Here is a 57,671-nt window from a genome sequence, read left to right as displayed (position 1 = left end):
TGATACCATTGATAAAAAATTATGGTTACTAAAACATAGAAGATATCAAAAGCCAGGGATATATCTTTACAACGAAACAAGTGGATTATTTGAAGCAGAACTAGATTTACCTGATGATTTAAGATCTCCTCATGCCATAGCATATGATGGTGAGTCTTTGTGGGTTGGTGGTATTCATGAAAATGAATCTATACACCAAATTGATCCAGAAACAGGTGCAACACTTTCTGTAATTCCAAACATAAGAACAGAAGGTATAGCTGTTGATGAAAATTTCTTGTATTATTCAGTTTATGAAACGAATACTATTCATAAGATTCGAAAAAACGGAACTTTTGTTGAAGCAATAGTAGCTCAAAATGCCTCACTTAGTATTCCTGATATAGCTATTGATGGTAACAATTTATACTACTTACGTTACACTGTAACAGATCCTATAGTAAAACTAAATTTATCTAATAAAAACGAAAGTTTCATTCCTATTGATGGAAGCATTGATACTTATTGCCTAACCATTTTTAATAGTGAAATTGTTGGGGTTACTCTACTAAACGGTATAAGCCGATTTAAGGAAAGTTCTGGGGATTTTATTTCTTCTAATGCTACTGGTATTGAAGGGTGGATTACCGCAATTGCTCCTCATTATGAAATAGTAACATCAGAAGAATAGTCTTAAAGATCTTTTCCTTTTAAAATAAATTCTTTATCGGATATTTTGATAATCACGAATACATATGAATATCAATGTATCCGATAATTTAAAAATGCTTTATCTTGGTGCCAAATTGAAAAGCTACTACTTCTCTACTCTTGCTTTAATTAATCACATGAGAAAAAGCTAGATGCAATTCCTAAAATTAAAAAACACATAGCTTTTAATAAAATATAAAACTATACACCATTTAACTTTTATATTTGTAGTATTAACCTAAATAAAACACTTTCATTAAAAATAGTTGTGTACAAAATGTAGCTTGCACATGTATAAACTATTTAGTAACAAGCTAAAAAATGATTGAATTTAAACCTCATAGAATAGATATCGCAAAAGAATTTTCAGAAATAAAAAATATTCCTGAAATTCTTGATAACGGATACGATAAAACTCCTAATCCATTTACAGAAAAAGACGCTATTGAATTTATTAATAATGAAATTGGTAAAAAACCTGAAGAACGATTTTTAATTTATTGGAATAACATTAAAAAAAGACGTATTCAGATTGAATGCTGAAATCGGATATTTTATTTCTAAAAAATTCTGGGGAAAAGGATTGGCTACTAAAGCCGTTAAAAAAATGACTGAATATGCATTTGAAAATTTTGATATTGTAAGAATAGTAGCTGGAGTTTTTGATTTTAATAAGTCTTCAATGAAAGTATTAGAGAAAAATGGATATTACCTAGAGTTCATAAGAAAAAATGCTGTTATCAAAAATGGGAAAATTATTGATGATTATATTTGAGTGAAACTGAAAGATTAAAATCCTACTGTAAAAAATGACAATAGCTAATATTGATTTTTGATCTTTTTACCTAACTTTATTCTATCTGCATACATTCTACTTATTAAAAAATTAGAAAAAACATGAAAGAAATAGAATATCCATTGATGAGAATTAATTCCGATACTTGGATTGACTATGAGGAACTTTATCCTTTATTTAATCAATACATGTATGCATCTAAGAAGGAAATTTTCGAGACCTATTTTTTCAATAAAGAATTTATAGACTCTAAAGGTAGATTGTTCAAAGTTATTGCTTGTGAACCTACTGAAAATATTTTAAGAAAATGGTTTAAATTTTTACCTGGTGTCTATCGACAAAAATTAATTTTTGAGAAAACTTCTAAAAAGATAGAGTTACATGATTTTAAAGAAGACGTGATTAGAGGTATTAAAAAGTTCACTTCAGAAGCTACTAAAGAGATTAGTATGGAATGGATTGCTGATATTAAAAACGCTAAAGATTTTCGATCAGTAATAAATGGTGAAAGTAAATAATACTAATCACTATTAATCGTTTCATAAGTTCTAAATTAAAAATGATTTCGGAAAATTTATTAATATGAAGTTTCCAGATTATGAACTGAAATAAACAACCAACAATTTATATATGCCAATTTCAGTTAACAAAAATGACTTACAAAAAACATTTGAAAAAAATTCTTAGCACATCATTAATTGTTCTCGGAATTCTGAGTCTTTCAGAAATTATGATGTGGAAAAAAACTAATGATTATCAATTTCCTAAAAAGCAAATTTTAAAAACTGAAAAAAGAACTCTTTTTGTTTTCCATACTGAAATAGCTAAAACCATGGAGTATAAATTAACTGTTTCAGATAATGATTCAATCACCAAATATTCATATCAAAATTTGAATAATAAAGAGAAGAATATGGAATTCTATTATCACAAAGCATCTGAACAATTAACTCTTGTTTTTGATAAATTCATTCTCTCTGATAAAATGGAATACCAAAACAAAAAAATACACAAATTGAATTTTGGATATTATAAATTGAAAAAATCCTATGACGATGGGAGTGGTCCATTATTATTCAATACTGAATATGGTATTTTGGGTATAGGAAACAGTTATGGACCTGAATTTGTTTACCTAACAAATTCTGACCTTAAATTAGCAAAAGAAATCATTGACGAACTTTATAAATAAAAATGGCTCAAAGTATTTTATATCGGCTTGAAGAAGCTTTAAAAAAAAGAGGGTGGACTTTTTTAGACCCTCAAGAAAAAAAAGAAGTATATCTTGAACATCCTAGTTATATAGTTCATAGAGAATATTCTCCCGTTGACTGGACTGTTTTATGGTGGAGAATCTCTAAATATAATCTTACAATTGATATTATATTTCCATCATCAACTGAAACAGGAAATTATTGTAATGAATTGAGAATTGAATATGCTGAATTATATATTAAAAACAAAAAAGTTAAGGGATATCAATTTTTCATACCCAATATCAAACAAGATCCAATTGAAGAAGTGAATAAATTTTTGAATAAACTAGATCAATTTTAATGGATTAGATATGAGCTAAAATCCTCTTTCATAAACAAAATAATTATTTTCAACACATATATTTTATTACGTTTATTTACGTAACTTGCTAAAAATAAATTTGAAATTGAAAAACAAACTCATTACAGCTGGAAGTATTTCTAGGCAAAAAGCAAGTGAATCCTTTCCTTTTTTACAAGAAAAATATAGAGGCAGAAGAAAAGACATTAAAGATTTCACACATTCTTTTCCTGAATTCGTCTTTTGGATTTATCCTGATGGAACATTATTCAACGCAAAAGATGCTCATAAAAAAAATGTTCCAAAAGGTTATGATTTTATTTTAAATGATGAACCCAATTATGGAGGTTTCTTAAGAGGACGCTTGGCAAGACAATTTGAAGAACAACTTATAGTTGTTTATTGCGAACCTGAAGCACTATCACAAAACATTCATAAAATGCATCAGTTTTTAAAAGGTATACATCAAATTCCTTTACCAATAGCTAAAGATACGTTGGTTATTTCTGATAATGGTGACATGTATGGTAGTATTGAAGATATAGAGGTAAGAATACAAACTACTAAAGGATAAGCCTATTATAAAGACTTTTTGAGTACATTTACTCCAATGTAAATTGAAAAAGAAATACATGAATCCAAAAGAAGAATTTCAAAAAATAAAAGAGCTGCGAAACAAACTTTCTATTCCTATAAATTTAGCAAAAGAATTAATTTTAGAGCATAACGGAGATCTATCTGTTTGTGTACAAGAATATCATTTCAATAATATTAATACCATTTGTAGGCTAGTTGAATGTGATGAAAAAACAGCTGAAAAATACTACCGAATTTGCAAATTTAATATTGAAAAATCTGTCAAAAAAATTCACGAACAATTACAATATCTTACAGCAACTCCAAATGAGAAAATAGATAAAATTGGATATTGTTTGTGGGCAAAAAATGAAAGTATTGAAAAATATGTCACTTCAAGAGATCGAAGTTTATTTATTCAAACTAAAGATTTTGACTATGTAATTGACATTTTTAAAGATTTAGCAAAGGATGACGAACAAAATGGATCTTTCGATATTTGTGGTTATAATTATTTTGACAATAAAACTAGTAAGATTATAGTTCAACGAATGGCTAAAATCAAAACAAAAGATCCTGATGTTGAAGTGTTTCTTAGAAATTTAATTAAATGGTTCAATATTAGATTAAGGTATGCTGATGAAATAATTGTTTTCGGAAATTTATAAAAGATACACCAATAAGTTAATTATGGGATTAGATATTTCACTAACAGCGGTACCAATAGAAATGGATATTATTTTTGAAAAAGCTAAGCAAAAAAGTAATACTGAGTATCCTGATATTTTATGTTCATTACCCAATGCTTTTAGAACTGATTTTTGTGATTTTGGCCATCCTGATTGGATTGAATTTAAAAAAGATGCTAATGAATTATTACAATATTATCCGAACAAAAAATTTGAGTCTAAGTACTATTTCAACCCCAACAGAGCCTATGATGTAATCGATTATTTAATTGCTGCATTTTTAAACAATACCGATGATCGTTTTATAAATGATGGCATAGAATTTAATGTAGCTACAAGTTATCAGGGATTTGCTCTTAAATATTGGAATCAAGAAATGCTCCATCAAAAAGCGAACTTACTTGAAAAAATAACTTACAATGATCTAATGCAACACTATGATTTTAAAAAGATGAAACAATATGGGGTATACAAAATAACTCAAATTCATCATCAAAAAGAAGCTATTGAAACAACTTTTGCAGACTTAAAATACTTTTTAAATGAAGCTAAAAAGATAAATGGTTATGTAATTATAACTAAAATTTAAAATGAAAAACCAAAAAAGTAAAAAAAAGATAAGAGATCAGATTTTAACACATTTAAAACTTTATAATAACAAACGTGGTATTCTTTTCTTTGATAATCCTAAAAATACTTTAGATGAAAACATTTCATTAGAAAACAATGAAATTGAAGTTCTTTTGATAAAGTTATCTAAGCGTAAAAAAGTTTTAATTACAACCAAACATGTTTTTATAATTAATCAATCAACAATAATTAAAATTCAAGGAAAAGAAATTTATCGATTTGATTATATGCTATTTGAAAATTTAGAAGAAACCATAAAAAACTCATCTAAACTACAATTAAAGCTAATACAACTAAAGCTATATTTTAGAATTGGTGATTATAGAATCATAAATAAAGACGGTTCTTTTAACCAAATAAAAATTACAAAAACAAAATTTGCAGATTGCTTAAGTGAAGCTATCAAAAAACTGGTATTCGTAACCAATAAGTATGATAGTTTTTAATATTAGAAATTAAAAAAACACAACAAAAACATGTACTATAAAATCAATTAAAGTGTTTTTAAAAGAATAAAAACATCGGTTGGTTATATTTGAAAAACTTAATAAAAACAAACAAAAAATGTTCTGGAACAAAAAAAACAAATTGCCTATCACACAAGAGGATCGAGTTTGGGTTGAAATGAATCTTAGTTGGTTTAAATCTCAAATTAATAAAAAACGTCACATGCAAATTAAAACAGTAACACCTACTAAAGATTTTTACGATAGAGACTTTGATGGTACCGAAAAAGATGCTGATTTTATTTTGGAACGTAACATGAAACTAATAGGTCTTAAAACAAGTAAAATTACTCTTCAATATTTCTCTGATACTAATGTTCGAATGTCTGATGGCACTATATTATCAACTCCTGCAGATATAAATGGTAAATGGTCTAGTGCTTCTGGTACTTACCAAAAAACAAAGCATGGCGCTATAATTTCTATAGAAAGAGAACAATTAAAGGACACAGATTCTTTAATTGCAACATTAGCCCATGAGCTATCGCATCAGTTTTTACTAGGTGAAAGACGATACGGAACAGATGATGAATATACAACAGATTTAGTCGCTGTTTTTTATGGTTTTGGTATTTTTCTTGGAAATACTCATTTCCAATTTAAATCGGAAGGTTTTGGGTGGAAATCGACTAAGAAAGGGTATTTACCTGAACAAATTATAGCTTATACAATGGCTAAATTATCGTATGAAAGAAAAGAAGCTACAGATTACAGTGTATATCTAAAAAAATCGGTTAAAAAATATTTTGACCAAAGTATGGAATGGATTATCGAAAATGAGAAGAAATAGGATTGCTTCATAAAAACTACACTCCTTAAATTGAATACATTAGAAATAAACCAACAAAGTTGGATTGAAAAAGTTAGTAATGAAACTGTTTATCTATTAAACGGATTTAAAATTGATACAACTATTTCAAAAATTCATGAATCGTTAGGTGCTCCTACAAAAATAGTAACCGATACTTTTAAAACTTATGAGGTACATTATTATAAGTCGGATTCTTTTTCAGTTGTAGGATATCAAGTTAAAAACTCTGTTGTAACAGGCTTTACATTAGTCAACAAAAGTCCAATAGAAAAAGAATTTATTTTCCGTTTTTTACCACCTTTCAATGATAAAACAGTTATAATTGGAGAGGTTCATGCAACTATGGACTATACAATTGAAGGGTTTATTTATTCATTTGATAAAAACCGAATAAAAATAAAAACTGATGTGGATGAAAATAACATTTTTACCTTTTATATTGGAGATGAGTGGAAAAAAATAGATTTAGAATCTTTTCCTTCTGAAATAGATTAAAATACAAGGTGTATTCTTCTAAAGAAGCTATTACAAATATATAAATGAAAACAGGTAACTCTCTTCAATAAAGAAGAGAGTACACCCCCTCATGCCATTGTATTATAATTTTTGGGGATTTTTACAATGGTCCTTATATATACTGTATTAAGCTGTTAATAAATCATTTTTGTCTTTTAATGGTAAACTTGAACTTCCCATTAAATAAGCATCTACATGATATGCAGCTTGTCTTCCTTCTGAAATTGCCCAAACAATTAAAGATTGACCTCTTCTCATGTCTCCAGCTGTAAAAACTCCGGAAACATTAGTTTCATAAGTCTGGGTATTTGCTTTTACATTCGTTCTGTAATCAAACTCCACACCTAATTGTTCTGGTAATTGTTTTTCTGGTCCTGTAAACCCTAAAGCTAAAAAAACTAAATCACAATCCCAAGTTTTTTCTGTTCCTTCCTTTTCAATTAATTGTGGACGCTGTCCTGGAATAATTTTCCATTCAACCTCTACTGTTTTTAAAGCAATCAGCTCGCCTTTCTCATTTTTTAAAAACTCTTTGGTATTTATTAGCCAATTTCTATCGCAACCTTCCTCATGTGAAGAGCTTGTTTTAAGCTGAAGAGGCCAAAATGGCCAAGGTGTTTTTTCACTTCTATGCATCGGTGGTTTTGGCATAATTTCAAAATTCGTTACCGATTTAGCTCCATGTCTATTCGACGTTCCAATACAATCAGATCCAGTATCTCCTCCACCAATTACAATTACATTTTTACCTTTAGCATTAATGATGTCTTTTTGTACTTTTTTATCAAATAATGCTTTAGTTTGCTTTGTTAAAAAGTCCATTGCTTGGTGTACTCCTTTAGCATCACTACCTGGAATAGGTAAACTTCTTGCTTTGGTTGCTCCTCCACATAACACAATAGCATCATGCTTTTTTAAATCTTCTACAGAAATATCAACACCAACATTTACATTGGTTTCAAAAATAATTCCTTCAGCTTCCAAAATAGCAACTCGTCTATCAATAATACTTTTTTCTAATTTAAAATTCGGAATTCCATAACGTAACAACCCTCCTACTTCATCAGCTCTTTCATAAACTGTTACTAAGTGTCCTGCTCTATTTAATTGCTGAGCAGCAGCTAATCCTGCTGGACCAGAACCAACAACAGCAACAGTTTTACCTGTTCTATACTTTGGTAAGTTTGGTTTAATCCAACCTTTTTCAAAACCTTTTTCTATAATATATTTCTCTATATTTTCAATAGAAACTGGTTCGTCAATAATTCCTAAAACACACGCTTTTTCACAAGGTGCAGGACATAAACGACCTGTAAATTCAGGGAAATTATTCGTTGCATGTAATATTTCTAATGCTTTTTTCCACTCTCCTTTGTGAACCATATCATTAAAATCAGGAATCAAATTTCCTAACGGACAACCACTATGACAAAATGGTATTCCACAGTTCATACAACGTGAACCTTGTTTTTTCTGTTCTGTTTCTTCTAAAGGTTGTGTAAACTCTTTAAAAGTTTTTATACGCTCTTTTACAGCAATATTCGTTTCTAACTTTCTTTCGTATTTTTTAAATCCGCCTAATTCTCCCATACTATATTGCTTTTTTATGAGTTAATTCTTCTTGTGCTAATCTTTCTAATGCAACCTTATAATCCGTTGGGAAAATTTTAATAAAATCCATTTTATTTACTTCCCAATCTGCTAAGATCTCTTTACCTAAACCACTTTCTGTATACTTTACATGATTTTCAACCAATGCTTTTAATTCTTGTTGATCTTGTGTTTCTAAATGTACCAACTCCACCATCTCTAAATTGCATTTTTCATTTCTAAACTGGTGAGAAGGATCGTACACATAAGCAATACCACCGCTCATACCTGCCGCAAAATTTCTACCTGTTTTTCCTAAAACAACCACTTTACCACCTGTCATATATTCACATCCATGATCACCAATTCCTTCTACAACTGCTGTAATCCCAGAATTACGAACACAAAAACGCTCTCCTGCAATTCCATTGATATATGCCTCACCTTTTACCGCTCCGTAAAAACATACATTACCTACAATTATATTTTTGGAAGCTTCAAAATCAGCCTCCTTTGGCTTTTTAACAACAATTTTAGCTCCTGATAATCCTTTACCTAAGTAATCGTTGGTTTCTCCTTCTACATACATTGAAATTCCTTTAGTTGCAAAAGCTCCAAAACTTTGCCCGGCAGAACCTTTAAATTTTAAAGTTAATGTATCTTCTGGCAATCCGTCTTCTCCATGTATTTTGGAAATTTCATTACTTAATAAAGCTCCTACAGATCTATTGGTATTTTGAATTTCATAAGAAAGCTCTGATTTTAATTTGTTTTTAATTGCTCTTTTAGCATCTTCTGTAATCTTAAAATCTAATACCTTCTCTAGGTTATGGTCTTGTTTTTCAGTATTAAATAAAATAGGACTTTTATCTATGGTTGGCTTATGTAAAATAGCAGAAACATCAATCCCTTTTGCTTTATAATGATCAATGGCTTCATTCATATTTAATTTTTCAACCTGTCCTACCATTTCATTAATCGATCTAAAACCTAAGGAAGCCATAATATGTCTTAATTCTTCTGCGACGAAATACATAAAATTAATTACATGCTCAGGTGTTCCTTTAAAGTTTTTACGTAATTCAGGGTCTTGAGTTGCAATTCCTACAGGACATGTATTTAAATGACACTGACGCATCATAATACAACCAGATGCCACTAACGGAGCTGTTGCAAAGCCAAACTCTTCAGCTCCTAATAAACAAGCAACAGCAACATCTCTACCTGTTTTTAACTGACCATCACATTCTAACACAATTCTATTACGTAAATTGTTTAAAACTAATGTTTGTTGTGCTTCAGCAATTCCTAATTCCCATGGTAAACCAGCGTGTCGTAACGAGGTTAATGGTGAAGCTCCTGTACCTCCGTCAAAACCAGAAACTAAAATTACATCTGCTTTTGCTTTTGCTACACCAGCTGCAATTGTTCCTACTCCTACTTTTGATACTAACTTTACATTAATTCGCGCTTCTCTGTTGGCATTTTTTAAATCGAAAATTAACTGAGCTAAATCTTCAATAGAATAAATATCGTGATGCGGGGGAGGTGAAATTAATCCAACATAAGGCGTAGAATTTCTCACCTCAGCAATCCACGGCAACACTTTTTTCCCCGGTAGCTGTCCACCCTCTCCTGGTTTTGCTCCCTGTGCCATTTTTATTTGAATTTCTTTCGCATTGGTTAAGTAGTTGCTTGTAACTCCAAACCTACCAGATGCTACTTGTTTAATAGCGCTATTCTTTGAATCTCCGTTTAATAATTTTTTAAATCGAGTTTTATTTTCTCCTCCTTCTCCAGAATTAGACTTTCCTCCAATTCTATTCATTGCAATGGCTAAATTCTCATGTGCCTCTTGACTAATTGATCCATAAGACATTGCTCCTGTTTTAAAACGTTTCACAATCTCTGTCCATGGCTCTACTTCTTCCACAGGAATCGGATCAAGATTCACAAATTCAAACAAACCTCTAAGTGTCATTAACTCTTTTGATTGTTTGTTTATTTTGTCGGCATAAACTATATAACTCTCTTTGCTTTTTAATCGAACTGCTTGTTGTAATTTAGATACTGTAGTTGGGTTAAACATATGACGTTCACCATTTCTTCTCCATCTGTAATCTCCTCCTACTTCTAAATCTAAAACAGAATCAATTTCCTTTTCTCTAAACGATTCTGTACATCGTTTATATATTTCTTTTTGCAGAACATATAAACCAATACCACCAATTCTTGAAGGTGTATTTGGAAAATATTTGTCTGTAAATGTTTTTTTAAGTCCTAATATTTCAAATATTTGAGAAGCTCTATAAGAATGTAATGTAGATATACCTATTTTATTCATAATCTTTAACAAGCCTTTACCGATAGCTTTATTAAAATTTTGAACAGCCTCTTCAACTTCTACATCTTGTATTTCTCCTTTTTCAACTTGCTTAGCTATGATTTCATTAACCATATACGGATTTATAGCACTTGCTCCATATCCAAACAAAGTTGCAAAATGATGTGGTTCTCTAGGCTCTGCACTTTCTATAATTATACCTATTTTAGAACGTGTCTTCTTTCGGTACATTGAATTGTGTAAATATGAACATGCCAACAATGCAGGAATTGGTGCCCATTCTTTATTTACGCCTCTATCAGACAAAATAATAATATTAGCGCCTTCATCTTCAACAGCAACAGTTGCTTTGTATAGAACTCCTTCTAAAGCATTTTCAATTCCGTTCACCCCTTTTTCCAAAGGAAATAACATTGGAATAGTTACTGCTTTAAAATCATCATGCTCCAGATTTTTTATTTTATCTAAATCTTCGTTAGATATTACTGGATTCTGAATTCGTAATTTTTTTGCTTGCTCAGGAATTATATCGAATATATTTCTATCTGATCCAATGGCTAAACTAATATCAGTAATAATCTCTTCTCTAATTCCGTCTAAAGGAGGATTGGTTACTTGTGCAAATAATTGTTTAAAATAATTATATAACAATTGAGTTTTATCTGATAATACAGCTAAAGGTGTATCTGTTCCCATTGAACCAATACCTTCTTTACCTTGTAACGCCATTGGTGCTATCAAATAATCTATTTCTTCTGTGGTATATCCAAACAAACGCAAACGTGTTTTGTAATCTGTTTTCTCTGAAGGAATAGTATTGTTTGTATACGGAATATCTGCTAATTGTAAAATGTTATCGTCTAACCATTCTTTGTATGGATGTTTTGCTATTACTGATGATTTTATTTCTTCATCTTCAATAATTCTTCCTGCATTCATATCCACTAAAAACATTTTCCCAGGCTCCAAACGACCATGCTTTACAACATTTTCAGGTTGAATATTTAAAACCCCAATTTCTGAAGACATCACCACATTTCCATCTTTGGTTACGGTATATCTTGAAGGTCTTAATCCATTTCTATCTAATAACGCTCCAATATAATTCCCGTCTGTAAATGGAACTGACGCAGGTCCGTCCCAAGGTTCCATAATACATGAATTATATTCATAAAAAGCTCTTTTTTCCTCACTCATAGTAGCATCTTTCTCCCATGCTTCTGGCACTAACATCATCATTACCTCAGGTAAAGATCTACCTGTCATTAATAATAACTCTACTGCCATGTCCATAGATGCAGAATCTGACTTCCCTTCTGTTATAATTGGAAAAATGCGTTCCATATCATCACCAAACAAATCACTTTTCATTAATTCTTGTCTGGCAATCATACGTTTTACGTTTCCTTTTAATGTGTTAATTTCTCCATTATGACACATAAATCGGAAAGGCTGAGCTAAATCCCAAGACGGAAATGTATTCGTAGAAAAACGTTGATGCACTAATGCCAATCTAGTAACCAAATCTGGTTGTCTTAAATCAACATAAAAACGTCCGATATCTTCAGGCATTAATAAACCTTTGTAAATAAGAGTTGTTGAAGAAAAACTAGATAAATAAAAGTAACTACTTTCTGAAATTTTTGACTTTGAAATAATATGCTCACTAATTTTTCTAGCGGCAAAAAGTTTAGCATTAAACTGTAATTCTGTTAAGCTATCTTCTCCTTTTGTTACAAAAATTTGTTTAATTTTTGGTTGTGTTTTTGCAGCAATAGCTCCTAAGTTTGAAGTATCTACTGGTACATCTCTCCAACCTAAAATTGATAATCCTTGCTTTTTAAGTTCCGATTCAAAAACAGCTTCACAATAACTGCTTTGATTTAATTTCTTAGGTAGAAAGACTTGTCCTACTGCGTACTCTTTATACTCTGGTAAGTCAAAATCACATACTCTTTGAAAAAATTCATGCGGAATATCAATTAAAATTCCTGCTCCATCTCCTGTTCTTCCATCAGAACTTACAGCTCCTCTGTGTTCTAATTTAATAAGAATCTCCAATGCATCGTGAATGATTTGATTGGATTTGATTCCTTTTAAGTTACATATAAAACCAGCTCCACAATTGGCAGTTTCAAACTCATTTAAATAAAGTCCTTGATTTTGCATAATCATTGTGTTTTTTGTGTTGATAAGTAGTATTGCTTTGATTCTAAAAAAAGATCAATAAAAACTACTAACATTATTGTTTTGTCTTGGCGAGGTTTAAAGAAATCTGCTTGTTTTAAGTATGAATGCATCTATTTCTAAAAAAGAAATATGAAAAATTGAAAAACAGATTACTTAGGTATTCTCAAATTTGTAACACTAACTATGTTGCTTGTTGTTAAAAATTATGAATACACTTTTACTCGTAAATTGTATATAAACAGCGAAATAAGAATTCCACTCACCTCCAAATCTAAGTTTGGTTTTGTGTTCATTGATTGAGCTTTTAAGCTCAATACGTATTAAGTAATTCTGACAAAGACACAGCTATTTAATAGCCTTTTGTTGTCAAAAAAATTATTTAGAATAACAACTTCAAATAGTTTAGTATTTGAAGTTGCTATGAATCTTCAAAAAAGTATTGTTGTTAAACGATGATATTACTATTAACGTTCGTTTAATCTAAAATCTGAATAGGCAGTCATACCGTGTTCGTGAGTATCCAATCCTTCCACTTCTTCTTTCTCTGATACTCGTATTCCTATTGTTTTCTTTAATGTAAAAATGATAATAAAAGAGGTTGCAATACAGAAAACTGCATAAGTTCCAATACCTATTAACTGACTTACAAGCTGAGCGCCGCCTGCTAATTTTCCAAATAAGCCAACAGCCAATGTTCCCCAAACTCCACATATTAAGTGAACTGCAATTGCTCCTACAGGATCATCTAACTTAATTTTATCTACTAAACTTACAGCTAACACAATAAGAACACCACCAATACTACCAACAATAATAGCATCCATTGGTCCCATTTGATCAGCACCAGCAGTTATAGCCACAAGTCCTCCTAAAATTCCATTTAAAAACATTGTTAAATCTAAATTCTTGTACATAATTGTAGAAACAATTGCACAGAAAACTCCTCCTGCTGCAGCTGCCAAACAAGTAGTTACTAATGTTAATGAAGTTGCTGCTGGATTTGCAGATAAAACTGAACCTCCATTAAATCCAAACCAACCTAACCAAAGAATTAAAACTCCTGCTGTTGCTAATGGAATATTATGACCTGGAATTGCCTGAGCTTTTCCATTTTTAAACTTTCCTATTCTTGCACCTAATAACCAAACTGCAACTAAAGCAGCCCAACCACCAACTGAATGTACTAATGTAGAACCTGCAAAATCATAAAAAGGAGTATCTAATTGATGTAAAAAGCCTTCTCCCCATTTCCATGAACCTGCTATTGGGTATACAAAACCTACATAAAGTATTGTAAAAATCATGAATGGTAAAATTTTCATTCGTTCAGCTACTGCTCCAGATACAATAGTAGCCGCAGTTGCTGCAAACATTCCTTGAAAAAGAAAATCTGTCCAATAGGTATAATTATCGTTGTAAGATAAATCTAAAGCATCGTCTTTCATTGGTGCTTTTAAACCAAAACCTGAAAAATCAAAAATACCTAATGCTTCTTCTGCAAAACCAGGATACATTAAATTAAATCCGAAAGCCGCATATAATAAAAGTCCTGAAGTAATTATAAAGATATTCTTAAATAAAATGTTTAATGTGTTTTTTTGTCTTGTTAAGCCTATTTCTAAAAAAGCAAAACCTAAGTGCATAAAAAATACTAATGCAGTACAGATCATCATCCATACATTGCCTGTTGTTAATGTTTCCATGATAATCTTTGTATTAGTTTAATGTTTCTCCTCCTTTTTCTCCTGTACGAATTCTGTAAGCATCTTTAATATCACTTACAAAAATTTTACCGTCACCAACTTCTCCTGTAGAAGCTGCTTTTAAAATTGTGTTGATTGTAACTTCTTCAAAATCGTCATTCACCACTATAGATAAGTACCGTCTTTGAATGTCGCTAGTGCTGTAAGAAACTCCTCTATATATATGACTCTTTTTTTCGTTTCCTAAACCTGTTACATCCCAATAAGAGAAAAAATTAACACCTACCTCATGTAGTGCCTCTTTAACTTCTCGAAATTTAGACTTCCTTATTATGGCTTCGATTTTTTTCATGTTGTTACGTAGAAATTTTAAAAAATTATTTTACAGTTTTGTTAGTTTTTTTGATAGTATTTCTTATTAAAAGTCCATACCCTCATATCCCAAATCTATAGGGTATAATTGAAAAATCAAAATATAAAACACTGTGAAACAAACGAAAACGATTTCATAAAACAAACACGCGTTAAAAAAACATATCTAAAAATAATAATATGATAATTCGGTTTAAAAAAGAGATATTGCAATTACCATATACGTAATATTACGTAGTCATTTTATGAATCTCTGAAAAATATAGTTTTGTTAAAAAAAAAGCGTTTTTTAACATTTATCAGCATTAAAAAAATCAAAAAACAAGATAAAAACTGCTAAAAAACAGTTTTAGGTGTTAAAAACTCAAAAAGCACTTCAAAATTGAAGTGCCTTATAATTAATGCAAATAAACAAACCATAAGGTTTGAAAATTTAGTTTTTACAAAGCAATTCAATTATTTTTAAAGTGTATTTTCAGCTATTTTTTACATGGATTTTCATACAAGCAAGCCTTGATTATAGTTGATTGAAGGAGCAAACCCTACTAATTTAAAAATATAATAATCAAAAACTTACCTACATACCCATCATTAAATGATGGTACTCTGACCCATGTGTATGTTTTTAAAGTTGATATTACTATCTTCTTGATTGTGAATATAATCCACAATAAAATCACCAACTTTAGAAGTACTAAAATTACTCTGAGATTGGATATCTTCTGTTGTAATACCTAATTCTAATGATTTTTCTACCGCTTTCTCTATAGCTTCAGCTTCTTTTGATAGTTTTAAATGCCTTAATAACATAGCTGCTGATAGTATAGAGGCTAATGGATTGGCAATATCTTTACCTTTTGCCTGCGGATAAGATCCGTGTATAGGTTCAAATAATGCATTTTCATTTCCTACAGATGCGGAAGCTAATAAACCAATAGATCCTCCAATTACACTAGCTTCATCTGATAGAATATCTCCAAAAAGGTTTCCTGTTAATACCACATCAAATTGTTTTGGATTTAAAATTAATTGCATTGCTGCATTATCTACAAACATGGTGTCAACTGCTACATCTGGATATTGAGAAGATAACTCACTAACTGTTTTTCTCCATAAACGAGAAGTTTCTAATACATTAGCTTTATCTACTAAGGTCAATCTTTTACTTCTACCTTGGGCAGCTTTAAATGCTAAATGTGCTATTCTTTCAATTTCCTCTACAGAATAAGAGCAACCATCAAAAGCAATTTGTTTATCATCACTTAATTGTTTGATTCCAAAATAGATTCCTCCTGTTAATTCTCTGTAAATTTCTATATCAGTCCCTTTAATAATTTCTTCTTTTAAAGGAGAGTTTTTAATTAATTGATCGTAAGCTTTCACAGGACGCACATTACAAAATAATGCTAACTCTTTTCTTAGTTTTAACAACCCTTGTTCTGGTCTTACTTTTGCTGATGGATCATTATCGTATTTAGGATCTCCAATAGCTCCAAAAAGAATGGCATCACTTTTTTTACAAGATGCTAATGTTTTTTCTGGTAAAGGAGTTCCTTCTTTATCTATAGCGCAAGCTCCCATTAATACTTCTTCATATAAAAAAGTATGATCGTACACTTCACCAATAGCATTTAATACTTTTTGAGCTTGATTTACTACCTCTGGTCCTATTCCATCTCCTGGAATTACTGTAATGTTAAATTTCATAATTGAGGACTATTATATTTTATAATGAAACTTCAAAAGCTTCTATTTTATCTTTTTTACTTACTAAAAAATCAATATCGTCATAACCATTTATGAGACATAACTTTTTGTATGAATTAATTTCAAACTTTGCGTTACCAAATGTCGTTTGTAATTCTTGATTTTCTAAATCTACTGTTAACTTTGTTGCTGGATTCTCTGTAACTTCTTTTAATAATTGTGCTAAAAATTCTGGAGTTACTTGTATAGGTAGCATTCCATTATTTAAAGCATTTCCTTTAAAAATATCTGCAAAAAAACTACTAATAACTACCTTAAATCCATAACCAACCAAAGCCCAAGCTGCGTGTTCTCTACTAGATCCACATCCAAAATTATCGCCTGCTATTAAAATACTACCGTTGTATTTTTTGTTGTTTAATACAAAAGATTCATTCACACTTCCATCTTTATGAAATCTCCAATCTTTAAATACATTATCGCCAAACCCTTTTTTATCAGTGGCTTTTAAAAATCGAGCAGGTATTATTTGATCTGTATCAATATTTTCAATTGCTAACGGTACAGCGGTATCTTCTAACTTTGTAAACTTTTCCATCTTAATTTAAATATTTAGTTACATCTACAATTTTTCCTTCAATAGCAGTTGCGGCTGCCACTAAAGGACTCGCTAAAATAGTACGTGCTCCTTGCCCTTGTCTTCCTTCAAAATTTCTATTTGATGTAGAAACACAATACTCTCCTTCGGGAATTTTATCATCATTCATTGCTAAACAAGCCGAACAACCTGGTTGACGCAATTCAAAACCAGCTGCTTCAAATACAGTGTGTAAACCTTCTTCTTTAATCTGTTTTACTACTTGTTGAGAACCTGGCACTAACCAAGCATTTACATTAGATGCTTTTTGTTTTCCTTTAACAAAGTCAGCTGCCACTCTAAAATCTTCTATCCTAGAGTTTGTACAGCTTCCTATAAACACGTAATTAATTGGGGTGTCTACTAATGTTTTTCCTTTTTGGAAGTTCATATATTTTAATGCTTGATCAAAAGAAGCATTATTTTCTGATGGCACAACTCCATTTATTTTTATTCCCATACCTGGATTAGTTCCGTAGGTAATCATTGGATCAATATCAGCTGCGTCAAAAGAATACTCTTTATCAAACACTGCATCTTCATCGGTTTTCAACGTTTTCCAATACGCTACTTTTTCATCAAAAGCGGCTCCTTCAGGCGCAAATATTCTACCTTTCACATACTCAAAAGTAGTTTCATCAGGAGCAATCATTCCTCCTCTTGCTCCCATTTCAATACTCATATTACAAACAGTCATTCTACCTTCCATAGACATTTCTTCAAACACATTTCCTGCATATTCACAGAAATATCCAGTTCCTGAATTTGTACCTATTTTAGATATGATGTATAAAATTACATCTTTAGGCAATACTCCTTTTTTTAGTTTACCATTTACTGTTACTCGTAAACTTTTAGGTTTTTGAATTAATAAACACTGACTTGCAAATACTTGTGCTACTTGACTAGTTCCTATTCCAAACGCAATAGTGCCAAAAGCTCCGTGTGTTGACGTATGGCTATCACCACAAACCATAGTCATACCAGGCTGTGTAATTCCTAATTCAGGCGCCATTACGTGTACAATACCATTGTATTCGTGTCCTAATTTGTATAAAGTAATATCATGTTCCTTACAATTTTTTTCGAGTTGGTCTAATTGGTTTCTAGACAACTCGTCTTTAATAGGTAAATGTTGATTTTGTGTAGGAGTGTTATGATCTGCTGTTGCCACAATTTTATCGGGTCTAGCAATCGGTATATTTCTTTCTTTTAATTCATTAAAAGCCTGTGGACTTGTTACTTCATGAATTAAATGTTTATCAATATATAAAATTTGAGGGCCATCTTCAATAGTGTCAACTACGTGTGCATCCCATACTTTTTCAAATAATGTTTTTCCCATTATGCAATGGCTATTTTAGAAATTCTACTTACTTGTTTCATAATGACGTGAATATCATCATCAATTACTTCTTTTTGCTTATCTGCAAATTGTAAAAATGTTTGATAAGCTTTGTCTAACTGAATTTTAGTTAACTCATACCCTATTTTTTTAGCTCTATAGGCTAATGCTGCTCTACCACTTCTTGCAGTTAATACAATAGCACTTTCTGTAACTCCAACATCTTCCGGATTCATAATTTCATAGGTTTCTCTATTTTTAATTACACCATCTTGATGAATTCCAGAACTATGCGCAAAAGCATTTGCTCCAACAATCGCTTTATTTGGTTGTACAGGCATTCCCATTTTCTCTCTCACCATTAAACTAGTATCGTACAATAGTTTCGTATTTATATCTGTTTGTAAGTTTAAATATGGGTGTTGTTTTAAAATCATAACTACCTCTTCTAAAGCAGTATTACCAGCTCTTTCACCAATACCATTAATAGTACATTCAATTTGGCGAGCACCAGCTATTGCTCCTGCTATTGAATTTGCAGTTGCTAATCCTAAATCGTTATGACAATGACATGATAATATCACTGAATCGATCCCTTTCACATTTTCTTTCAAAAATTTAATCTTTGCTGAATATTCTTCAGGTAGGCAATATCCTGTTGTATCAGGAATGTTTAAAACTGTTGCTCCTGATTTAATAGCTTCTTCACATACTTTTGCTAAGAACTCATTTTCTGTTCTACCAGCATCTTCAGCATAAAACTCAACATCATCTACAAAATTTTTAGCATAAGAAACTGCTTTTTTAGCTCTTCTTATTACTTCTTCTCTTGTGGTTTTAAATTTATACTTAATATGTGATTCACTTGTTCCTATTCCTGTATGAATTCTTCCTCTTACTGCAGGTTTCAATGCTTTGGCAGCAACTTCAATATCTTTTTCTACCGCCCTGGTTAATCCGCATACAGTAGCATTTTTAACTAATTTTGCTATTTCATTTACCGAAGTAAAATCTCCCGGACTTGAAACAGGAAAACCAGCTTCTATGATGTCTACCCCCAACAAATCCAGTCGCTCTGCAATTACTAATTTTTGTTTAGCATCTATCTTACAACCAGGCACCTGCTCTCCGTCACGTAATGTAGTATCGAAAATTTGAACTTTGTTTGCATCCATCATTCTTAAAGTAATTGTTATTTATATAATTCAAATGTATATATTAGATTTATAGAAACACAGTGTTTTTCAATCAATCCTACGACACCTAGCCCCAAAAATAAAATCTTTAAAAAACTAACAATCAGTAACTTAAAATGAATAATTTTACAAAAGCTAATCAACATAATGACACTTTATTTGTGTTAATTCAGTCATTAACCAAGTCTGAAAAACGACAATTCAACTTGTATGTTGGACGATTGGTTGGTAATACTGATGCGAAGTTTTTTGCTCTATTTAAGTTTTTAGAAAAACAAAAAAAATATGATGAAAAAGCCATTATAAAAAGTGGCATTGTTAGCAAACAACAGCTTTCTAATTTAAAGGCACATTTGTACAAACAGTTACTAATTAGTTTGCGTATGAATCCTGCTCATAAAAATATTAGAGTTCAAATACGTGAACAGTTAGATTTTGCTACTGTTTTATATCAGAAAGGTTTATATAAACAGAGTTTAAAAATGCTTGAGAAAGCTAAAACCATGGCTATTGATAATGAAGAAAAAAATATTGCCTATGAAATTGTTGAATTAGAAAAAGTTATTGAAACTCAATATATAACAAGAAGTATTAGTACCAGAGCTGATGAATTAACCATTCAGGCTAAAGATTTAAGTACTCAAAATGTAATTACTAGTAAGCTTTCTAACCTATCATTACAATTGTATGGAATTTTACTTAAAATTGGATATGCAAGAAATGATCGTGAATTGAAAGAGATTGATGATTATTTCAATAAAAAATTACCAACATTTAATTACGAATTACTCGGATTTAGAGAGCGATTATGGTTATATAAAGCCAACTTATGGAGATGTTTTTTAACACAAGATTTTTTACACGGATATAAATATTCTTCTAAATGGGTACACTTATTTAGAGAGTTTCCTAAAATGAAAGAAATTCATCCTGTTTTTTATTTAAAAGGATACAACTACTTTTTAGAATCTTTATTTTTCATTCAACATAAAAAAGAGTTTAATAAAGAACTTTTAATTTTTGAAAGTGAAGTAGCAAATGATGCGATTCCTAAAAATAATAATACCGAAGTTCTTATTTTTCAATATTTATATTCTAATAAACTTCATAAGCATTTTATGGAAGGTACCTTCGAAGAAGGTTCTTATTTAGTAGATATTGTTAATGATAAAATTAAAACCTACAATCATCTTTTAGACGAACATCATATTACTCGATTTTATTACAAGATTGCCTGTTTGTATTTTGGAATGGGAGATAATAAAAAATGTATTGATTATCTGTCTAAAATAATTCAAACTAAAAAAATATATGTTGGTGAAGATTTGCAGTGTTTTGCAAGAATTTTAAACCTTTTAGCACATTATGAATGTGGCTTAGACTATCACCTAGAAAAACAGTTTAAAGAAACTTATAAGTATTTATTGAAAATGGAAAATTTACAAGAAGTACAAAAAGTTTTTATTGAATCTATTAGATCTTTAGGAGATTTATATCCGCATGAATTTAAAAAAGAGTTTAAAAAAATTCACGAACGTTTACTTATTTATAAAAATCATCCGTACGAAAAACGTGCTTTTTTATACCTTGACATTCTGTCATGGTTAGAAAGTAAAATTCAAAACAAAACAGTTGCAGAAATCATAAAAAGTAAAACCTCTATTTAAATAGAGGTTTTACTTTTTTTAGTTACTAAAGAATAACTTTCTCAATAATTGTAGTATAATTATCACAATTATAATAGAAAGATATTTTTTCCATTTTTGCTCTTTCTTTTCTTCTTTTACAACGGTATTAAATGTAGGATTTTGATATGAAAATCCTTTTAATTCGGTTTCTAAAAGTTCATCATTAACATCTAAACTTTCATTAAAATATCTTTTAGTAATCTCAAAAACAAAGTTCTCTCCTACTTGATCATCTGTATAAACTTCATCAGGATCGTCTTCAAAACTAAACAATCTTTCTCCATCATTTTCAGTTGATTTTGATAGTAAGTCTAACTCTTGTTCTACCGGATTACCATATTCTATAAAAGTTCCGCTTTCTGCACTTCCTCCTCTTACTCTTATCTTTTCATTGTTCTTAGAAATTGAATATCCCCAAAAATTTACAACACTGTGTAATAAGATGGAACAAATCTCTATATTAGGAAAATAACTTGTCAAAGCCTTCTCCCCTTTTAATACAACTTGATTTAAAAATGTGGTAGGGAAATCTTGAGCACAAATAATTAAATTTCCTTTATGAGTACCGATGTAAACCTCATCATCATCAGGATTCATGATCTCATCAAAAGATTTACTTTCTATTTCTTTTAATTGATTAAACCCTAACTTACTCAAAAGTTCTTTCTCATCAACTCGCTTATCAGAGTTTACTATTAATGCTGATACTTTCCATCCCATATTACAATTTTTATATTCTCTTTTGAATTATCCTATCACTTTTAGCTTTGCAAATTGTAGTAATAATTTCTTTTTACCAACAATAGCAAACTGAATTTCTGCTTTTTTGTTAGGTCCTTTTCCTTCAAGTCCTATTACCTCTCCTTGACCAAATCTGTTATGCTCAATAATGCTACCTACTACAACTTCACTATCAAATAAATTTGAATTCGCATTACCACTTACTTCAGAAACTTTTTTCATTTTACCTTTATTTGGTAATAAAGCATCTTTCTTCTTTTCAAATTCTTTACGTTTTCTTTGAATAGGTTTTTGAAAACGTATTTTCTTAGGTGAATCATCAAACAGACTAGCGTCAATAAATCTATTCACACTTGGTTCTGGTAATTTTGGAGCAATATATTCTAAATACTGATCATCAATTTCTTCTAAGAATCTACTTGGTTCACCATCAGTTAACTTACCCCATCTATAACGTGTTTGTGCATATGTTAGGTAAGCTTGCTTTTCTGCACGAGTTAATGCCACATAAAACAATCTACGTTCTTCCTCTAACTCACTTCTGGTATTCATACTCATGGCAGAAGGAAATAAAGTTTCTTCTAAACCAACAATATAAACATAAGGAAACTCTAGTCCTTTAGATTGGTGAATACTCATTAATGCAACTCTAGGAACGTCACCATTTTTATCTGAATCGAAATCGGTTGCCAAGGCTACATCTTCTAAAAATGATGTTAAAGAAGCATCCTCTCCCATTTCTATTTTATCGGTAATAAAGTCCTTAATACCGTTTAATAATTCCTGTACATTTTCTACTTTATTAATACCTTCTGGGGTACCATCTTTTTGTAAATCTTTTACTAATGAAGCCTGTTTTACAACCAAATCAGAAATTTCATAAGCATTCTTAGTCTTGGTTTCTATTTGAAAACGCTGAATCATATTAGCAAAGTTTTGCATTTTTACCTTGATCCCTGAAGTTACTTTTAAATCGTATTTGCCTACATTTGCAATCAGCTCAAAAATACTGATGTTATAATGATTGGCAGCAATCGTTATTTTGTCAATAGTTGTAGCTCCAATTCCTCTAGCAGGATAATTGATCACCCTTTTTAATGCTTCTTCATCACTAGGATTGACAATTAAGCGTAAGTATGAAAGTAAATCTTTAATTTCTTTACGTTGGTAAAAAGAGATTCCTCCGTAAATTTTATAATCAATATTTTTCTTTCGTAATGAATCTTCAATTGCTCTTGATTGCGAATTTGTTCTATATAAAACAGCAAAAGCATCTGCTTTTAACTGATGATTCATCATGTTTTCCCAAATAGACTGCGCTACAAATCGTCCTTCTTCTCCATCAGAAATGGTACGCATTACTTTAATGCTTCCTCCAGGATCATTAGCTGTCCAAACTTCTTTATCTAACTTGGTTTTATTTTTTTCAATTACCGAGTTTGCTGCATTTACAATATTACTAGTAGAACGATAGTTTTGTTCTAACTTAAATGTTTTTACATCTGGGTAATCTTTCTGGAAATTTAAGATATTATTAATGTTAGCTCCACGGAAACTATAAATACTTTGCGAATCATCACCTACTACACAAATATTCTGAAAACGATCTGCTAAAGCTCTTACAATAATATACTGAGAGTGGTTGGTATCCTGGTACTCATCTACCATTACATATCTAAATCTGTCTTGATATTTTGCCAACACATCTGGAAAACGAGCCAATAACTCATTTGTTCTCAATAACAAATCATCAAAATCCATTGCTCCCGATTTGAAACATCTATCTACATATTCTTTATAAATATCCCCTACTTTCGGTCTGCTAGCCATTAAATCAGCTTCTTGTAAATCTGGATTATTAAAATATGCTCTTACTGTAATTAAGCTATTTTTAAAAGACGATATTCTACTCAAAATCTGCTTTGGTTTGTATCTATCTTTATCCAATTTCATTTCCCTAATAATAGAAGTAATCAAACGAACTGCATCTTGTGTATCGTAAATGGTAAAGTTAGATGGATACCCTAATTTATCTGCTTCTGATCTTAATATTCTAGCAAAAACAGAGTGGAATGTTCCCATCCATAAATTTTTAGCTTCACTATGTCCAACTACACCCGCAATCCTTTCCTTCATTTCCCTTGCAGCTTTGTTGGTAAAGGTCAACGATAAAATATTAAAAGCATCAACTCCATTTTGCATTAAATGTGCAATTCTGTACGTTAATACTCTTGTTTTACCAGATCCTGCTCCTGCAATGATAATCATAGGACCGTCTTTTTGTATAACTGCTGCTCTTTGTGGTTCGTTAAGTTGTTCTAAATAAGTACTCAATGAATAAAATTTAATGAAAGTATTTAAGGTTGAAAATTACTGATTATTTCTGCGTTAATAAATAGAATTTTTGAAAATTTATTCACATTTTTATCGTTAGCTATTTAACCCAAATTAAACCATAGAATATATTGACAAATCATATTAAGATTTAGAGATTCAGACGATTCTTTTAACACTGAAAAATTATGTATTTTCGTAGGAACCATTAAAATTTAAAAACACTTCTCTAATTATGAAAAAATGTATTTTCTGTATCGTTTTATTGTTTAGTAGCATTTCATTCTTTGCTCAGGATTTTTCTAATGATTTTAAAAATGTTGAACAAAAAGTAATTGAATGGCGAAGGCATTTTCATAAAAATCCAGAACTTTCTAATAGAGAATTTAATACCGCTAAAAAAATAGCTGCACACCTTAAATCTTTAGGCATAGAAACTCAAGAAAATGTAGCTAAAACTGGAGTTGTTGGTATTTTAAAAGGATCTAAAAAAGGAAAAGTAGTTGCGTTACGTGCAGATATTGATGCATTACCTGTTACTGAAAGAAACGATTTACCGTTTAAATCAAATGTTACTTCTAAATACTTAGGTAAAGATGTTGGTGTTATGCACGCCTGTGGACATGATACTCATATTGCCATTTTAATGGGAGTAGCTGAAGTATTGGCTAAAAACAAAAAATATATAAAAGGAACTGTGAAATTTATTTTTCAACCTGCTGAAGAAGGAGCTCCTGAAGGTGAAGAAGGTGGCGCTGAATTGATGGTAAAAGAAGGAGTATTGAAAAATCCTGATGTGGATGCTATTTTTGGATTGCATATAGCCTCTGGATTTGATGTTGGTACTATTAGCTATAAACCAGGAGGAATTATGGCAGCATCTCAATCTTTTAAAATAAAAGTAAAAGGGAAACAATCTCATGGTTCTAGGCCTTGGACAAGTATTGATCCTATTATGATTTCAGCTAAAATTATTGATGGTTTGCAAACCATTGTGAGTAGAGAAATTGACCTAACTAATGAAGGTGCTGTTATTACTGTTGGAAAAATAGATTCTGGTGTTCGTAGTAATATTATTCCTGAATCTGCTGAAATGATTGGAACTATTAGAACGTTAGATTACGGTATGCAAAAACAAATTAACGATCGTATGAAAGAAATGGTACCTGCTATTGCAAAATCGTACAGAGCTGAAGCAACTATTGAAATTGAAAAAGGATATCCTATTACATTTAATGACGTTGATTTAACCCAAAAAGTATTACCAACACTACAAAGGGTAGCTGGTACAAATAATGTAAAAGAAATAAAAGCCATTACTGGTGCTGAAGATTTTTCGTTTTTTCAAAAAGAAGTACCTGGTTTTTACTTTTTCTTAGGAGGAAAAACTGTTGGGAATGATAATCCATATCCACATCATACACCTGATTTTATTATTGATGAAAAAGGAATGCAGTTAGGTGTGGAAACAATGACTAATTTAGCGTTAGACTTTTTAAACAATTAAACTATAATATAAATGCAAGAAAAATTAATAGAAGGACTCGCTTTTGCTTTGCCTGCTTTGATAACTGGTGGTGTTGCCTTTTTTATGTTCAGTTCTTTTTTACAAAGAGATGAAAACGAAAAAAAAATGGAAGCTTTAATCAACAAAAAAAGAGAAAGCTTACCTACCAAATTACAAGCTTATGAACGACTTTTATTATTTTGTGAACGTATAAATCCTGCAAAATTATTATTAAGAGTGCATCCTATTGGAGAAGATACTGATAGTTATGTACACTTATTAATTGCAAATATTGAGCAAGAATACGAACATAATTTAGTACAACAGATTTATGTACACGACAATGCTTGGAAAGCAGTTGTAGGCTCTAAGTTAGCTATCATTAATAAAATTCGTTCTAGTGCAGAAGCTAGTGATAATGCTAAAACACTTAGAGAAAACTTATTAATAGAATATGCTAAAGTTGAAAGCCCAACAGAAACAGCTATTGCTATTATCAAACAAGAGGTTAAAAGGTTGATTTAGGAGTACTCCTAACAACCTTTTAATTTTACATACCTTTGCTATAGGTATAAGTTTATGCTAAAAAAACTTTCCTTCACACTGAATGCTAGTAATTGAAAAAGAATGGGGCTAAAACGCTATTATTAATACATCTCCTTTTGTTACAATTCAGTTAATTTTTATAATCTATAAATTGCTATAATTTGAATACTGAAGAAAAAATATTGCTAGTACTTGATTTGGATGAAACACTAATTCATGCTACCGAAACCAAGCTTGAACTTGAACCTGATTTTAAATACTCAGAATACTTTGTATATAAACGACCAAACGTAACTCAATTTTTAATTGATATGAGTAGACACTATAAACTTGCTGTTTGGTCTTCGGCTGATGATCAATATGTACATGATATTGTAAAAACAATTCAACCTTCTGAAATAGAGTTTGAATTTGTTTGGGCTAAAAGTAGATGTACTTTAACTAGGGATTATCAATTGGATAGATACGTTCAAGAAAAAAGACTTAGAAAAGTTAAAAAACAAGGTTTTAGTTTAAAAAAACACTGATTGTTGATGACTCTCCTGAAAAAACCAAAAACAACTTTGGCAATGCTATTTACATCAATCCTTTTGAAGGAAACAAAAGTGATAACGAACTAAAAATTCTATCTGAATATTTAATTTCTATAAAAGATATTGAGAATGTAAGAGCTATTGAAAAAAGAGGATGGAGGAATAAAAGTATCAATTCAAATACATAAAAATTTAGAAATGAAAATCAAGTTGTAGAAAGGTAAAGATATTTTAATTAACGAAGCACTAAACTTTCCTGAATAAATAATTGCACAGCTACAAAAAAAAGAACTTAATCACATCATTAAGTTGTACTTAAACAGAATTAATGTAGTTTTGCATTGCTAAAAACTAACAAATAAAAAAATTGAATATGAATTTAACTGAACAGTTAGAGTACTGTAAAATATGTCAAAATAGAAAAGTTGACTTTAAAACGGGACTTGTTTGTAATTTAACGAATCAAAAACCAAATTTTTCTAATAATTGTAGTCACTTTATAAAAGATGAAAAAGAAGCTGAAAGAGTTTTAAACATGAAACTTGCTGCCGCAGGAAATTCAAGAGCTCAAAATGGTTCTTTAAATCCACAAAAAAATATTAACTACGGTGCTTTTCTTATAGTTGCTGGTCTTATTATTTTATTATTAATATCGTTAGTAGTCGGAATTATAATAACTTTCGGAGGAATATCTTTTATTGTTAAAGGTAAACAACAGCAAAAAATTCTTAAAAAGAATCAAGAGTTAAATGAAAAGATACATCAAATACATTCAGAAGAAACCAAATAAAATCTATGTTTAAATTCTTTAAAAAAGATAAAATAAATATTGATTCCATTTCAATACCAAATATGAACTGGAATATTGATAAAAACACCTCGGACATTAAGCAATGGATTAATCCAGCACAAACAATTGCTTTATCTGTTAATTTTTTTGATTTAAAACCTGATTTACCAACCATCAAAGACATTGGACAACTCAGAGATTTTTATAGAAATCAAATTTCCAATTACAATGGAGGCCTAGTTGAAGTCGAAATGATAGATATAAAAGGTTTCAATGTAATTAGAACTATTTTTAAAATTCAACAACAGCCAACAGGAATGACATATTTAGCTTCATTAACTATTCCTTTTGAAAACCATAGTTATGTTATAAAAATTCAAGCTCCTGAAATTGGAACTACTGGAATAAGAGACAGTATGATTGCTTCTAAATTACTAAATGAAAATAAAATAACCATAGGAGATAACGGTTATGAAGGTTGGTTTAGTGATCCTTACAACTCTGCGATATCTGAAGGCTTATTAATGAACAAATCAGAAGAAAGAAAATATGATTTAGATTTCCCTGAACACCCATTGAGCAATGCTAGAAAACTACTAGATAAAATTGAAGTTGAGATTGAATTTGATACTACATTACAAAAAGCTAAAAAATTCAGAAGATAAATTGTATGAGTCCAGACCAAAAATCCCCAAGTAAAGTTAACGACGACTATTGGATTTACGCTTTTAATGAAAAAGATAACTATACACTAAAAAGAGGAAATAGTGGAAAATGGATGATTTTTGAACACATCAGTGGGATTGATGCAGTCTGGTTTACTATAAGAGAATCTGTTATTAATGGTCAGTTAGGTAATAGTGCAAAGGTTTCTACTGCAAAAACAAATAAAAACGCTTTAGACCCTGATTATAAAGTTATCTGTATCTACACTGCTAACTTTGATAATAAAGAAGATGTAGAGAGAATAGAGAAAAATATACGTGCGCTTGGTATAAATCACAAACTGATTTACAAATTAGATAAAGATATTGGTAAATACGAAAGTAAAGGATATAAAAACTTAGCTGCAACTTTTAGTTATTCTGAAGCTTATTTTAATGTCTTAAAAAAACTTAAAGAAAATAGTTTCAATAAACATGTATCACTCATCGAAAAAGATCATCATGGTAAACCTCTTTTCAAGTTCATCAAATTAAATCTTAACGATACTGAACTTAATATTGAAAAACGAAAATTAATCAGATTAGGTTTTCAAATAAAACATCAAGAAAAACTAAATAATAACTGTTTTTACTTTAGCGAGTAGATATAAAAATCTATGATAGCGGCATTACATTTTTTGAAAATCATACTAAAAACAGAAACAAGCCTCGATAAATCGATTACTCTGTAATATACTCTTTTATACTATCATTTTTAACCGTTATTGCACAAATTAAATGCTATAATTAATTTTGCTACTATAATTAGTATAGCTTAAAAAAGCCTCTTTAAACATAAAACATCATTATGAAAACTATTTTAATAACAGGAAGCACTGACGGAATTGGTAAATTAACTGCTTTACTACTTGCTAAAAATGGAGATAAAGTAATTTTACATGGACGAAACCAACAAAAATTAAACGATACTATTGTAGATGTAAAGGAAGCGTCAAACAATGAAAATATTAGTGGTTTTATTGCTGATTTATCTGATTTTAAAAGTATTGATCAAATGCTTTCGAACATTATAGAAACTCATAAATCTATAGACGTTTTAATAAATAATGCTGGAGTTTTTAAAAGTAGCATTACTAAAAATAATACAAATTTAGATCTACGATTTGCTGTCAATTATTTTGCTCCATATATTTTAACCAATGGTTTACAAACAGTTTTATCAAATAGTGAGGCAGCTAGAGTTATTAATTTAAGTTCTGCAGCACAAGCTCCTGTCTCTATAGAAGCTCTAAAGGGAAGTCAAGAACTTTCTGATCAAGAAGCATATGCACAAAGTAAATTAGCTTTAACTATGTGGAGTTTCTTTTTTGCAAAACAATATCCTACTATAAATACCATCGCTGTAAATCCTGGTTCATTATTAAATACTAAAATGGTAAAAGAAGCCTATGGTCAACATTGGTCTTCAGCTGATAAAGGTGCTAATATTTTATTTGAACTTGCTACTTTAGATAAGTTTTCAGAAATGAGTGGTTATTATTTTGATAATGATAGAGGTGCTTTTAACGATGCACATCCTGACGCCTATAATGAAGAAAAGGTTACAACACTAATTTCTGAAACAGAAAAAATATTGAATTCATAAATAACTTACTGCTGCTACTTTATTTGTAGCAACAATATTTAATAATCGGATTTGTTTTAGCTAGATTACCCGCAAAAAACAGGTTCGATTTTTTATACAAAGCTTTGTAAACAATAAAAATCAGTTGTTGTAAATCGTAATATTTCAACAAAAATTACAATCTTTGCTACCAACTAAGTCAAAGTACAATGATATACTACATAAGCGGTGGTGAACGATCTGGAAAAAGTGCCTATGCACAACAATTAGCAGAATCTTTAGCCGATAATCCTTATTATTTGGCAACTTCTAGAATTTGGGACGACAACTTTAAAAAAAGAGTACAAAGACATATTAACGAAAGAGATGAACGTTGGACTACCTTAGAAGAGGAGAAAAATATTACCGCTGTTATTCCTGAAAATGCCACTGTAGTTATTGATTGTGTTACACTATGGCTTACCAATTATTATACTGATACCGAATACAATGTAGAAAAATCACTACAACTAGCTAAAGAAGAGTTTGATAAACTGTTAAAAGTAAATGCTACTATTATTATTATATCTAATGAAATAGGAATGGGGTTGCATGCTCAAACTAAATCTGGTAGACAATTTACAGAACTTCAAGGTTGGATGAATCAATACATTGCACAAAGAGCTGATAAAGCTACTTTTATGGTATCTGGCTTACCTTTAACTTTAAAATAATTTTTTTATGATACCTGCTATTTCTAAAGAATTAATCGCTGATTTACAAGAGAAAATAGATTTTAAAACTAAACCAATTGGTGCTTTGGGAACTTTAGAAACCATTGCAAAACAAATAGGAGAAATTCAAAATACGTTGAATCCTGTTATTTCTAAGCCTACTATTTTAGTATTTGCAGGAGATCATGGTGTAGTAAAAAATAATGCTGTCAGTCCTTACCCACAAGAAGTTACCCAACAAATGGTTTTCAATTTTTTAAACGGTGGAGCGGCTATTAATGTTTTTTGCAAGCAAAACGATATCAATTTACATATTATTGATGCTGGTGTGAATGCTGATTTTGAAAATACTCCAGGATTGCTTCATCATAAAATAGACTTTGGAACTAAAGATTACGCTGCAGAGAAAGCGATGACTTCAGCGCAGTTTGAATTAGCTTTAGAAACTGGTAAAAAAATTATTAGAAAAATTTACAGTGAAGGAACCAATATTGTAGGATTTGGTGAAATGGGAATTGGTAATACCTCTTCAGCTTCTTTGTTGATGAGCTACTTTACAAATACTCCTATCGAAAAATGTGTTGGTAAAGGAACAGGTTTAAATGATGAAGGTGTTGTAAAAAAAGCTGAAATTTTAAGAAAAGTGTATAATCTTCATACAGTTTCATCTGCTGAAGAAGCTTTAACGGCTTTTGGAGGCTTTGAAATTGTAATGATGTGTGGTGCAATGTTAGAAGCTGCTACTTTACAAATGACTCTTTTAATTGATGGTTTTATTGTTACTTCTGCCCTACTTGCTGCATATGCTATCGATAAAAATATTATTGATTATTGCATATTTGCACATACATCTGGAGAGCAAGGTCACGAAAAAATGTTATCTTTTTTACAAGCAAAACCATTATTGAACTTAGGTATGCGATTAGGTGAAGGTTCAGGTGCTGCTGTGGCTTTTCCAATAGTTAAATCGGCAGTAACTTTTTTAAACAACATGGCTACTTTTAAAAGTGCTAATGTAAGTGAGGCTGAATAATTACTGATTATATATTGTTTTTATACTATAGCTCGCGAACTGATGAATATTTGTTATATTTATAAGTAACTTTAACTTCTTTATTATGAGAAAATTATTACTAATAATTACTCTTTTTCTATCTCTTTTAACTTTTTCTCAAAATGAAAATGATGACACCAATACATTTTGGAAAAACGTTCGTTTTGGTGGTGGTTTAGGTCTTGGTTTTGGAAACAACACCACTACTTTTGCTATCTCTCCTACAGCTGTTTACGATTTTAACGAAAAGTTTTCTTTGGGTGCAGGAGTTGGATATCAATACTCTAAAAGAGATAATGTAAAATCAAATGTATTTAGTGTAAGTTTATTATCTCTTTTCAATCCTATCAATAATATTCAGTTATCAGTAGAATTTGAACAACTTTTTTTAAATCAGAGTTTTGAAGGTGTTGAAAGCCAAACAAGTTATCCTGCTTTATATTTAGGAGGAGCTTACAGAGTAAGTGATAATGTTTCTTTAGGAGTTCGTTATGATGTACTTTACAATTCTAGTGGAAGTATTTATGCATCTGCCATCTCTCCTATTGTAAGAGTTTTCTTTTAAATCATAAAACACGTTTTTGCTTAAATGAATAAAGAAAAGAAGAAACCATGGGCCACGAAAGATGTTATGGAGCAAATCTATGAAAAGCATCTTTGGGGAAATAATGGTGATGAATTCTATTCTGGTTCTGGTTCGCACAATGAATATATTGTTCAACCATACATAAAATTTGTCACTTCATTTTTAAACTCATTTAAAACACCTTTAACCGTTTGCGATTTAGGTTGTGGTGATTTTAACATTGGCAAACAATTAGTTAAACATTCAGAAAAATACATTGCTGTAGATATCGTTCCTAACCTGATAAAATACAATCAGCAAAAATTTACGGCTGAAAATCTAGAGTTTCATTGTTTAAACATTGCAAACGACGAACTTCCTAAAGGAGATTGCGCATTAATAAGACAAGTGTTACAACATTTATCAAATGAAGAAATTTTGAATGTTACTAAAAAACTAACTCAATACAAGTATTTAATCATTACTGAACACTTACCCGAAACTGATTTTATTCCAAATAAAGATATTGTTACAAGCTTAGGTATTCGATTGAAAAAAAAATCAGGAGTAAATTTATTAGCTTCTCCATTCAATTTAAAAATCACCAATCAAAAAGAATTATTATCCATTACAGCAAAAGAGCATAAAGGTGTTATTACAACTACCTTGTACACATTGTAATTTGCTTTAATTTTAAGTTAGCAATTGCTCGTAAAAACCACCTATTTTATTGACCCTATCAACAAAATGCATTTCCAAAATCCAATGTCTTTTTTCTCCATTGGCATCTAAATCAAACATGTTGTTATGATTATCAGGATGAATATATAACTGAACACTACCTGCTTCTAACTTTTCATGAGGAAACTCTCCTACTAAATGACCTGCTATTTCACCTCCAAATTCCCAACCATACTCGGCTGTTTTTTCCACAACAAAAGCAAATAACTCAGAAGCTTTTAAAGTTGTTTTAGTATCAAACCAAGTCTTCGTTTCTTGCCAAGCTTTTTCAATATCGTTCTTTAGTTTTAATTTTAATAGATTATTTCCAATTACATAAGTTCTTCCTAAATCTGCCTCCCATTTATCTATAATTGGTCCAAAATCGAAAAACAAAATATCGTCTTCTTGAATAACTTTATTAGGTGGATTTTCTTTGTACGGATGTAAAGTATTCTCTCCACTCCTAACAATTCTCTTGTGCCAGTGTTTTTCTATACCAAATAGTTCTTTTGCTACATTAAAAATTTCTGTATTCAGCGTTTTTTCATCTTTACCTGCAACAATTAAATTTCTTTTTTCAACTTCATTGAATAATTCTAAAGCAACTTGCTCTGCTTTTATTAGGTTAGAAGTAACTGTATCCATAAATAAGGTTTAGTTTGATTTTCTTTTCAAATTTAACCCATAAATAATGAACACTAAAAAATTACTCAATCCAATTTTTAAAATCTTTTACCCGTTCTCTACTCACAATAATTTCATTATCTGAATAAGAATGTAACACCAATTTTAAGCGTGAATTTGTATATGAAATAATATCTTTAATAGCATTTATGTGTACAATGTAAGTTCTATTTACTCTAAAGAACGACTCAGGGTCTAGTTGTTCGAACCAATGTTCTAAAGAATGATCTATTAAATAGTTTCTATTTTCATTGGTATGAATATAAGTTGCCTTATTTTCAGAGTACAAACATTCAATATTATCTGTATGAATAATTTTAATATGCTGACCAATTTTAATAGAAAAACGCTTTTTATATTTTCTATCTAATGGATTTATTAGCAGTTTTCTAATTTCATCAATATTTACCTGAATATCTGTTTTTTCAGGTTGTTGATCTTTATATTTCTCAACAGCAATTTCCAATTCATCTTCATCAATCGGTTTTAGTAAATAATCTATAGAGTTCAACTTAAACGCTTTTAAAGCATATTCGTCATAAGCAGTAGTAAATATAATAGCAGATTTTACAGGAATTTCTTCAAAAATTTCAAAAGATAAGCCATCAGAAAGCTGAATATCTAAAAAAATTAAATCGGGATGTTCATTATTTTGAAACCAATTTAAAGACTCTTCTACAGAATGTAACATGGTATGCACTTCAATATTCAACGCATTTAACATTCTCTGTAACCTTCTAGCTGCTGGTTTTTCATCCTCTATAATTAGTACTTTCATTATTTTTTTAAATGTTATTTAAATTTTTGGTTTTCTCTTTTTTCATGAACTCTTTTACTTTACGAGTTTCCCATTGATCTCCTAAAAGCATTGGAATTGCAAATACATTAATTGCATTTAACACCAGAAAAATACCCCACACAAACCACAATGGGTATATTTTAAAACTATCAAAACCAGTCCATAAATTAGTAATCTTATAACCACTAAAAATATGAAAGTTTATTTCTGTAAAGTTAGAAGATAAAGCAAACAAAGTATTTATTATTACATATACTATTAGGTGTTTGTAAAACTTCTTTAACTCCTCTACTTTACTTTTAATTCTTTCTAATTTAAATTCTTCTATGCTTGGGGTCATAATAATTATTTTTTTGATGAAACTGTATGAAAAATTGCTGTCAATTTTTCAATTTTTAAAATTTAACATTATTACGCTGTTGCTTGTTCTTTTGCATCATTTCTTGAATTTTCCTTTCCTCCCAATTCTTACCTAGAAAAAAATTAAATCCAAATAATTTAAATGCTTGCAAAACAATTGCAATCCCCCAAAAAAACCATACAGCAAAAGTATTAAAATCGAAAAAAGCTTCTTCAAAAGATTCTCCATTTCCTAAATTCCTAATAATTTTATTTGTTGAAATAAAAATGTTTATCACCAAATAAACAGCCAAATGTTTGTAAAACTTTTTAAGCTCTTCTACTCTTCTTGTAGCTCTAACATATTGACTTTCTTCGTATGTATCTTGTATATAATTCATTGTTTTACTTATTAAATAATCTTTTGTTTTTCTCTTCTTCCTGCTGCATTATCTCTTTAATCTTTCGTTCTTCCCAACTTTTAGAAACTACATTGCCCACACCAAAAACTCCTAACCAATGAAAAAACACTCCTATTCCCCAAAAAATCCATGTAGAATATACTCCAAAATCGTTAATTACCTCAAAAAAAGACTCGGTACCATCGTGCATTTTCCCGAATATGATAATGCTACTTAAAAAAATATTCACAAGTATGTACACGATAAAATGAGCATAAAACCCTTTTATTTCTTTCACTCTTTTTTTTGCCTTTAAGTAACGCTGTTCTTCTGTAAATTTATTTTCCATCATTGTAATTTTTATCCATTAACTCTTTTATTTTTCGTTCTTCCCAATCCTTACCAAACAAAGCTCCGTTAAAAGTTACAAATGCGTGAATTCCTATAGCTACTCCCCAACCTAAAACTGAAAACCAAAACCAGTGAAAGTATGGAGATACCAATAAATTTACAGTAATAATAAGTGGTGTATTTAAAAGAAAAACTGCCAAATGAACGTAGAATCCTTTTATTTCTTTTACTCGTTTTTTAGCTTTTAAATAACGTTGCTCTACTATATATTTATTTTCCATCATTGTAATTTTTATTCATTAATTCTTTTACTTTTCTCTCTTCCCAATCTTTTCCCAGAAAGATTTTATACCATTCAAACACTTGAAAAATGTGTGATAACAATCCCATTCCCCAGCCTAATGCTGAAAACCAAAACCAATGAAAATGAGGAGTAAACTTTAGATTGACATAAATCAGCATAGAAACAACTAGTAAATAAACTACAATGTGTGCGTAAACTGATTTTATTGCTTTTACTTTTTTAACAGCTCTAAAATAACGAGCTTCATGTACACTATTCACATTCATCTTTTCTAAAATTTATCCTTATCCATTAACTCTTTAATCTTACGCTCTTCCCAATCTTTACCTAAAAACACACTGTAATTGTATACTTCTAATCCGTGAAACAACACTCCTATTCCCCATCCTAAAACAGGAAAATAAAACCAATGAAACTGAGGTGAAAAACGTAAATTGATAAATATAAATACAGGTACAAAAATGATATATGTAATTAAGTTCTGATAAAACTCTTTCATTTTTTCAACCTTTTCTACGGCTTTTATATAACTATTATTTTCAAAATTATCTGACGATGCTTTCATGATGTTTTCTATACTTTGTAACAGTGGTAAACTCACTGTAAATGTTCTACTATTATTTTCTATACGAACTACTCTATTCGATATCAATCCGTACCTATCTGCTATATTTTGTAAACCTACTTTGGTACTTTTACCTCCAATAGCTTCTTTATAATTGATATTATTTTTAATTTTTAAGAAACCTTCTTCTTCATAAATTACTATTTTCAAAGGCTTTGAACTTGACACTACATTATGTTTTACAGCATTTTCTAACAATAATTGTAAAGACAATGGCACTATTTTTACTTCTTTGTTACTAATAACTTCTGGTAATTCAAACTCTAACGCATCTTCAAAACGCATTTGTAACAATTCCATATAAGTTTTTGCAAACTTCAACTCCTCAGAAATAGGAACCAATTCTTTATTTCTTTGCTCTAATACATATCGATAAACTTTAGACAACTTAGTCGTAAATCGTTCTGCTTGATACGGATTTTCACTTATTAATGAAGTCAACACATTTAAACTATTGAATAAAAAATGAGGATCTATTTGGCTTTTTAAAGTTTCAAATTTTGCTGTTTCAGTTTTTGCTACAATTTGTTGTTGTTTCGTTTCTTGACTTGCAGCCTTTTTCCAATTGAACATAAAATCACGAGCATGTAAAAAAGCAGATACTCCAAAAGAAAATTGAATCCAAAATAAGTGTACCCAAATCATACTTCTTTCAAAGAAACTAGCCGGATCAGCTCCTTGAATTTTAATAAACAGAATATAGTTGATTCCTAGTATTACTGGAATGGTATATACAACTGTAAAGATAATTCCTGCCCAAACTCGTTGATTCGTTTCTTTAATCCAGTCCCATTTAGTACTTAAATAATCATTAACAATACCTTGAATTAAAGCAAGCACAAACGTGTACATTGCTGAAACCCCGAGAGAAATCAAAAGAAGTTTCATAGTATACTCTCCTCCTATTAACCAAAAGAAAAAACCAAAACCGACCATTAACTTTAATGTGTGAGTTATTTCTTTTTGAAAATATTTCCTTGAAAAAAGAATCTCTTTTGATTTCATATATATTGTTTTATCTATAATTATCTGTAAAGATTATTCAGTCTATTTGTTTAAATAATTCTATAATCTGATCTCTAAAGATACATCTTTATCAGATACAGTAAACTTTGCATCTTCATACCTTGGTGGTCCAAAATTCATCACATTATTTGATGCTCCATAAGGTTCTTTAGGCATACCATTCGATTCAAAATCCATGGTTCCATTTTCATTTTTATCATGAAAACAGGTAATTGCATACTCTCCCGCTGGTACATTTTTAAAAGTAATTACACTCTTTCCATCTTTTATTCCGCTTTCTTCTGCTTGAATTGGCTTACTCACTAAAAAAGTAGTTTTATTATGAAGTGCATATTTTATTGTTCCTTTATTTCCTTTAGGATTACTTACAGTTACTGTTATATTTTGTGCTTGAACAGCTCCACAAACGGCTAGTACAAAAAATAAAAAGGTATTTATAGTTTTCATATTATGAACGATTTTAAAATTAATTACACTACAAATCTGCAACAGAAAAAGAGTTTTTTAAACTTTAAATTACCGAACTGTATTTTTTTTATGATGAAATGTGTTTTTTAGTGATCAATAATCAATCCCCTGTTATCAATATGATTATTAAGTATCTTTAACTAAACATCGCCTCTTTCTTTTCTCTTTCAATTATAAAATAGTATTAAGTACAAACTACCTATAAGATGAACTAAATGTTATTTTTTCAAAAAAATGTTTTTTGTTTTCTTTTTTTTTATACTTTAGCCACATGCATACAAACAATAAGACAAATCAAATTACAGTACGACGACGTCCCAATGGACGACGCTAATACATTCTTACACAAAGAATAACTGAATTTGAATTATCTTATTTATCACTTAAATGCAAACTAACAATCACTCTTTTTTACCATACAGTTTTTCTATCTTAAATGATAGCATTACTCGCGTACGCCGCTTCTTTCCGCGCCCCTTAGGGCTATAATATCTATTTGGAACCTAGGTGAGTCCGGTTCTTCTTTCCAAAACCAAAAAAACAATTCAATAAAAAACATCAAGATCAAGATAATGGAAATCATTATTGCAGATATATCACATAGTATTTATGCAGAAGAGATTTGCACTACCATAGAAAATGCTGCTAAAGTTAGAGGTACTGGTATTGCAAAAAGAAAACCTGAATATGTTATTTCTAAAATGCAACAAGGCAATGCAGTTATTGCGTTAGAAAGCAACAAATTTGCTGGTTTTTGTTACATCGAATCATGGAGTCATGGAAAATTTGTAGCTAACTCAGGGTTAATTGTACACCCAGATTTTAGAGGAATAGGATTATCAAAAAAAATAAAAAAGAAAATTTTTGAACATTCTAGAGCTAAATTTCCTGAAGCCAAAATATTTAGTATTACAACTGGTTTAGCCGTTATGAAATTAAATAGTGATTTAGGCTACAAACCTGTTACTTTCTCTGAACTTACTACAGATCAAACCTTTTGGAATGGTTGTAAAACCTGTGTAAACTATGATGTTTTACAAAGAACAAATCAGAAAATGTGTTTATGTACTGGAATGTTATATGATCCAGTAACTGAAAATAAAACGCAACCTCAGAAAAAAATTAAAGAAAAAACTTTCAATAGGTTGAAAAGTATAAAACAACATTTATTCTTAAAAAAAGAGAAAAAATGAACAAATTAGTATTAGCCTACAGCGGCGGATTAGACACATCTTATTGTGCAGTGCATTTATCTAAAGACAAAAATTTTGAAGTGTATGCAGTAAGTGTAAATACAGGCGGATTTACATCAGAAGAAATAAAATCAATAGAAAGCAAAGCTTATCAATTAGGTGTAAAAACCTATCAAAATATAAACGCTATTTCTAATTACTATCAAAAAGTAATTAAGTATTTAATTTATGGAAATGTATTAAAAAACAATACCTATCCTCTATCAGTAAGTGCAGAAAGAATTATTCAAGCCATAGAAATTATTGAATATGCTAAAAGTATTGGTGCAAATTATATTGCACATGGAAGTACTGGTGCCGGTAACGACCAAGTTCGTTTCGATTTAATATTCAACACCCTGGCTCCAGATATTAAAATCATTACACCAATTAGAGATCAAAAGTTAAGTAGACAACAAGAAATTGAATACTTAAAAAACCATGGAGTAGATTTAGCTTGGGAGAAGGCAAAATATTCTGTTAATAAAGGCTTATGGGGAACTAGTGTTGGTGGTGATGAAACTCTTACTTCTCATTTAGCTTTACCAGAAGAAGCTTATCCTTCTCAGCTAGAAGAAACAACAGAAACAACTATTAAAATTTCATTTAAAAATGGTGAGCCTATTGCTTTAAACGGAAATGAAAACACACCTGAAAATGTTATTGAGGAATTAAATAATATTGCTTCAAAATATGCAATTGGTAGAGATATTCATGTGGGAGATACTATTTTAGGTATTAAAGGAAGAGTTGGTTTTGAAGCTGCTGCGGCTATTATTTTAATAAAAGCTCATCATTTATTAGAAAAATACACCCTTACTAAATGGCAACTGCAACATAAGGATTATATAGCAAATTGGTATGGAACACATTTACATGAAGGTTTGTACTTAGATCCTGTGATGAGAGATTTAGAAGCAATGCTTAACAGTAGTCAAAAACAAGTTACCGGAGATGTATTTGTTACATTAAAACCTTACCATTTTACTTTAAACGGAATTGAATCTAAAAACGATTTATTACAATCGAAATTTGGAAGCTATGGAGAAATGAATAATGCATGGACAGCGGAAGATGCTAAAGGATTCATAAATATATACGGAAACCAAACAAAAATATTTCAAAATACAAATGGCTATGATTAAAGCAGGAATAATAGGCGGTGCAGGATATACAGCTGGTGAGTTAATTAGAATTTTATTACATCACACAAAAGTGAATATCGATTTTGTATTTAGTACTTCTAATGCTGGAAATAAAATTAGTGCTGTACATCAAGATTTAGTTGGATCAACTGAACAACATTTTACCGATACTGTAAATTCAAATGTAGATGTATTGTTTTTGTGTTTAGGTCATGGTAATTCGGGTAAATTTCTTTCTGAACATCAGTTTTCTAATAGAACAAAAATTATTGATCTGAGTAACGAGTTTAGGTTGACAAATGATGCCGTTTTTCAAGGAAAAGAATTTGTATATGGTTTACCAGAAGTTTATAAAGAACATATTCAAAAGGCAAACTATATTGCTAACCCTGGGTGTTTTGCTACCGCTATACAACTAGCTATTGCTCCGTTAGCACATCATAAATTAATAAAAAATAATATTCATGTAAATGCAGTAACGGGTGCTACTGGTGCAGGTACTAGTTTATCAAAAACGACTCACTTTACTTGGAGAGATAACAATTTTTCATATTACAAACCTTTTGTACATCAACATTTAGGAGAAATTAATCAGACAATAAAACAATTACAATCTGATTATTCTAATGAGGTTTTCTTTATGCCAAACAGAGGTAATTTCTCTAGAGGAATTTTTGCTACAGCTTATACTGAATTCAAAGGTACTCAAGAAGAAGCATTGCAATTATTCAGTAATTTTTATAAAGATGCTGCTTTTACACATGTAAGTGAACAACCGTTACATTTAAAACAAGTAGTAAACACCAATAAATGTTTGATTCATGTACACAAACATGGTAATCAATTATTAATTACAAGTTGTATAGACAACCTATTAAAAGGAGCCTCTGGACAAGCAGTGCAAAATATGAATCTACAATTTGGTTTTGAAGAAACTGAAGGATTACAATTAAAAGCTAATTTTTTCTAAAAAACAATACCATGAAAATAGCCATCATAGGAACAGGAAATTTAGGAACCTCCATAGCAAAAGGATTACTAACCAATAATGCAGTTACTACATTGTATTTAACAAAAAGGAATGTCTCAGAAATTCAAAATTTTGAAACATACAATAATGTAACCATTACCAATAGTAACGAAGAAGCTATTAAAAATTCTGATATTCTAATTTTTGCAGTGCAACCCAAACATTTAGAAGCTATTTTATTAGAAAACAAAAATTTGCTTACCAAAAACCATGTTTTAATTTCTACAATTACTGGTTTTTCCATTGAGAAAATTGAGACAATTACAGGTAAAGATCAATCTATTATTAGAGCTATGCCTAATACTGCTATAGCTGTGAGTAAATCAATGACTTGTTTGTGTGCCAATAATCAAGGGACTAAGCAAATTGAAACAGCAAAAGCTATTTTTAATCAATTAGGCAATGCTATGGTTATTTCTGAAAACTTAATGCAATCTGCAACCGTAGTTTGTGCTAGCGGGATTGCTTTTTGGATGCGATTGATAAGAGCTACAACTCAAGCTGCAATTCAGTTAGGATTTGATGCTAAAGAAGCACAAGAATTAGCCATGTTTACCAGCGAAGGTGCTGCAAACTTATTAATTCAATCTGGTAATCACCCAGAAGAAGAAATTGACAAAGTTACCACTCCAAAAGGTTGTACGATAGAAGGTTTAAATGAAATGGAACACAAAGGTTTAAGCTCTTCTTTAATTCAAGGTATGGTAGCTTCATACAATAAAATTAACACCATCAAAAAAGAACAAATATGAGTTTATTTAATGTATATCCGTTATTTGATATTACTCCAGTAAAGGCGGAAGATGTATATGTGTATGATGAAAATAATACTCAGTATTTAGATTTATACGGAGGTCATGCAGTGATATCTATTGGACATTCACACCCAACCTATGTCAATAAATTAAAAAACCAATTAGAAAATATTGGTTTTTATAGCAATTCAATTCAAAATCCTTTACAAAAAGAACTTGCAGAAAAATTAAGCGAACTATCTGGATGCAAATATTATGAATTGTTTTTATGTAACTCTGGAGCAGAAGCGAATGAAAACGCTATTAAACTAGCTTCATTTCATACTCAAAAACATAAAATTGTTGCTTTTAAAAACGGTTTTCATGGTAGAACCTCAGCTGCTGTAGCCGCAACAGATAATCCTAAAATTGTTGCTCCAGTAAATGCTCAACAACAAGTTGAATTTATTGAGTATGGTGATATTGATGCACTTGCTGAAATACTTTCTAAAGGAGAAGTATGTGCTATTATTACTGAAATTATTCAAGGTGTTGGTGGACTCGATGAAGCTACCACTGATTTTTATAAATCTGTAGATACACTTTGTAAAAAGTTTGGTGCTTTACTTATTGCAGATGAAGTACAATCTGGTTTTGGTAGAACAGGTGATTTCTTTGCTTTTCAAAAACATGAAATAGAACCTGACATCATTTCAATGGCTAAAGGAATGGGAAATGGTTTTCCTGTTGGAGGAATTCTAATTCATCCAAAAATTAAAGCTTCTTACGGATTGCTAGGTACTACTTTTGGTGGCAATCATTTGGCTTGTACTGCTTCTTTAGCCGTTTTAGAAACTATTGAGAAAGACAATTTATTAGACAATGTAACAAAAGTATCAGAGTACTTTATTAAAAGTATTGCTGAAATATCTGAAATAAAAAATATCAAAGGTCGTGGATTAATGCTTGGGTTAGAGTTTGATTTTCCTATTGCTGAATTACGTAAAGATTTAATTTACAACTATCATGTTTTTACTGGAAGTGCTAAGAATCCTAATTTACTACGGATTCTTCCTTCATTAACCGTTAAAAAAGAACATATAGATATGTTTATTAATTCATTAAAAAAAGCATTAAAGAATGTCACTTCGAGCACAGTCGAGAAGTAAAAAACTCAAAAGTCATGAAAAAATATACAGACATACATGATATTAAAAATATAAATGAAACCATAAAGGAAGCTATTGAAATAAAAAAGGCTCCTTTTAATTATAAAAACTTAGGTACTAACAAAACACTAGTGATGCTATTTTTTAATGCTAGTTTAAGAACTAGACTTAGCACTGAAAAAGCAGCTAAAAATTTAGGAATGGATGTTATTTGCCTTCAAATTAACAATTCATGGAATTTAGAATTTGACGATGGTACTATTATGAATCTGAATACTTCTGAACATATTAAAGAAGCCGCTAAAGTAATTGCTCAATATGCTGATATTATTGCTGTAAGAGCTTTCCCAACACTTTCTGATAAAGATAAAGACAATGCAGAAATTATTATTGAAAGTTTTTCTAAATATGCTAAAATTCCTGTTGTAAATTTAGAAAGTTCAACAGCTCATCCGTTGCAAGCATTAGCAGATGCTATTACTATTAATGAGTTTTCTGCTAAAGCAAAACCAAAAGTAGTATTATCATGGGCACCACACCCCAAGGCTTTGCCTCAATCTGTAGCAAATTCATTTGTAACTATGATGCAAGAGTTACCTGTAGATCTTACCATAACACATCCTGAAGGTTATGAACTGAATACCGATATTACTAAAAATAGTACCGTTAGTTATAACCAAGAAGAAGCTTTAAAAGATGCTGACTTTGTATATGTAAAGAATTGGAGTTCTTATAGTAACTACGGAAAAATTCTAAGTCAAGATAACAATTGGATGATTACTCAAAAGAAATTAAACAACGCTAAATTTATGCATTGTTTACCTGTTAGAAGAAATGTAGTGGTAGAAGATGCGGTTCTAGATTCTGAAAATTCTATTGTAATTAATCAGGCGAATAATAGAACGTATGCGGCACAAATAGTGTTAAAAAAGATTTTGGAAAATTTAAATGGTTAGGCTGGAAGTCTGTAGTTAGAAGCTCGAAGTTTTATAATACTTAAACTTTGTACTATACACTCACATCCAAAAATAAATATATGGAAACATTAAAAATCATAAAAATTGGTGGAAACATTATTAATAATGATGAATTACTGAATGATTTTCTTTCTGATTTTGCCCAACTATCATCTCCTAAAATTTTAGTGCACGGTGGTGGAAAATCGGCTTCTGAACTTTCTAAAAAAATGGGAATTGAACCTAAAATGATTCATGGTAGAAGAGTTACAGATGCTGATACTCTGGAAATAATTACTATGGTATACGGAGGGAAAATCAATAAAAATGTAGTAGCTAAATTACAAGCTAAAAATTGTAATTCTGTTGGTTTTTCAGGAGCTGATGGCAACACAATTGTATCTGTAAAAAGACCTGTGAAAGATATTGATTACGGATTTGCTGGTGATATTGTAAAAGTAAATACTGATGTTTTAGAAATACTACTACCCAATAACATTACCCCAGTTTTTTGTGCGATCACCCATAACAAACACGGACAACTACTAAACACCAACGCAGATACAATTGCTGCCGAACTAGCTGTAGCCTTATCTGAAAAGTATAATGTATCACTATACTATTGTTTCGAAAAAAATGGTGTTTTAGAAGATATTAACAATGAGAACTCTGTAATTGAGCGGATTAACTCTTCAATATTTAATGATTTAAAAAATAACGGAATTATTAACGAAGGCATGCTTCCTAAAATTCATAATTGCTTAGCGGCTATTGAAAAAGGAGTTAAAAGTGTTCATATAGGATCACCTACTATGCCTTTTAATGCAAGAGAAAAATGTACAACGTTTCAACAATAATGACACAAAAAGAACTTACATATAGTGCTATCGATTTACTAAAACAACTAATAGAAACTCCTTCTTTTTCTTCAGAAGAAGATAAAACAGGCGATTTATTAGAAAATTGGTGTAATGTACATCGAATCAAGTACAACAGAACTAAAAATAATATTTGGGCTACTAATAAATATTTTGATGAAAGTAAACCAACTATTCTACTAAACTCTCATCATGATACGGTATACCCAAATAACGGATACACAAAAGATCCTTTTAAAGCAATTGTAGAAGATGGTAAGTTATATGGTTTGGGTAGTAATGATGCTGGTGGATGCTTAGTATCGTTACTTGCTACTTTTTCATATTTCTACAATCAAGAAAACTTAAAATATAATATCGTTTTTGTTGGTTCTGCTGAAGAGGAAAGTAGTGGTCCTGATGGTTTAAACAGTATGCTTTCTATCATACCAAATATTGATGTTGCTATAGTAGGTGAACCTACTCAAATGCAATTAGCTATTGCTGAAAAAGGGTTGATTGTTTTTGATGCCAAAGTAAAAGGAACACCAAGTCATGCAGCACATCCAAATACTGACAATCCAATTTATAATTCAATTGAAGTATTGGAATGGTTTAAAAATTATCAATTTCCAAAAACTTCAGAAGTGTTAGGTGATGTTAAAATGACAGTAACACAAATTAATGCTGGAAAACAACATAATGCGGTACCTTCTGCTGTTGATTTAGTAGTTGATGTTCGTGTAAATGACAAGTATACAAATCAAGAAATTGCCGATATTTTAAATGAAGAAGCTCCATGTGAAATGACACCTAGAAGTTTACGATTGAATTCTTCTTCTATTGACAAAAATCATGAATTAATTCAATCTGGAATTGCTATAGGTAGACAAACATACGGCTCTCCTACCCTTTCAGATCAATCGGTATTAAGTTGTCAATCTGTAAAATTAGGTCCTGGAGATAGTACTCGTTCTCATACCGCTGATGAATTCATTTACATTGATGAAATTAAAGAAGGGATTGATATTTATATTAAAATACTTTCTGCAATTATTAATTATCACTGATCAATAAATAATGAAATAAATAATAATTAAAAGTATACCTAAAAATTAATAACCGATAATTGATAAATGATCACTGTTTATTGATCACTGATAATTGAAACCATGAAACTCTGGAAAAAACAATTCGATTTAGATAAAGCCATAGAAAATTTCACTGTTGGTAACGATAGAGAAATTGATATACACATAGCAAAATATGACGTGATTGCTTCAAAAGCACATGCAAAAATGTTAGCTTCTGTACATATTATTTCAAATGAAGAAGCTGAAAATTTAATTAAAGAATTAAATCATTTACTTCTACAAATAGAAAACAATCAATTTAATATTGAAAATGATTTTGAAGATGTACATTCAAAAATAGAATATGAACTCACCAAAAAACTAGGCGATACTGGAAAGAAAATTCATACTGCAAGATCAAGAAACGATCAGGTTTTAGTGGCTTTACAACTCTATTATAAAAATGAATTACAAGTAATTATTAAAAAAGTAAAAACGTTATTTAATACTCTAATTCAGTTAGCAGAAATACATCAAGAAAAATTATTACCAGGATACACACACTTACAAGTAGCAATGCCTTCTTCATTCGGATTATGGTTTTCTGCCTATGCTGAAACTTTAATTGATGATGTAGATTTATTAAAGGCTACCTTAAAAATTGTAGATCAAAATCCGTTAGGTTCAGCAGCAGGTTATGGTAGCTCCTTCCCTATTGATAGAGGTTTTACAACAAAAGAACTTGAATTTTCTACTCTAAAATATAATGTAGTCGCTGCACAAATGGCTAGAGGAAAAAATGAAAGGATATTAGCTAGTTCATTAGGGAATTTAGCCAATACACTAAGTAAATTCTCTATGGATATTTGTTTGTATATGAGTCAGAATTTTGGTTTTATTTCTTTTCCTGATGAATTAACGACTGGAAGTAGTATTATGCCTCACAAAAAAAATCCTGATGTATTTGAACTCATCAGAGGAAAGTGTAATCAAATTCAAGCCATTCAAACCGAAATGCTTTTAATTAGCAATAATTTACCTAGTGGATATCATAGAGATTTTCAATTATTAAAAGAAAACACCATCAAAGCTATTGAAAATACAAAGACTATTCTGGACATTTTTAATTATAGCATTCAACAAATAATTGTAAAAGATGTAAATATTAACAATGAAAAATATAAATATCTTTTTACTGTAGACAATATTAATAGCTTGGTTACAGAAGGTATGCCTTTTAGAGAAGCGTATTTAAAAATTAGTAATGAGGTAGAAAATAAAACCTACTCTCCTGACACTTCAAAAAAACATACACATATTGGAAGTATTGATAATTTGAGCTTAGAGGAAATTAAGAGGAAAATCGAATAATAATCTTTATAACCTGACATTGATTAACCTCCAAAAACTAAAACAACACATTACTCTGAACAACTTCTCGACTGCGCTCGAAGAGACAGAGAAAATTCCTTTTTAATACTGTAAACTAAATCACTGCATACTACTAACTAAAAAAATTATTATAAATGCTTTTGTCAGATCGAGCGCAGTCGAGATCTTTGTTAACCAACCTTAAAAACAACTTATTTTAAACACTTATAAAACAATTAAGATTAATATCCCAACTATTTGAAATTTTATAGAAAGGATGGTTTCACTACTAGAAAAACGAATAGTCTTCTAATTATACTTAAATTTACATTTTAGTCTAAAAATGATTAGTGAATGAAAAAAAAAGTAATCTATGGTTTTTCTGGAGACCCTATAACCAAAGGACATATTGATGTTATTGAACGTGCATTGGCTGTTTTTGGTGAATTAATTGTAGGAATTGGAATGAACCCTGCTAAAAAATATTTTCTTTCTTTAGAGGAAAGAAGAATACTTGCAGAAGAATCTTTAAAAAGTTATGAAAATATAAAAGTTATTTCATTTAGAGGACTACTTGTAGACTATGCTTACGAAAACGGTATTAATACTGTTATAAGAGGAATTCGTAATAATGAAGATCTTAATTACGAAGTTATGCTCTATCAAATAGGGAAAAGTCAACAATTAAATATTGATACTATTTTCTTTCCCTCAAGTCAAGAGTTATCTCATATTAGCTCAGGTGCTTCAAAAGCTTTACAATTAGAACAAGGATTAATTCACGAATATGTTCCGCTTTGTGTAAAACAAAAATTAGAGCAAAAACTTTCAAAACAATACATAATTAGTATTACTGGTTTAATCGGTAGTGGTAAATCTTTCATTAGCAACAAACTCTTAGAAATTGCTTCCTATTCAAATATAGAAGCTTATGTAGTTGATATCGATAAAATAGGACACCAAATTCTAGGTAGTCTTGAACAACCTCTATATGTTGAGTTACGAAATAAAATAGCTAATACCTTTGGAAAAGAGTTATTACTAAGTGATGGTTTTATTGACAGAAAACAACTAGGGAAAATACTATTTAGCAATAAACAGCTTTTGGATGAATTTAATTTATTAATATACAAACCACTTCTTCTTAGATTAAGAAGAGAAATTTATGGTAAAAAAGGTTTGATTATACTTGACTCTGCCTTAATAGCGGAATCTGAAATGGGATATTTGTCTAACAATAATATTGTTCTTGTTGATGTTGATAAAGAATCTCAAAATAAAAGATTAAACAACAGAGGTTATACTACTGAACAAATTGAAAATAGATTGAATAGTCAATATACTTTTGAGTTAAAAGAAAAAATGATTTCCGATAGTATAGCTAGAGATAATCACGGAATTATCTGGAAAATAAATAATTCTAGTGATGAAAATGATGAACAAATTAAAGAGCTATTCTCAAATATTATTCAAACTTTAAATATTAAAACGGAAGATTTATAAAAACAAAAAGTATTGTACTACTTTTTGGCTTCATATTACTAAATGAAAATACTTCACACCGCCGATTGGCATTTAGGACATAGATTACACGAACAATCTCAAGTAGAAGAACAAAACTTGTTTTTACATTGGATTGAAAATTATATCATTGATCATAAAATTGATGTCTTACTGATATCAGGAGATGTTTTTGATACAGGATCGCCTTCCAATCAAAGTTTAGAAATGTATTATAATTTTTTGGTAAAATTAAAAGCCACTTCCTGTAAATCGATTATCATTACTGGAGGTAATCATGATTCACCAGGAACATTAAATGCACCGAAACATATCCTAGATGCACTTTCTATAAAAGTTGTAGGAAAAGCTACTGATGATGTAGCTGATGAAGTTTTTAAAGTAGATATCAATAACGAAACTGTAATAGTAGGTGCTGTTCCTTATTTACGTGACGGAGATATTAGACGCGCAGTTGCAGGTGAAACATTTGAAGAACTGACTGATAAATACAAAACAGCCTTAATCAACCATTACAAAGCTGTCTCAGAACAATGTGAATTAGTAAATACGACCAATGCTCCAGTAATTGCTATGGGACATTTATTTGCAACAGGAGGTTCTATTTCTGATAGTGAACAGAATATCTATGTAGGTACTTTAGGTCATATTGGTGCCGAAGATTTTCCTGATTATTTCGATTATGTAGCGTTGGGGCATTTACACAGACCTCAAATTGTTGGTGGAAATGATAAAATTCGATATTCAGGGTCTCCCAATGTATTAAGTTTTAGTGAAATTGGTTACGATAAAAAAATACTTGTACTAACAGTAGAAAACAGTAAAATAACCAATGTATCGGATGAAACAATTCCTTGTTTTAGATCTTTTTACAAATTAAAAGGTACGATAAATGAATGTATTGAAAAATTCCCTACAATTACTTCAAATACATACGAACTAACTCCTTGGGTTGAAATTGTCTTAAAAGAAGATAATAATATCAATATTGATGTTTTAAAAAAAGCAGCCGAAAATTACTCTTTTGAAATTTTAAAAACTTCTTTAAAAAACAGACGTCAAACAAAAGGTATTGAAGAATTGTTAGAAAATACAAAATCCATAAAAGAATTGGTTCCTGAAGAAGTGTTTAAAATGAAGTGTCAAGAAATGAGTTACGATTTAGAGAAAAATCCAGCTGTTTTAGATGCTTTTAATGAAATTTTACACACTGTTAAAAATCAATAAGGTATACTTTATATGAAAATTTTAAAAATAACGCTCCAAAATATAAATTCATTAAAATCGAACGTACCTATTGTTATTGATTTTGAAAATGACCAATTTAAAGATGTTGGTTTATATGCCATAACTGGTTCTACAGGAGCTGGAAAAACAACGATTTTAGATGCTATTACCATTGCTCTTTATCATAATGTACCTAGATTTAATGGTACAAAAGCAACCTTAACTGATGTAGTAAGCCATGGAGCAAAAGAAGCATTTAGCGCAGTTACTTTTGAAAATAACAATACGATTTATGAAGGTTATTGGGGAATTAGACTTGCCAATAAATCAGGAGTACTTCTAAAAAATCCTATTGAAAAAGTAAGTTTAAAAAACCTATCGACACAAAAAACCTTAGCAGATCAAAAACGAAAATATCTTGAGGTTGTCGAGAAGGTAACACAGTTAGATTATACACAGTTTTTACGTTCTGTTATGTTGGCACAGGGAGACTTTGCTTCTTTTCTAACAGCTAAAGGTCCGGAAAAAGGAAAACTGTTAGAACAAATCACAGGTGAACAGATTTATAAAAAAATTGGACAAAGTATTTTAGAACGAAAATCTAAAGAAGAAAACATATTAAAAGAGCTTCAATCTACCATTAATTCAGCAGATGTTTTAAATGATGAAGCTAAAAACGAATTAATTGCTAAAGACAAATCACTAGATACCCATCTTACAGAGATAGAGAAAAAAATAAAGGCAACTCAATTAATCGTTGATTGGTATATCAAACAAAATAAATTAAATGAAGAAGCTAAAGAGTTAGATGAAAAATCTGAAAAAATAGAGGCTTTCATTAAAAAACGTAAAACTGAATTAGATGCCTTAGCATTACATGAAAAAGCGATGCCTTTTAAAGAAACCATTGACAACTTTAATAGGGCAGAAAAAAGTAAAAATGATCAAATAAATCAATTAAAATTAATTGATGCTAGTTTAATTACTCTAAAACCAAAGATTGAATCTTTAGAAAAACAAGTAATAGTAAGTACTAAAGAATTAGAATTAGCAAATAAAGAGTTTAATGACTGGTTACCAAAATTTGATATCATTACCAAGTTAGATAACTCTCTGAAAATAGAGCTTGAAAACAAACAAAAAACGAGCTTACAACTTAAAGAAGTAACTACTAAAATTAAAAACTGTAAAGTAGAACAAAAAGATTTCATTGAAAAGATCAAAGAAAACAAAGAAGCAATTAAAAAATCAGAATTGTTTTTAAAAGAAAATGCCTTCTTAAAAGAAGTTACTTTAGAAATTTCATCATGGACCAAAGATTTAACTACCTTAAAAGTTGATACAAAGTCTCTAAAAGAAGATGAAAATACTATTTCATCAAAAAAGAAAGAGATTGAAAAAACTAATGCACTTTTAAAAGATGAAACGTCGCTTTTAAATCAAAAAACAACTGCTCTAAAAAAAATAGAAAAAGAATATGATGATGTTTCAGAAAAACTTCAAAAAAATAATATCACTGATCTTTTAAATCAAAAAAAGACATTCACAAAAAAAGAAGCTAACTGGACACAGTTTAAAAATCTTTCCATTCAAACTATAAATGCTCAAAAAGAGTATTCAGATATATTAGAAAAAAAGAAAACGAAAGAAAATAATTTAAAAGGTATTATTAATCAATTACAAATTGTTCAAAAAGATCTTACTAATCAAGAAAAAGCGGTATCTGATGCCACTAAAATTTTAGATTTAGAAAAAAGTATTGCGAAATATGAAACAGACCGACAACATTTAGTAAAAGGAGAACCTTGTGGATTATGTGGTGCTACAGAACACCCGTATGCTGATAACTTGAAAGTGATAAATATTTCCAAGGCAGAGGAAGAATTACTAAATCGACAAAAAAGGTTGAAAGAAATTACAAATCAAAAAAGTGATTTAGATAAAAATGAAGTTGCATTAAATACCGCTATTAAAGGGTTTAATACACAACTTAAAACTATTGAAAATGAATTGATTTCTTTTAAAACAAGTGCTACTCCCCTTTCAATAGACTGTGAATTAACAGATAGTTCTAAAATAACATCTGAATTAACACAGATAAGTAAACAAATTTCTAGGATAGATGATTCTTTGAAAGTTACTCAAAATTTGCAAAAAACAAAAAATGAATTATCAGAAACTATAAAAACTCAAAAAACAACTATAAATACGTTAAACACCTCTCTTGCAACTTACAAAGAAAAGATTAAGAATATAGAAAAAGATATTGTTGCTATTCAAAAAACAATTGACTCTTTAACCAAATCATGTAGTGAATTAGAAAAAGATTTAACTACCAAATTAGCTAAATTTAAATACGAACTACCAGCTATTTCAAATGTAGATTCTTTCATTAAAGAAATAGAAGCAGCTATTTTACAATTTAATCAAAACCAAAAAGTATCGGATCAGTTAAAAGCTAATGATAAGTTATTTAACAGTAAACTAGAAAATACAGATAAGCAATTAGAAACATACTACACCTCTGAAAAAGAATATCTACTAAGTATTAAAAATAGTGATAAAACATTTGCTGACTTACAAACTAAACGTAGCACTATTTTACCATTAAACACAAGTGTAGAAAATAAAAGAGCGACTTTAAATACCAATAAAAATAAATTAACCGAACAGCTTGATGGTATACAAAAAGAATTGCAAAAACAACTGAAAATTAAAACAGAAAAAGACACTTTAAAAACACAAAACTTAGAGGATCAAAAAAAGTTAACCAAAGAATTAAATACTTTAAAAACATCACTTAATGCGTTAATACTAAATAGTGATTTTGAAAACAAAGAAACAATTGAAAAAGCATTATTAGATAAGGAAACAGTTCTGAAATATAATGATACAAAGGAAAGTATTAAAAGAAATCAGCTTAAAATAAAAGCTTTAAAAGAGGAAAATGTAAAAGAAATAAAGAAATTAAACGAGACTAAAAAATTTGAACTCACTCAAACAGAAAGTACCTCTACTTTAGAAAATTTAAATACCGAAAAGAAAAACAATCTAACAGAAAAAGGTAAAATACAAGAAGCTTTTAGAAAAGATAAAGAAATTAGAGATCGAAACAAGAATATTTATAAAAAAATAGATGCACAAGAAAGTATCTGTACCGTATGGAGAGATTTATTCAGAGTAATAGGAAACTCTAAAGATTCTTTTAATGTATATGTACAGCGATTAACTTTAAAACATTTACTAGATCTGGCCAATGTTCATTTATATAAATTAAATAAGCGATATTCTTTAAAAATGGAAGACAATTACAAACCAAAAGAAGAGCTTAATTTTAGTTTAATTGATCATTATCAAACAGATCAAGTAAGATTAGTAGATACGTCAAGCGGGGGCGAAAAGTTTATTATTAGTTTAGCTTTAGCCTTAGGCTTATCAGATTTAGCTAGTAAAAATGTTAGAATTGATTCTCTTTTTATTGATGAAGGCTTTGGAACACTCGATAAAAACTCTTTAGAAGTAGTGATAGCTACTTTAGAAACACTGCAATCGCAGGGTAAAATGATAGGAATCATATCTCATGTAGAAAACTTAAAGGAACGTATTTCAACTCAAATTAAAATTACTAAAAAAAGTAATGGTGTGAGTGCCGTACATATTGTTTAAATAGATTTTTTGTGAGTCTGTTAAGATAGCAATAGATGTAAAGAAATTTTAATTTTTAGGAAAGACTGAAAGAAAACTTACTTAAAGGTTTAAGTAAGTTTTTTAATTGAGTTAGAAGACAGATAAAATAAGCAAAACTGACATCTTAAAGAAATACATTTTTATCAAAATAACAGATTAATTTTATTAAAAATGAAAATTAAAACATTTCACGTTGTTAATTTCGTAACAATTATTAACCTATTATTTTTTTAATTATGTTTAAATTCTCCCGATTATTATTTACTATGATCCTTTCATTAGTAATAATCACCCCTATTTTTTCTCAAAAGTTTGATCCAGGCTCTGGTAAAACTTTAATGCTGATTGGTCAAACCTTTCAAAATGAATATGAAGGTTATAAATCTGGTACAGGTTTAACTCCTGCCGGATCCTCTCATTATGCAACCTTTTTCTTAGGACAAATTGAACAAGGTGACGATGACCCAAATGCTGTATTTTTAGATCATGTAAGAAATACACAAGAAGATCCATATGCTTTAGTTGCTTTAAGTTTTAAAGATAATACTGATGCAGGTGGCTATGGACAAATGATAGATGATAGCAAACCTTTAAACACCAATGCTGTTTGGGATGCTCTATCTGATGTTAATTCTGGTAAATGGAACAAGGAAATTGACAACTTTTCTGACCTTATGAAAAACAGACCAGACACAAAATTCTATATCCGAATTGGTTATGAAGTTAGCTTACTTTTATTTGCTTATAATAACAATCAACAATATGTAGTAGACTGGTTAACTGAACAAGCTGAAAACGGTGTTAATGTATTTGACAATCCTGATACTATTAGTGAACTAGACAGACAACAATATATAAACGCTTATAATTATGTGGCTAATAGAATTCGTAATGTAAACGGTGTTACTAATGTTGATTTTGTATACCATCCTGTTAGAGGTTTAAATGATACAAAATGGTTATATCCTGGTAGTGAGTTTGTAGATTGGGTAGCCTTTTCTGTTTTTAATAACGACGTTTGTATTGAGGTAAACGGAACTAAAAATTGTGAAGGTTCAACTATTGATCCTAGCTTACAATCTAGTATTGATTTTGCTAAAGAAAAAGGACATCCAATTATGATTGCTGAGGCTGCTGCCCAAGCACCAGCTACAGCTACACCTTCTGAATTTAATAATTATTTAAATCTGTTAGATAAAGTTGTAAAAGATAATGATGTAAGAGTATTAGCCTATATTAATTCTAAATGGCCAATTCATGGTTGGGGACCTGAATGGGGAGACTCTAGAGTTGAAATTAACAATAGCGTTAGAACTAATTGGTTAAATAAATTCAGAAATAGTTCAAGGTATATTCATGCATCGGGAAGCACTACGCCACCTCCTTCACCGACTTGTACTGATGGAATTCAAAATGGAAATGAAACTGGTGTAGATTGCGGCGGTAACTGTGATCCTTGTGACACTACAACCCCACCTGATTCAGACTGTTCTGGTGATTGTCCTGATGGATACGAATTATTTGCCTGTGGACAATGTTGGGTGAACGAACAGCAAGCTCAATCTGCAGGTTGTACTGAAACTTGTAGTGATACCTCTACTCCAACTTGTAACGATGGAATTCAAAACGGAGATGAAACCGGCATAGACTGTGGTGGATCATGTCCTTATACTTGTGACACTTCTGAACTTCCAACATGTAATGATGGAGAACAAAACGGAGATGAAACTGGAATTGATTGTGGTGGTTCATGCGCAAATACTTGCGAACCAACTTCTGGTTTAAACGCTAAATTATTGCCTCCAAACGATCAAATCTTATTAACTGTTGGTCAAGATTTAAAAACTGTTGCTGAGTATCAAAGCTCTAATTTATATCCAACTATGGGAGGTGTAACTCAATATGTTGCTTTCTATAGTTTGTTAAGTCCTTCTAATCCACAATACGGTGCTTTAGGTGAAAATCCAAGCGGAACACCAACGGGTATTGATATTAATTGGGGAGCAGGTCCTTTAAATAGTCATAGTGGTGCTGTTGGTTTCCCTAACTCTAGTTTATCAATAGGAATGAGTATTGCAGAAGGTAATGAATCTGAAACATGGTGTGCTGGCTGTCTAAATCAAATGGGAAATGGTGTTTGGGATGATAATATTAAACGATTTGCAAAATTTGCAAAAGATCATAGTGACATTGCTATATATTTAAGATTAGGATTCGAATTTGATGGAGCTTGGAACAGATATAATAGTGGTCAGTTTAAAAGAGCTTGGAGACGTTTTGTTGATGTTATGAGAGCTGAAGGTGTTACCAATGTTGCTTATGTATGGCAAGCAAGTGCATCTCCTGTTGATGATTTAATTGATCAAAGAAGAGAAAATATTGAAGATTTTTGGCCTGGTGATAATTATGTTGATTGGCTTGGGTATTCTTGGTTTTTAACTCCAGATAGAGTATATCAAAGAAATGGATATCAAGCTGCAACCCAAAGACAATTAGCTGATGAAGTTATCAATTTAGCTAGATTAAAAAACAAACCTGTTAAACTTTCTGAAACTTCTCCTCAAGGTTATGATTTAAGTGCTGGTAGTAAATGTAACATCGGATTTATAGATGGGACTGCTAATTCAGGATGCCAAAACAAATCTTCTAATCAAATTTGGAATGAGTGGTATGCGCCAATGTTTGATTACGTATATGCTAACAAAGATGTTATTAGAGCTGTAGACTATATTAATGTTAATTGGGATGAAGATACTTCTAAATTCGGACCTGGAAGTGGATATGCTGAAGGTTACTGGGGAGATGCAAGAGTGCAATCAAATACAGGAATTTCTTCTAGATGGAATACAGAAATTAATAAATCTGTTTGGTTACACGGAAGTGCTAACTTAAATGCAATGCTATTAGGTAAAGTTTCTGCTAGATTAAGTACAAAAACGGTTAACTTTAATAATGATTTTATTCTTTATCCAAACCCTGCTAAAAATATTATCAATATAAAGGGATTGTCTGAAAATTCACCAATCAAAATTTATGATGTAAATGGTAGAGAAATGATGAGTACTAAAAAGAGTTCTATTAAAGTAGATGGTTTTGAAACTGGTGTTTATTTTATAAAAACTAAAAAGGGAGTCAAAACATTCATCAAGAAAAATTAATTTTTTAATATTTAAAATTAACGCCTCTGGAGTTTTCTTCAGAGGCTTTTTCATTGAAGTCATCTTGACTTTTTTTGAGAAAAAATTAAGGGTTGTAGATATTTGTGTTGCGAAACATAAAAACACAACCCTATGTACCAAGTACTAAGCAAAGATATGATAGAATTAGAAATAGT

At 30.1% G+C, this 57,671-nt stretch carries 57 protein-coding genes (1 of these 57 running past the window's edge); 38 read left to right on the top strand and 19 right to left on the bottom strand.

What is annotated here, in order from left to right; genetic code table 11:
* The 12 genes from EYW44_RS12805 to EYW44_RS12750 form a co-directional block, all read left to right on the top strand.
* Window positions 1-670 carry the 3' portion of a hypothetical protein gene (locus tag EYW44_RS12805; protein ID WP_132724062.1) on the top strand. The gene continues 104 nt to the left of window position 1, outside the view, so 670 of the gene's 774 nt are visible here — the last part of the coding sequence; its start codon lies off the left edge, out of view; the stop codon is at window positions 668-670.
* 341 nt (window positions 671-1,011) lie between these two features.
* Window positions 1,012-1,233: a hypothetical protein gene (locus EYW44_RS12800; protein WP_132724061.1), complete on the top strand. Its 222-nt coding sequence runs from the start codon at window positions 1,012-1,014 to the stop codon at window positions 1,231-1,233.
* Entirely contained in the window at window positions 1,223-1,465 is a 243-nt protein-coding gene (locus EYW44_RS12795) for a GNAT family N-acetyltransferase (protein WP_165872220.1), read from the top strand. The genes EYW44_RS12800 and EYW44_RS12795 overlap by 11 nt, the downstream gene beginning before the upstream one ends.
* A 122-nt stretch (window positions 1,466-1,587) precedes the next feature.
* On the top strand, window positions 1,588-2,004 hold the full coding sequence (locus EYW44_RS12790; RefSeq protein ID WP_132724059.1) for a hypothetical protein: 417 nt from the start codon (window positions 1,588-1,590) through the stop codon (window positions 2,002-2,004).
* Window positions 2,005-2,156: 152 nt separating this feature from the next.
* Window positions 2,157-2,678, top strand: coding sequence for a hypothetical protein (locus tag EYW44_RS12785; RefSeq protein WP_207893788.1), 522 nt, complete (start codon window positions 2,157-2,159; stop codon window positions 2,676-2,678).
* Window positions 2,679-2,680: 2 nt separating this feature from the next.
* The gene (locus tag EYW44_RS12780; protein ID WP_132724057.1) at window positions 2,681-3,043 is read left to right on the top strand and encodes a hypothetical protein; all 363 of its coding nucleotides are present in this window, start codon (window positions 2,681-2,683) and stop codon (window positions 3,041-3,043) included.
* A gap of 106 nt (window positions 3,044-3,149) precedes the next feature.
* On the top strand, window positions 3,150-3,617 hold the full coding sequence (locus tag EYW44_RS12775) for a hypothetical protein (RefSeq protein WP_132724056.1): 468 nt from the start codon (window positions 3,150-3,152) through the stop codon (window positions 3,615-3,617).
* A gap of 58 nt (window positions 3,618-3,675) precedes the next feature.
* Entirely contained in the window at window positions 3,676-4,287 is a 612-nt protein-coding gene (locus EYW44_RS12770) for a hypothetical protein (protein WP_132724055.1), read from the top strand.
* Between the two features lie 22 nt (window positions 4,288-4,309).
* Window positions 4,310-4,897: a DUF1877 family protein gene (locus EYW44_RS12765; protein WP_132724054.1), complete on the top strand. Its 588-nt coding sequence runs from the start codon at window positions 4,310-4,312 to the stop codon at window positions 4,895-4,897.
* 1 nt (window position 4,898) lies between these two features.
* A complete protein-coding gene (locus EYW44_RS12760; protein WP_132724053.1) occupies window positions 4,899-5,384 on the top strand; it encodes a hypothetical protein in 486 nt (161 codons plus the stop codon).
* A gap of 118 nt (window positions 5,385-5,502) precedes the next feature.
* Entirely contained in the window at window positions 5,503-6,234 is a 732-nt protein-coding gene (locus EYW44_RS12755) for a hypothetical protein (protein ID WP_132724052.1), read from the top strand.
* 30 nt (window positions 6,235-6,264) lie between these two features.
* Window positions 6,265-6,750, top strand: a complete 486-nt coding sequence (locus tag EYW44_RS12750; RefSeq protein ID WP_132724051.1) for a hypothetical protein — start codon at window positions 6,265-6,267, stop codon at window positions 6,748-6,750.
* Between the two features lie 147 nt (window positions 6,751-6,897).
* On the opposite strand, the gene EYW44_RS12745 is transcribed toward EYW44_RS12750, so the two are convergent.
* The 8 genes from EYW44_RS12745 to EYW44_RS12710 form a co-directional block, all read right to left on the bottom strand.
* Window positions 6,898-8,361 (bottom strand): glutamate synthase subunit beta, encoded by a 1,464-nt coding sequence (locus tag EYW44_RS12745; protein ID WP_132724050.1) that lies wholly within the window; start codon window positions 8,359-8,361, stop codon window positions 6,898-6,900.
* A 1-nt stretch (window position 8,362) separates the two neighbouring features.
* The gene (gene gltB, locus EYW44_RS12740; protein ID WP_132724049.1) at window positions 8,363-12,880 is read right to left on the bottom strand and encodes a glutamate synthase large subunit; all 4,518 of its coding nucleotides are present in this window, start codon (window positions 12,878-12,880) and stop codon (window positions 8,363-8,365) included.
* A gap of 479 nt (window positions 12,881-13,359) precedes the next feature.
* Window positions 13,360-14,598 (bottom strand): ammonium transporter, encoded by a 1,239-nt coding sequence (locus EYW44_RS12735; protein WP_132724048.1) that lies wholly within the window; start codon window positions 14,596-14,598, stop codon window positions 13,360-13,362.
* Between the two features lie 13 nt (window positions 14,599-14,611).
* A complete protein-coding gene (locus EYW44_RS12730) occupies window positions 14,612-14,950 on the bottom strand; it encodes a P-II family nitrogen regulator (RefSeq protein ID WP_132724047.1) in 339 nt (112 codons plus the stop codon).
* Between the two features lie 611 nt (window positions 14,951-15,561).
* Window positions 15,562-16,677, bottom strand: coding sequence for a 3-isopropylmalate dehydrogenase (gene leuB / locus EYW44_RS12725; protein WP_132724046.1), 1,116 nt, complete (start codon window positions 16,675-16,677; stop codon window positions 15,562-15,564).
* A gap of 19 nt (window positions 16,678-16,696) precedes the next feature.
* Window positions 16,697-17,275, bottom strand: a complete 579-nt coding sequence (gene leuD / locus EYW44_RS12720) for a 3-isopropylmalate dehydratase small subunit (RefSeq protein WP_132724045.1) — start codon at window positions 17,273-17,275, stop codon at window positions 16,697-16,699.
* Window position 17,276: 1 nt separating this feature from the next.
* Complete coding sequence (gene leuC, locus EYW44_RS12715; protein ID WP_132724044.1) at window positions 17,277-18,659, bottom strand: 3-isopropylmalate dehydratase large subunit; 1,383 nt, start codon at window positions 18,657-18,659, stop codon at window positions 17,277-17,279.
* Window positions 18,659-19,834 (bottom strand): 2-isopropylmalate synthase, encoded by a 1,176-nt coding sequence (locus EYW44_RS12710; RefSeq protein WP_132724043.1) that lies wholly within the window; start codon window positions 19,832-19,834, stop codon window positions 18,659-18,661. The genes leuC and EYW44_RS12710 overlap by 1 nt, the downstream gene beginning before the upstream one ends.
* A 137-nt stretch (window positions 19,835-19,971) precedes the next feature.
* Between EYW44_RS12710 and EYW44_RS12705 the strand changes: the two genes are divergently transcribed.
* Window positions 19,972-21,522, top strand: a complete 1,551-nt coding sequence (locus EYW44_RS12705; RefSeq protein WP_132724042.1) for a hypothetical protein — start codon at window positions 19,972-19,974, stop codon at window positions 21,520-21,522.
* An 18-nt stretch (window positions 21,523-21,540) separates the two neighbouring features.
* Here EYW44_RS12705 and EYW44_RS12700 read toward each other — a convergent pair whose 3' ends face one another.
* Both EYW44_RS12700 and EYW44_RS12695 read right to left on the bottom strand, forming a co-directional pair.
* Window positions 21,541-22,263: a DUF6928 family protein gene (locus tag EYW44_RS12700; RefSeq protein WP_132724041.1), complete on the bottom strand. Its 723-nt coding sequence runs from the start codon at window positions 22,261-22,263 to the stop codon at window positions 21,541-21,543.
* 27 nt (window positions 22,264-22,290) lie between these two features.
* Complete coding sequence (locus EYW44_RS12695; RefSeq protein WP_132724040.1) at window positions 22,291-24,618, bottom strand: ATP-dependent helicase; 2,328 nt, start codon at window positions 24,616-24,618, stop codon at window positions 22,291-22,293.
* A 235-nt stretch (window positions 24,619-24,853) separates the two neighbouring features.
* On the opposite strand from EYW44_RS12695, the gene EYW44_RS12690 reads away from it, so the two are divergent.
* The 12 genes from EYW44_RS12690 to EYW44_RS12640 all read left to right on the top strand — a co-directional run bounded on the left by EYW44_RS12690 (window position 24,854) and on the right by EYW44_RS12640 (window position 33,296).
* Window positions 24,854-26,125, top strand: a complete 1,272-nt coding sequence (locus EYW44_RS12690; protein ID WP_132724039.1) for an amidohydrolase — start codon at window positions 24,854-24,856, stop codon at window positions 26,123-26,125.
* 12 nt (window positions 26,126-26,137) lie between these two features.
* Window positions 26,138-26,650: a DUF7935 family protein gene (locus EYW44_RS12685; RefSeq protein ID WP_132724038.1), complete on the top strand. Its 513-nt coding sequence runs from the start codon at window positions 26,138-26,140 to the stop codon at window positions 26,648-26,650.
* Window positions 26,651-26,832: 182 nt separating this feature from the next.
* Complete coding sequence (locus EYW44_RS22490; protein WP_207893787.1) at window positions 26,833-27,198, top strand: HAD family hydrolase; 366 nt, start codon at window positions 26,833-26,835, stop codon at window positions 27,196-27,198.
* Entirely contained in the window at window positions 27,195-27,392 is a 198-nt protein-coding gene (locus EYW44_RS22885) for an NIF family HAD-type phosphatase (protein WP_207893796.1), read from the top strand. Before EYW44_RS22490 ends, EYW44_RS22885 begins: the two co-directional genes overlap by 4 nt.
* A 185-nt stretch (window positions 27,393-27,577) precedes the next feature.
* Entirely contained in the window at window positions 27,578-27,994 is a 417-nt protein-coding gene (locus EYW44_RS12675) for a hypothetical protein (RefSeq protein ID WP_132724037.1), read from the top strand.
* 5 nt (window positions 27,995-27,999) lie between these two features.
* The gene (locus EYW44_RS12670; RefSeq protein ID WP_132724036.1) at window positions 28,000-28,659 is read left to right on the top strand and encodes a hypothetical protein; all 660 of its coding nucleotides are present in this window, start codon (window positions 28,000-28,002) and stop codon (window positions 28,657-28,659) included.
* 5 nt (window positions 28,660-28,664) lie between these two features.
* A complete protein-coding gene (locus EYW44_RS12665; protein ID WP_132724035.1) occupies window positions 28,665-29,303 on the top strand; it encodes a putative phosphothreonine lyase domain-containing protein in 639 nt (212 codons plus the stop codon).
* A gap of 203 nt (window positions 29,304-29,506) precedes the next feature.
* Complete coding sequence (locus EYW44_RS12660; RefSeq protein ID WP_132724034.1) at window positions 29,507-30,304, top strand: SDR family NAD(P)-dependent oxidoreductase; 798 nt, start codon at window positions 29,507-29,509, stop codon at window positions 30,302-30,304.
* Between the two features lie 188 nt (window positions 30,305-30,492).
* On the top strand, window positions 30,493-30,996 hold the full coding sequence (locus EYW44_RS12655) for a bifunctional adenosylcobinamide kinase/adenosylcobinamide-phosphate guanylyltransferase (RefSeq protein WP_132724033.1): 504 nt from the start codon (window positions 30,493-30,495) through the stop codon (window positions 30,994-30,996).
* A 7-nt stretch (window positions 30,997-31,003) separates the two neighbouring features.
* On the top strand, window positions 31,004-32,029 hold the full coding sequence (gene cobT / locus EYW44_RS12650) for a nicotinate-nucleotide--dimethylbenzimidazole phosphoribosyltransferase (protein ID WP_132724032.1): 1,026 nt from the start codon (window positions 31,004-31,006) through the stop codon (window positions 32,027-32,029).
* Window positions 32,030-32,114: 85 nt separating this feature from the next.
* On the top strand, window positions 32,115-32,615 hold the full coding sequence (locus tag EYW44_RS12645) for a DUF481 domain-containing protein (RefSeq protein WP_132724031.1): 501 nt from the start codon (window positions 32,115-32,117) through the stop codon (window positions 32,613-32,615).
* Between the two features lie 24 nt (window positions 32,616-32,639).
* The gene (locus EYW44_RS12640) at window positions 32,640-33,296 is read left to right on the top strand and encodes a class I SAM-dependent methyltransferase (RefSeq protein WP_132724030.1); all 657 of its coding nucleotides are present in this window, start codon (window positions 32,640-32,642) and stop codon (window positions 33,294-33,296) included.
* Between the two features lie 12 nt (window positions 33,297-33,308).
* Here EYW44_RS12640 and EYW44_RS12635 read toward each other — a convergent pair whose 3' ends face one another.
* The 9 genes from EYW44_RS12635 to EYW44_RS12595 all read right to left on the bottom strand — a co-directional run bounded on the left by EYW44_RS12635 (window position 33,309) and on the right by EYW44_RS12595 (window position 38,314).
* Window positions 33,309-33,983: a M24 family metallopeptidase gene (locus EYW44_RS12635; RefSeq protein ID WP_132724029.1), complete on the bottom strand. Its 675-nt coding sequence runs from the start codon at window positions 33,981-33,983 to the stop codon at window positions 33,309-33,311.
* A gap of 61 nt (window positions 33,984-34,044) precedes the next feature.
* Window positions 34,045-34,800 carry a LytR/AlgR family response regulator transcription factor gene (locus tag EYW44_RS12630; RefSeq protein WP_132724028.1) on the bottom strand — a complete coding sequence of 252 codons (756 nt, stop codon included), beginning with the start codon at window positions 34,798-34,800 and terminating at the stop codon, window positions 34,045-34,047.
* 7 nt (window positions 34,801-34,807) lie between these two features.
* Window positions 34,808-35,161: a 2TM domain-containing protein gene (locus EYW44_RS12625; protein ID WP_132724027.1), complete on the bottom strand. Its 354-nt coding sequence runs from the start codon at window positions 35,159-35,161 to the stop codon at window positions 34,808-34,810.
* A gap of 55 nt (window positions 35,162-35,216) precedes the next feature.
* On the bottom strand, window positions 35,217-35,561 hold the full coding sequence (locus EYW44_RS12620) for a 2TM domain-containing protein (protein WP_132724026.1): 345 nt from the start codon (window positions 35,559-35,561) through the stop codon (window positions 35,217-35,219).
* Between the two features lie 4 nt (window positions 35,562-35,565).
* Entirely contained in the window at window positions 35,566-35,910 is a 345-nt protein-coding gene (locus EYW44_RS12615; protein WP_132724025.1) for a 2TM domain-containing protein, read from the bottom strand.
* Entirely contained in the window at window positions 35,900-36,193 is a 294-nt protein-coding gene (locus EYW44_RS12610; RefSeq protein WP_132724024.1) for a 2TM domain-containing protein, read from the bottom strand. The genes EYW44_RS12615 and EYW44_RS12610 overlap by 11 nt, the downstream gene beginning before the upstream one ends.
* Window positions 36,183-36,482: a 2TM domain-containing protein gene (locus tag EYW44_RS12605; protein WP_132724023.1), complete on the bottom strand. Its 300-nt coding sequence runs from the start codon at window positions 36,480-36,482 to the stop codon at window positions 36,183-36,185. The genes EYW44_RS12610 and EYW44_RS12605 overlap by 11 nt, the downstream gene beginning before the upstream one ends.
* 5 nt (window positions 36,483-36,487) lie before the next feature.
* A complete protein-coding gene (locus tag EYW44_RS12600) occupies window positions 36,488-37,846 on the bottom strand; it encodes a 2TM domain-containing protein (RefSeq protein ID WP_132724022.1) in 1,359 nt (452 codons plus the stop codon).
* Between the two features lie 60 nt (window positions 37,847-37,906).
* Window positions 37,907-38,314 carry a DUF2141 domain-containing protein gene (locus tag EYW44_RS12595; RefSeq protein ID WP_132724021.1) on the bottom strand — a complete coding sequence of 136 codons (408 nt, stop codon included), beginning with the start codon at window positions 38,312-38,314 and terminating at the stop codon, window positions 37,907-37,909.
* Between the two features lie 593 nt (window positions 38,315-38,907).
* On the opposite strand from EYW44_RS12595, the gene EYW44_RS12590 reads away from it, so the two are divergent.
* The 13 genes from EYW44_RS12590 to EYW44_RS12530 all read left to right on the top strand — a co-directional run bounded on the left by EYW44_RS12590 (window position 38,908) and on the right by EYW44_RS12530 (window position 57,495).
* Window positions 38,908-39,528, top strand: a complete 621-nt coding sequence (locus EYW44_RS12590; RefSeq protein ID WP_132724020.1) for a GNAT family N-acetyltransferase — start codon at window positions 38,908-38,910, stop codon at window positions 39,526-39,528.
* A complete protein-coding gene (gene argG / locus EYW44_RS12585) occupies window positions 39,525-40,712 on the top strand; it encodes an argininosuccinate synthase (RefSeq protein WP_132724019.1) in 1,188 nt (395 codons plus the stop codon). The genes EYW44_RS12590 and argG overlap by 4 nt, the downstream gene beginning before the upstream one ends.
* On the top strand, window positions 40,705-41,682 hold the full coding sequence (gene argC, locus EYW44_RS12580; RefSeq protein ID WP_132724018.1) for an N-acetyl-gamma-glutamyl-phosphate reductase: 978 nt from the start codon (window positions 40,705-40,707) through the stop codon (window positions 41,680-41,682). Before argG ends, argC begins: the two co-directional genes overlap by 8 nt.
* A gap of 11 nt (window positions 41,683-41,693) precedes the next feature.
* Window positions 41,694-42,494 (top strand): pyrroline-5-carboxylate reductase, encoded by an 801-nt coding sequence (gene proC / locus EYW44_RS12575; RefSeq protein WP_132724017.1) that lies wholly within the window; start codon window positions 41,694-41,696, stop codon window positions 42,492-42,494.
* The gene (locus EYW44_RS12570) at window positions 42,491-43,645 is read left to right on the top strand and encodes an aspartate aminotransferase family protein (protein ID WP_132724016.1); all 1,155 of its coding nucleotides are present in this window, start codon (window positions 42,491-42,493) and stop codon (window positions 43,643-43,645) included. The genes proC and EYW44_RS12570 overlap by 4 nt, the downstream gene beginning before the upstream one ends.
* A gap of 14 nt (window positions 43,646-43,659) precedes the next feature.
* A complete protein-coding gene (locus EYW44_RS12565) occupies window positions 43,660-44,601 on the top strand; it encodes an acetylornithine carbamoyltransferase (RefSeq protein ID WP_132724015.1) in 942 nt (313 codons plus the stop codon).
* An 80-nt stretch (window positions 44,602-44,681) separates the two neighbouring features.
* On the top strand, window positions 44,682-45,458 hold the full coding sequence (gene argB / locus EYW44_RS12560; protein ID WP_132724014.1) for an acetylglutamate kinase: 777 nt from the start codon (window positions 44,682-44,684) through the stop codon (window positions 45,456-45,458).
* Entirely contained in the window at window positions 45,437-46,528 is a 1,092-nt protein-coding gene (locus EYW44_RS12555) for a M20 family metallo-hydrolase (protein ID WP_373681065.1), read from the top strand. The genes argB and EYW44_RS12555 overlap by 22 nt, the downstream gene beginning before the upstream one ends.
* Before the next feature lie 102 nt (window positions 46,529-46,630).
* The gene (argH, locus tag EYW44_RS12550; protein WP_132724013.1) at window positions 46,631-47,902 is read left to right on the top strand and encodes an argininosuccinate lyase; all 1,272 of its coding nucleotides are present in this window, start codon (window positions 46,631-46,633) and stop codon (window positions 47,900-47,902) included.
* Between the two features lie 354 nt (window positions 47,903-48,256).
* Window positions 48,257-49,405: a pantetheine-phosphate adenylyltransferase gene (coaD, locus tag EYW44_RS12545; RefSeq protein ID WP_132724012.1), complete on the top strand. Its 1,149-nt coding sequence runs from the start codon at window positions 48,257-48,259 to the stop codon at window positions 49,403-49,405.
* Window positions 49,406-49,447: 42 nt separating this feature from the next.
* Window positions 49,448-50,650 carry an exonuclease SbcCD subunit D C-terminal domain-containing protein gene (locus EYW44_RS12540; RefSeq protein ID WP_132724011.1) on the top strand — a complete coding sequence of 401 codons (1,203 nt, stop codon included), beginning with the start codon at window positions 49,448-49,450 and terminating at the stop codon, window positions 50,648-50,650.
* Window positions 50,651-50,662: 12 nt separating this feature from the next.
* A complete protein-coding gene (locus EYW44_RS12535; RefSeq protein ID WP_132724010.1) occupies window positions 50,663-54,316 on the top strand; it encodes an AAA family ATPase in 3,654 nt (1,217 codons plus the stop codon).
* A 287-nt stretch (window positions 54,317-54,603) separates the two neighbouring features.
* Window positions 54,604-57,495: a glycosyl hydrolase gene (locus EYW44_RS12530; protein ID WP_165872219.1), complete on the top strand. Its 2,892-nt coding sequence runs from the start codon at window positions 54,604-54,606 to the stop codon at window positions 57,493-57,495.
* The last annotated feature ends 176 nt before the right edge of the window (window positions 57,496-57,671 follow it).

This window comes from Tenacibaculum sp. M341, from assembly GCF_004337695.1.
Taxonomy (GTDB): Bacteria; Bacteroidota; Bacteroidia; order Flavobacteriales; family Flavobacteriaceae; genus Polaribacter.
This window is presented reverse-complemented; position numbering and strand designations above follow the sequence as displayed.

What these genes read in the sequence shown, in the direction of transcription:
- EYW44_RS12755 (WP_132724052.1), top strand. Translation starts at nt 5,503, where the DNA reads ATGTTCTGGAACAAAAAAAACAAATTGCCTATCACACAAGAGGATCGA.
- EYW44_RS12570 (WP_132724016.1), top strand. Translation starts at nt 42,491, where the DNA reads ATGAGTTTATTTAATGTATATCCGTTATTTGATATTACTCCAGTAAAG.
- EYW44_RS12645 (WP_132724031.1), top strand. Translation starts at nt 32,115, where the DNA reads ATGAGAAAATTATTACTAATAATTACTCTTTTTCTATCTCTTTTAACT.
- EYW44_RS12620 (WP_132724026.1), bottom strand. Translation starts at nt 35,561, where the DNA reads ATGAATTATATACAAGATACATACGAAGAAAGTCAATATGTTAGAGCT.
- EYW44_RS12535 (WP_132724010.1), top strand. Translation starts at nt 50,663, where the DNA reads ATGAAAATTTTAAAAATAACGCTCCAAAATATAAATTCATTAAAATCG.
- leuD (WP_132724045.1), bottom strand. Translation starts at nt 17,275, where the DNA reads ATGGAAAAGTTTACAAAGTTAGAAGATACCGCTGTACCGTTAGCAATT.
- EYW44_RS12710 (WP_132724043.1), bottom strand. Translation starts at nt 19,834, where the DNA reads ATGGATGCAAACAAAGTTCAAATTTTCGATACTACATTACGTGACGGA.
- coaD (WP_132724012.1), top strand. Translation starts at nt 48,257, where the DNA reads ATGAAAAAAAAAGTAATCTATGGTTTTTCTGGAGACCCTATAACCAAA.
- leuC (WP_132724044.1), bottom strand. Translation starts at nt 18,659, where the DNA reads ATGGGAAAAACATTATTTGAAAAAGTATGGGATGCACACGTAGTTGAC.
- EYW44_RS12610 (WP_132724024.1), bottom strand. Translation starts at nt 36,193, where the DNA reads ATGGAAAATAAATATATAGTAGAGCAACGTTATTTAAAAGCTAAAAAA.
- EYW44_RS12660 (WP_132724034.1), top strand. Translation starts at nt 29,507, where the DNA reads ATGAAAACTATTTTAATAACAGGAAGCACTGACGGAATTGGTAAATTA.
- EYW44_RS12625 (WP_132724027.1), bottom strand. Translation starts at nt 35,161, where the DNA reads ATGACCCCAAGCATAGAAGAATTTAAATTAGAAAGAATTAAAAGTAAA.
- EYW44_RS12685 (WP_132724038.1), top strand. Translation starts at nt 26,138, where the DNA reads ATGCAAGAAAAATTAATAGAAGGACTCGCTTTTGCTTTGCCTGCTTTG.
- EYW44_RS12555 (WP_373681065.1), top strand. Translation starts at nt 45,437, where the DNA reads ATGTACAACGTTTCAACAATAATGACACAAAAAGAACTTACATATAGT.
- cobT (WP_132724032.1), top strand. Translation starts at nt 31,004, where the DNA reads ATGATACCTGCTATTTCTAAAGAATTAATCGCTGATTTACAAGAGAAA.
- EYW44_RS12705 (WP_132724042.1), top strand. Translation starts at nt 19,972, where the DNA reads ATGAATAATTTTACAAAAGCTAATCAACATAATGACACTTTATTTGTG.
- EYW44_RS12530 (WP_165872219.1), top strand. Translation starts at nt 54,604, where the DNA reads ATGATCCTTTCATTAGTAATAATCACCCCTATTTTTTCTCAAAAGTTT.
- EYW44_RS12640 (WP_132724030.1), top strand. Translation starts at nt 32,640, where the DNA reads ATGAATAAAGAAAAGAAGAAACCATGGGCCACGAAAGATGTTATGGAG.
- EYW44_RS12780 (WP_132724057.1), top strand. Translation starts at nt 2,681, where the DNA reads ATGGCTCAAAGTATTTTATATCGGCTTGAAGAAGCTTTAAAAAAAAGA.
- EYW44_RS12590 (WP_132724020.1), top strand. Translation starts at nt 38,908, where the DNA reads ATGGAAATCATTATTGCAGATATATCACATAGTATTTATGCAGAAGAG.
- EYW44_RS12600 (WP_132724022.1), bottom strand. Translation starts at nt 37,846, where the DNA reads ATGAAATCAAAAGAGATTCTTTTTTCAAGGAAATATTTTCAAAAAGAA.
- EYW44_RS12635 (WP_132724029.1), bottom strand. Translation starts at nt 33,983, where the DNA reads ATGGATACAGTTACTTCTAACCTAATAAAAGCAGAGCAAGTTGCTTTA.
- EYW44_RS12615 (WP_132724025.1), bottom strand. Translation starts at nt 35,910, where the DNA reads ATGGAAAATAAATTTACAGAAGAACAGCGTTACTTAAAGGCAAAAAAA.
- EYW44_RS12765 (WP_132724054.1), top strand. Translation starts at nt 4,310, where the DNA reads ATGGGATTAGATATTTCACTAACAGCGGTACCAATAGAAATGGATATT.
- gltB (WP_132724049.1), bottom strand. Translation starts at nt 12,880, where the DNA reads ATGATTATGCAAAATCAAGGACTTTATTTAAATGAGTTTGAAACTGCC.
- proC (WP_132724017.1), top strand. Translation starts at nt 41,694, where the DNA reads ATGAAAATAGCCATCATAGGAACAGGAAATTTAGGAACCTCCATAGCA.
- EYW44_RS12745 (WP_132724050.1), bottom strand. Translation starts at nt 8,361, where the DNA reads ATGGGAGAATTAGGCGGATTTAAAAAATACGAAAGAAAGTTAGAAACG.
- argH (WP_132724013.1), top strand. Translation starts at nt 46,631, where the DNA reads ATGAAACTCTGGAAAAAACAATTCGATTTAGATAAAGCCATAGAAAAT.
- EYW44_RS12700 (WP_132724041.1), bottom strand. Translation starts at nt 22,263, where the DNA reads ATGGGATGGAAAGTATCAGCATTAATAGTAAACTCTGATAAGCGAGTT.
- EYW44_RS12760 (WP_132724053.1), top strand. Translation starts at nt 4,899, where the DNA reads ATGAAAAACCAAAAAAGTAAAAAAAAGATAAGAGATCAGATTTTAACA.
- EYW44_RS12605 (WP_132724023.1), bottom strand. Translation starts at nt 36,482, where the DNA reads ATGAATGTGAATAGTGTACATGAAGCTCGTTATTTTAGAGCTGTTAAA.
- EYW44_RS12800 (WP_132724061.1), top strand. Translation starts at nt 1,012, where the DNA reads ATGATTGAATTTAAACCTCATAGAATAGATATCGCAAAAGAATTTTCA.
- EYW44_RS12675 (WP_132724037.1), top strand. Translation starts at nt 27,578, where the DNA reads ATGAATTTAACTGAACAGTTAGAGTACTGTAAAATATGTCAAAATAGA.
- EYW44_RS12595 (WP_132724021.1), bottom strand. Translation starts at nt 38,314, where the DNA reads ATGAAAACTATAAATACCTTTTTATTTTTTGTACTAGCCGTTTGTGGA.
- argC (WP_132724018.1), top strand. Translation starts at nt 40,705, where the DNA reads ATGATTAAAGCAGGAATAATAGGCGGTGCAGGATATACAGCTGGTGAG.
- EYW44_RS12730 (WP_132724047.1), bottom strand. Translation starts at nt 14,950, where the DNA reads ATGAAAAAAATCGAAGCCATAATAAGGAAGTCTAAATTTCGAGAAGTT.
- EYW44_RS12565 (WP_132724015.1), top strand. Translation starts at nt 43,660, where the DNA reads ATGAAAAAATATACAGACATACATGATATTAAAAATATAAATGAAACC.
- EYW44_RS12790 (WP_132724059.1), top strand. Translation starts at nt 1,588, where the DNA reads ATGAAAGAAATAGAATATCCATTGATGAGAATTAATTCCGATACTTGG.
- EYW44_RS12655 (WP_132724033.1), top strand. Translation starts at nt 30,493, where the DNA reads ATGATATACTACATAAGCGGTGGTGAACGATCTGGAAAAAGTGCCTAT.
- EYW44_RS12735 (WP_132724048.1), bottom strand. Translation starts at nt 14,598, where the DNA reads ATGGAAACATTAACAACAGGCAATGTATGGATGATGATCTGTACTGCA.
- EYW44_RS12540 (WP_132724011.1), top strand. Translation starts at nt 49,448, where the DNA reads ATGAAAATACTTCACACCGCCGATTGGCATTTAGGACATAGATTACAC.
- EYW44_RS12630 (WP_132724028.1), bottom strand. Translation starts at nt 34,800, where the DNA reads ATGAAAGTACTAATTATAGAGGATGAAAAACCAGCAGCTAGAAGGTTA.
- argG (WP_132724019.1), top strand. Translation starts at nt 39,525, where the DNA reads ATGAACAAATTAGTATTAGCCTACAGCGGCGGATTAGACACATCTTAT.
- EYW44_RS12665 (WP_132724035.1), top strand. Translation starts at nt 28,665, where the DNA reads ATGAGTCCAGACCAAAAATCCCCAAGTAAAGTTAACGACGACTATTGG.
- EYW44_RS12670 (WP_132724036.1), top strand. Translation starts at nt 28,000, where the DNA reads ATGTTTAAATTCTTTAAAAAAGATAAAATAAATATTGATTCCATTTCA.
- EYW44_RS12770 (WP_132724055.1), top strand. Translation starts at nt 3,676, where the DNA reads ATGAATCCAAAAGAAGAATTTCAAAAAATAAAAGAGCTGCGAAACAAA.
- argB (WP_132724014.1), top strand. Translation starts at nt 44,682, where the DNA reads ATGGAAACATTAAAAATCATAAAAATTGGTGGAAACATTATTAATAAT.
- EYW44_RS12690 (WP_132724039.1), top strand. Translation starts at nt 24,854, where the DNA reads ATGAAAAAATGTATTTTCTGTATCGTTTTATTGTTTAGTAGCATTTCA.
- leuB (WP_132724046.1), bottom strand. Translation starts at nt 16,677, where the DNA reads ATGAAATTTAACATTACAGTAATTCCAGGAGATGGAATAGGACCAGAG.